Annotated in this window: 54 protein-coding genes, 1 rRNA gene, 2 pseudogenes and 1 riboswitch (1 of these 58 cut by a window edge); of the genes and pseudogenes, 36 read left to right on the plus strand and 21 right to left on the minus strand. The window is 71.1% G+C overall.

Annotation, left to right across the window (positions count from 1 at the left end):
* The 11 genes from rrf to ACFYWS_RS09340 all read left to right on the plus strand — a co-directional run.
* Window positions 1-76 (plus strand): 5S ribosomal RNA (gene rrf / locus ACFYWS_RS09290); the annotation flags it as partial.
* A gap of 161 nt (window positions 77-237) precedes the next feature.
* Window positions 238-846, plus strand: coding sequence for a CDP-alcohol phosphatidyltransferase family protein (locus ACFYWS_RS09295; protein WP_389271862.1), 609 nt, complete (start codon window positions 238-240; stop codon window positions 844-846).
* A 112-nt stretch (window positions 847-958) separates the two neighbouring features.
* Complete coding sequence (locus ACFYWS_RS09300; RefSeq protein ID WP_389271865.1) at window positions 959-3,454, plus strand: sugar phosphate nucleotidyltransferase; 2,496 nt, start codon at window positions 959-961, stop codon at window positions 3,452-3,454.
* Between the two features lie 88 nt (window positions 3,455-3,542).
* Window positions 3,543-4,448, plus strand: a complete 906-nt coding sequence (locus ACFYWS_RS09305; RefSeq protein ID WP_389271868.1) for a DUF881 domain-containing protein — start codon at window positions 3,543-3,545, stop codon at window positions 4,446-4,448.
* Window positions 4,445-4,777 (plus strand): small basic family protein, encoded by a 333-nt coding sequence (locus ACFYWS_RS09310; protein WP_266722032.1) that lies wholly within the window; start codon window positions 4,445-4,447, stop codon window positions 4,775-4,777. The genes ACFYWS_RS09305 and ACFYWS_RS09310 overlap by 4 nt, the downstream gene beginning before the upstream one ends.
* 5 nt (window positions 4,778-4,782) lie before the next feature.
* Window positions 4,783-5,727, plus strand: coding sequence for a DUF881 domain-containing protein (locus ACFYWS_RS09315; protein ID WP_389271871.1), 945 nt, complete (start codon window positions 4,783-4,785; stop codon window positions 5,725-5,727).
* 122 nt (window positions 5,728-5,849) lie between these two features.
* Window positions 5,850-6,761 (plus strand): FHA domain-containing protein, encoded by a 912-nt coding sequence (locus ACFYWS_RS09320; RefSeq protein WP_389274036.1) that lies wholly within the window; start codon window positions 5,850-5,852, stop codon window positions 6,759-6,761.
* A 27-nt stretch (window positions 6,762-6,788) separates the two neighbouring features.
* The gene (locus ACFYWS_RS09325) at window positions 6,789-7,517 is read left to right on the plus strand and encodes a MerR family transcriptional regulator (protein ID WP_389271874.1); all 729 of its coding nucleotides are present in this window, start codon (window positions 6,789-6,791) and stop codon (window positions 7,515-7,517) included.
* A gap of 86 nt (window positions 7,518-7,603) precedes the next feature.
* Window positions 7,604-8,077, plus strand: a complete 474-nt coding sequence (locus ACFYWS_RS09330; protein WP_005475662.1) for a bifunctional nuclease family protein — start codon at window positions 7,604-7,606, stop codon at window positions 8,075-8,077.
* Between the two features lie 193 nt (window positions 8,078-8,270).
* Window positions 8,271-8,891, plus strand: a complete 621-nt coding sequence (locus ACFYWS_RS09335) for a MerR family transcriptional regulator (RefSeq protein ID WP_389271878.1) — start codon at window positions 8,271-8,273, stop codon at window positions 8,889-8,891.
* 46 nt (window positions 8,892-8,937) lie between these two features.
* Window positions 8,938-10,374 carry a DNA polymerase IV gene (locus ACFYWS_RS09340; RefSeq protein WP_389271881.1) on the plus strand — a complete coding sequence of 479 codons (1,437 nt, stop codon included), beginning with the start codon at window positions 8,938-8,940 and terminating at the stop codon, window positions 10,372-10,374.
* Here ACFYWS_RS09340 and ACFYWS_RS09345 read toward each other — a convergent pair.
* The gene (locus ACFYWS_RS09345) at window positions 10,317-10,691 is read right to left on the minus strand and encodes a PRC-barrel domain-containing protein (protein ID WP_389271884.1); all 375 of its coding nucleotides are present in this window, start codon (window positions 10,689-10,691) and stop codon (window positions 10,317-10,319) included. The two genes, ACFYWS_RS09340 and ACFYWS_RS09345, sit on opposite strands and share 58 nt — an antisense overlap.
* Window positions 10,692-10,814: 123 nt before the next feature.
* Window positions 10,815-10,911, plus strand: a riboswitch (glycine riboswitch).
* 185 nt (window positions 10,912-11,096) lie between these two features.
* Here ACFYWS_RS09345 and gcvP point away from each other — a divergent pair.
* Window positions 11,097-13,982 carry an aminomethyl-transferring glycine dehydrogenase gene (gcvP, locus tag ACFYWS_RS09350; RefSeq protein WP_389271887.1) on the plus strand — a complete coding sequence of 962 codons (2,886 nt, stop codon included), beginning with the start codon at window positions 11,097-11,099 and terminating at the stop codon, window positions 13,980-13,982.
* A gap of 51 nt (window positions 13,983-14,033) precedes the next feature.
* Here the strand turns inward: gcvP and ACFYWS_RS09355 are convergent, their stop codons facing one another.
* Both ACFYWS_RS09355 and ACFYWS_RS09360 read right to left on the minus strand, forming a co-directional pair.
* On the minus strand, window positions 14,034-14,234 hold the full coding sequence (locus tag ACFYWS_RS09355) for a DUF5999 family protein (protein WP_389271890.1): 201 nt from the start codon (window positions 14,232-14,234) through the stop codon (window positions 14,034-14,036).
* A 378-nt stretch (window positions 14,235-14,612) separates the two neighbouring features.
* Window positions 14,613-15,203, minus strand: a complete 591-nt coding sequence (locus ACFYWS_RS09360) for a hypothetical protein (protein WP_389271893.1) — start codon at window positions 15,201-15,203, stop codon at window positions 14,613-14,615.
* 535 nt (window positions 15,204-15,738) lie between these two features.
* Here ACFYWS_RS09360 and ACFYWS_RS09365 point away from each other — a divergent pair.
* Window positions 15,739-17,259 carry a glutamate-cysteine ligase family protein gene (locus tag ACFYWS_RS09365; protein WP_389271896.1) on the plus strand — a complete coding sequence of 507 codons (1,521 nt, stop codon included), beginning with the start codon at window positions 15,739-15,741 and terminating at the stop codon, window positions 17,257-17,259.
* 19 nt (window positions 17,260-17,278) lie between these two features.
* On the opposite strand, the gene ACFYWS_RS09370 is transcribed toward ACFYWS_RS09365, so the two are convergent.
* Entirely contained in the window at window positions 17,279-19,042 is a 1,764-nt protein-coding gene (locus ACFYWS_RS09370; RefSeq protein WP_389271899.1) for a substrate-binding and VWA domain-containing protein, read from the minus strand.
* A 210-nt stretch (window positions 19,043-19,252) separates the two neighbouring features.
* Here ACFYWS_RS09370 and ACFYWS_RS09375 point away from each other — a divergent pair, with 210 nt between their 5' ends.
* Window positions 19,253-20,032 (plus strand): CPBP family intramembrane glutamic endopeptidase, encoded by a 780-nt coding sequence (locus tag ACFYWS_RS09375; RefSeq protein ID WP_389271902.1) that lies wholly within the window; start codon window positions 19,253-19,255, stop codon window positions 20,030-20,032.
* A gap of 6 nt (window positions 20,033-20,038) precedes the next feature.
* Here the strand turns inward: ACFYWS_RS09375 and ACFYWS_RS09380 are convergent, their stop codons facing one another.
* The gene (locus ACFYWS_RS09380) at window positions 20,039-20,848 is read right to left on the minus strand and encodes a PhzF family phenazine biosynthesis protein (RefSeq protein WP_389271905.1); all 810 of its coding nucleotides are present in this window, start codon (window positions 20,846-20,848) and stop codon (window positions 20,039-20,041) included.
* A gap of 183 nt (window positions 20,849-21,031) precedes the next feature.
* Between ACFYWS_RS09380 and ACFYWS_RS09385 the strand changes: the two genes are divergently transcribed.
* Window positions 21,032-21,658 (plus strand): PadR family transcriptional regulator, encoded by a 627-nt coding sequence (locus tag ACFYWS_RS09385; protein WP_389271908.1) that lies wholly within the window; start codon window positions 21,032-21,034, stop codon window positions 21,656-21,658.
* Window positions 21,659-21,783: 125 nt separating this feature from the next.
* Here ACFYWS_RS09385 and ACFYWS_RS09390 read toward each other — a convergent pair whose 3' ends face one another.
* Window positions 21,784-22,212: an SRPBCC family protein gene (locus tag ACFYWS_RS09390; protein ID WP_389271911.1), complete on the minus strand. Its 429-nt coding sequence runs from the start codon at window positions 22,210-22,212 to the stop codon at window positions 21,784-21,786.
* Window positions 22,213-22,433: 221 nt separating this feature from the next.
* Between ACFYWS_RS09390 and ACFYWS_RS09395 the strand changes: the two genes are divergently transcribed.
* The 3 genes from ACFYWS_RS09395 to ACFYWS_RS09405 all read left to right on the plus strand — a co-directional run bounded on the left by ACFYWS_RS09395 (window position 22,434) and on the right by ACFYWS_RS09405 (window position 25,418).
* Window positions 22,434-22,979, plus strand: coding sequence for a Clp protease N-terminal domain-containing protein (locus ACFYWS_RS09395; protein WP_389271914.1), 546 nt, complete (start codon window positions 22,434-22,436; stop codon window positions 22,977-22,979).
* Window positions 22,980-23,155: 176 nt separating this feature from the next.
* Window positions 23,156-24,157, plus strand: coding sequence for a DMT family transporter (locus tag ACFYWS_RS09400; RefSeq protein WP_389274039.1), 1,002 nt, complete (start codon window positions 23,156-23,158; stop codon window positions 24,155-24,157).
* A gap of 346 nt (window positions 24,158-24,503) precedes the next feature.
* Complete coding sequence (locus ACFYWS_RS09405; protein ID WP_389271918.1) at window positions 24,504-25,418, plus strand: DMT family transporter; 915 nt, start codon at window positions 24,504-24,506, stop codon at window positions 25,416-25,418.
* Between the two features lie 36 nt (window positions 25,419-25,454).
* Here the strand turns inward: ACFYWS_RS09405 and ACFYWS_RS09410 are convergent, their stop codons facing one another.
* Window positions 25,455-26,105 (minus strand): FMN-binding negative transcriptional regulator, encoded by a 651-nt coding sequence (locus ACFYWS_RS09410; RefSeq protein WP_389271921.1) that lies wholly within the window; start codon window positions 26,103-26,105, stop codon window positions 25,455-25,457.
* Window positions 26,105-26,782: a pyridoxamine 5'-phosphate oxidase family protein gene (locus ACFYWS_RS09415; protein WP_389271924.1), complete on the minus strand. Its 678-nt coding sequence runs from the start codon at window positions 26,780-26,782 to the stop codon at window positions 26,105-26,107. Before ACFYWS_RS09415 ends, ACFYWS_RS09410 begins: the two co-directional genes overlap by 1 nt.
* A 37-nt stretch (window positions 26,783-26,819) precedes the next feature.
* Here ACFYWS_RS09415 and ACFYWS_RS09420 point away from each other — a divergent pair, with 37 nt between their 5' ends.
* Window positions 26,820-28,151 (plus strand): aminotransferase class I/II-fold pyridoxal phosphate-dependent enzyme, encoded by a 1,332-nt coding sequence (locus tag ACFYWS_RS09420; RefSeq protein WP_389271927.1) that lies wholly within the window; start codon window positions 26,820-26,822, stop codon window positions 28,149-28,151.
* On the opposite strand, the gene ACFYWS_RS09425 is transcribed toward ACFYWS_RS09420, so the two are convergent.
* A complete protein-coding gene (locus ACFYWS_RS09425) occupies window positions 28,142-28,564 on the minus strand; it encodes a hypothetical protein (RefSeq protein ID WP_389271930.1) in 423 nt (140 codons plus the stop codon). The two genes, ACFYWS_RS09420 and ACFYWS_RS09425, sit on opposite strands and share 10 nt — an antisense overlap.
* A gap of 28 nt (window positions 28,565-28,592) precedes the next feature.
* Window positions 28,593-29,534, minus strand: coding sequence for a DMT family transporter (locus ACFYWS_RS09430; RefSeq protein ID WP_389271933.1), 942 nt, complete (start codon window positions 29,532-29,534; stop codon window positions 28,593-28,595).
* 75 nt (window positions 29,535-29,609) lie between these two features.
* On the opposite strand from ACFYWS_RS09430, the gene ACFYWS_RS09435 reads away from it, so the two are divergent.
* Complete coding sequence (locus ACFYWS_RS09435; protein WP_389271936.1) at window positions 29,610-30,527, plus strand: LysR substrate-binding domain-containing protein; 918 nt, start codon at window positions 29,610-29,612, stop codon at window positions 30,525-30,527.
* Window positions 30,528-30,529: 2 nt separating this feature from the next.
* On the opposite strand, the gene ACFYWS_RS09440 is transcribed toward ACFYWS_RS09435, so the two are convergent.
* Window positions 30,530-31,009: a pyridoxamine 5'-phosphate oxidase family protein gene (locus tag ACFYWS_RS09440; RefSeq protein WP_389271939.1), complete on the minus strand. Its 480-nt coding sequence runs from the start codon at window positions 31,007-31,009 to the stop codon at window positions 30,530-30,532.
* A 162-nt stretch (window positions 31,010-31,171) separates the two neighbouring features.
* On the opposite strand from ACFYWS_RS09440, the gene ACFYWS_RS09445 reads away from it, so the two are divergent.
* A complete protein-coding gene (locus tag ACFYWS_RS09445; protein ID WP_389271942.1) occupies window positions 31,172-31,840 on the plus strand; it encodes a cysteine hydrolase family protein in 669 nt (222 codons plus the stop codon).
* A gap of 28 nt (window positions 31,841-31,868) precedes the next feature.
* Here ACFYWS_RS09445 and ACFYWS_RS09450 read toward each other — a convergent pair whose 3' ends face one another.
* Window positions 31,869-32,330 carry a Rieske (2Fe-2S) protein gene (locus ACFYWS_RS09450; protein ID WP_389271946.1) on the minus strand — a complete coding sequence of 154 codons (462 nt, stop codon included), beginning with the start codon at window positions 32,328-32,330 and terminating at the stop codon, window positions 31,869-31,871.
* A gap of 353 nt (window positions 32,331-32,683) precedes the next feature.
* Between ACFYWS_RS09450 and ACFYWS_RS09455 the strand changes: the two genes are divergently transcribed.
* Window positions 32,684-33,484 (plus strand): hypothetical protein, encoded by an 801-nt coding sequence (locus tag ACFYWS_RS09455; RefSeq protein ID WP_389271949.1) that lies wholly within the window; start codon window positions 32,684-32,686, stop codon window positions 33,482-33,484.
* Between the two features lie 65 nt (window positions 33,485-33,549).
* On the opposite strand, the gene ACFYWS_RS09460 is transcribed toward ACFYWS_RS09455, so the two are convergent.
* Genes ACFYWS_RS09460 through ACFYWS_RS09470 form a run of 3 tightly spaced genes read right to left on the minus strand, consistent with a single transcriptional unit; the run spans window position 33,550 to window position 37,926 of the window.
* Window positions 33,550-35,067, minus strand: coding sequence for a nickel transporter (locus ACFYWS_RS09460; RefSeq protein ID WP_389271952.1), 1,518 nt, complete (start codon window positions 35,065-35,067; stop codon window positions 33,550-33,552).
* Window positions 35,068-35,113: 46 nt separating this feature from the next.
* Entirely contained in the window at window positions 35,114-36,430 is a 1,317-nt protein-coding gene (locus ACFYWS_RS09465; RefSeq protein WP_389271955.1) for a tetratricopeptide repeat protein, read from the minus strand.
* Window positions 36,427-37,926 carry a DUF4331 domain-containing protein gene (locus ACFYWS_RS09470; protein ID WP_389271958.1) on the minus strand — a complete coding sequence of 500 codons (1,500 nt, stop codon included), beginning with the start codon at window positions 37,924-37,926 and terminating at the stop codon, window positions 36,427-36,429. The genes ACFYWS_RS09465 and ACFYWS_RS09470 overlap by 4 nt, the downstream gene beginning before the upstream one ends.
* Before the next feature lie 350 nt (window positions 37,927-38,276).
* Here ACFYWS_RS09470 and ACFYWS_RS09475 point away from each other — a divergent pair, with 350 nt between their 5' ends.
* The 8 genes from ACFYWS_RS09475 to ACFYWS_RS09510 all read left to right on the plus strand — a co-directional run bounded on the left by ACFYWS_RS09475 (window position 38,277) and on the right by ACFYWS_RS09510 (window position 45,218).
* A complete protein-coding gene (locus ACFYWS_RS09475; protein ID WP_389271961.1) occupies window positions 38,277-38,972 on the plus strand; it encodes a hypothetical protein in 696 nt (231 codons plus the stop codon).
* Window positions 38,973-39,101: 129 nt separating this feature from the next.
* Window positions 39,102-39,908 carry a HipA family kinase gene (locus ACFYWS_RS09480; RefSeq protein WP_389274042.1) on the plus strand — a complete coding sequence of 269 codons (807 nt, stop codon included), beginning with the start codon at window positions 39,102-39,104 and terminating at the stop codon, window positions 39,906-39,908.
* Window positions 39,905-40,294 carry a DUF3037 domain-containing protein gene (locus ACFYWS_RS09485; protein ID WP_389271964.1) on the plus strand — a complete coding sequence of 130 codons (390 nt, stop codon included), beginning with the start codon at window positions 39,905-39,907 and terminating at the stop codon, window positions 40,292-40,294. Before ACFYWS_RS09480 ends, ACFYWS_RS09485 begins: the two co-directional genes overlap by 4 nt.
* A 157-nt stretch (window positions 40,295-40,451) precedes the next feature.
* On the plus strand, window positions 40,452-41,213 hold the full coding sequence (fabG, locus tag ACFYWS_RS09490) for a 3-oxoacyl-ACP reductase FabG (RefSeq protein ID WP_389271967.1): 762 nt from the start codon (window positions 40,452-40,454) through the stop codon (window positions 41,211-41,213).
* Between the two features lie 17 nt (window positions 41,214-41,230).
* On the plus strand, window positions 41,231-41,998 hold the full coding sequence (locus tag ACFYWS_RS09495; protein WP_389271970.1) for an SDR family oxidoreductase: 768 nt from the start codon (window positions 41,231-41,233) through the stop codon (window positions 41,996-41,998).
* Window positions 41,999-42,161: 163 nt separating this feature from the next.
* Window positions 42,162-43,739, plus strand: a complete 1,578-nt coding sequence (locus ACFYWS_RS09500; RefSeq protein ID WP_389271973.1) for an ABC transporter substrate-binding protein — start codon at window positions 42,162-42,164, stop codon at window positions 43,737-43,739.
* A 119-nt stretch (window positions 43,740-43,858) separates the two neighbouring features.
* Window positions 43,859-44,542: a uracil-DNA glycosylase gene (locus ACFYWS_RS09505; RefSeq protein WP_389271976.1), complete on the plus strand. Its 684-nt coding sequence runs from the start codon at window positions 43,859-43,861 to the stop codon at window positions 44,540-44,542.
* Between the two features lie 121 nt (window positions 44,543-44,663).
* On the plus strand, window positions 44,664-45,218 hold the full coding sequence (locus tag ACFYWS_RS09510) for a hypothetical protein (protein ID WP_389271979.1): 555 nt from the start codon (window positions 44,664-44,666) through the stop codon (window positions 45,216-45,218).
* Window positions 45,219-45,334: 116 nt separating this feature from the next.
* Here ACFYWS_RS09510 and ACFYWS_RS09515 read toward each other — a convergent pair whose 3' ends face one another.
* Window positions 45,335-45,958 carry a TetR/AcrR family transcriptional regulator gene (locus ACFYWS_RS09515; protein WP_389271982.1) on the minus strand — a complete coding sequence of 208 codons (624 nt, stop codon included), beginning with the start codon at window positions 45,956-45,958 and terminating at the stop codon, window positions 45,335-45,337.
* A 99-nt stretch (window positions 45,959-46,057) separates the two neighbouring features.
* On the opposite strand from ACFYWS_RS09515, the gene ACFYWS_RS09520 reads away from it, so the two are divergent.
* Together ACFYWS_RS09520 and ACFYWS_RS09525 are read left to right on the plus strand one after the other, a co-directional pair.
* Window positions 46,058-47,317, plus strand: a complete 1,260-nt coding sequence (locus tag ACFYWS_RS09520; protein ID WP_389271984.1) for an FAD-dependent monooxygenase — start codon at window positions 46,058-46,060, stop codon at window positions 47,315-47,317.
* On the plus strand, window positions 47,314-48,216 hold the full coding sequence (locus ACFYWS_RS09525; RefSeq protein WP_389271987.1) for a Gfo/Idh/MocA family protein: 903 nt from the start codon (window positions 47,314-47,316) through the stop codon (window positions 48,214-48,216). Before ACFYWS_RS09520 ends, ACFYWS_RS09525 begins: the two co-directional genes overlap by 4 nt.
* Window position 48,217: 1 nt before the next feature.
* On the opposite strand, the gene lnt is transcribed toward ACFYWS_RS09525, so the two are convergent.
* Window positions 48,218-49,810 carry an apolipoprotein N-acyltransferase gene (gene lnt, locus ACFYWS_RS09530; RefSeq protein WP_389271990.1) on the minus strand — a complete coding sequence of 531 codons (1,593 nt, stop codon included), beginning with the start codon at window positions 49,808-49,810 and terminating at the stop codon, window positions 48,218-48,220.
* 107 nt (window positions 49,811-49,917) lie between these two features.
* On the minus strand, window positions 49,918-50,394 hold the full coding sequence (locus ACFYWS_RS09535) for a nuclear transport factor 2 family protein (RefSeq protein WP_389271993.1): 477 nt from the start codon (window positions 50,392-50,394) through the stop codon (window positions 49,918-49,920).
* 101 nt (window positions 50,395-50,495) lie between these two features.
* On the opposite strand from ACFYWS_RS09535, the gene ACFYWS_RS09540 reads away from it, so the two are divergent.
* Window positions 50,496-51,164, plus strand: coding sequence for a DinB family protein (locus ACFYWS_RS09540; RefSeq protein WP_389271996.1), 669 nt, complete (start codon window positions 50,496-50,498; stop codon window positions 51,162-51,164).
* Between the two features lie 60 nt (window positions 51,165-51,224).
* Window positions 51,225-51,965 carry an SDR family NAD(P)-dependent oxidoreductase gene (locus ACFYWS_RS09545; RefSeq protein WP_389271999.1) on the plus strand — a complete coding sequence of 247 codons (741 nt, stop codon included), beginning with the start codon at window positions 51,225-51,227 and terminating at the stop codon, window positions 51,963-51,965.
* Window positions 51,966-51,990: 25 nt separating this feature from the next.
* On the opposite strand, the gene ACFYWS_RS09550 is transcribed toward ACFYWS_RS09545, so the two are convergent.
* Together ACFYWS_RS09550 and ACFYWS_RS09555 are read right to left on the minus strand one after the other, a co-directional pair.
* Entirely contained in the window at window positions 51,991-52,164 is a 174-nt protein-coding gene (locus tag ACFYWS_RS09550) for a hypothetical protein (RefSeq protein WP_389272002.1), read from the minus strand.
* A 99-nt stretch (window positions 52,165-52,263) separates the two neighbouring features.
* Window positions 52,264-53,115 (minus strand): helix-turn-helix transcriptional regulator, encoded by an 852-nt coding sequence (locus ACFYWS_RS09555; RefSeq protein WP_389272005.1) that lies wholly within the window; start codon window positions 53,113-53,115, stop codon window positions 52,264-52,266.
* 101 nt (window positions 53,116-53,216) lie between these two features.
* Here ACFYWS_RS09555 and ACFYWS_RS09560 point away from each other — a divergent pair.
* Together ACFYWS_RS09560 and ACFYWS_RS09565 are read left to right on the plus strand one after the other, a co-directional pair.
* A pseudogene (locus ACFYWS_RS09560) lies at window positions 53,217-53,430 on the plus strand (SDR family NAD(P)-dependent oxidoreductase); the annotation flags it as partial.
* 175 nt (window positions 53,431-53,605) lie between these two features.
* Window positions 53,606-54,097 (plus strand): annotated as a pseudogene (locus tag ACFYWS_RS09565) (SDR family NAD(P)-dependent oxidoreductase); the annotation flags it as partial.
* Window positions 54,098-54,106: 9 nt separating this feature from the next.
* Here the strand turns inward: ACFYWS_RS09565 and ACFYWS_RS09570 are convergent.
* Window positions 54,107-54,706 carry the 3' portion of an NADP-dependent oxidoreductase gene (locus tag ACFYWS_RS09570; RefSeq protein WP_389272008.1) on the minus strand. 321 nt of this gene lie beyond the right edge of the window, so the window shows 600 of its 921 coding nt (coding positions 322-921); the start codon falls outside the window, past its right edge — the gene reads right to left on this strand; its stop codon occupies window positions 54,107-54,109.

Below are 54,706 nucleotides of genomic sequence, written 5' to 3' on the forward strand. Positions count from 1 at the left end.
GAACCCGGAAGCTAAGCCTCATAGCGCCGATGGTACTGCAGGGGGGACCCTGTGGGAGAGTAGGACGCCGCCGAACTAATTTTATAGAAAAGCCCGGGCCGGGTTACGGTCCGGGCTTTTCTGTGTTTGGGGGCGTTGCCGTCTACCGCGGTACGACGCCCCCGTAGCTCAGGCCTCCCGACACTGAGGGTAAAGTCAGGGGGCATCGTTGGTTCGTTCCCCACAGGAGGCCCCCGGGTGGAGGTCCAGGAGACCCGTGTTCAGACGGACAGGGTCCTCACCATCCCGAACATCCTCAGCATGGCGCGTCTCGTCGGCGTGCCCCTCTTCCTGTGGCTCATCCTGCGCCCTGAGTTCGGGGGCCCCAAGAGTGACGGCTGGGCGCTGCTCGTGCTGGCTCTCAGCGGCGTCAGCGACTATCTCGACGGGAAGCTGGCGCGGCGCTGGAATCAGATCAGCAGCCTTGGTCGGCTGCTCGACCCGGCCGCTGACCGACTCTACATTTTGTCCACGTTGGTGGGTTTGACCTGGCGTGACATTCTGCCCATTTGGTTGACCTCCGTACTATTGGCGCGTGAACTGCTTCTTCTGGTGATGGTGGGGATCCTCAGGCGTCACGGCTATCCGCCGCCCCAGGTGAACTTCCTGGGGAAGGCAGCGACCTTCAACCTGATGTACGCGTTCCCCTTGCTGCTTCTCAGTGACGGAACGGGCTGGATCCACGAACTCGCTGCTATTTTCGGATGGGCGTTCGCCGGATGGGGTACGACGCTGTACTGGTGGGCAGGGATCCTCTACGTGGTTCAAGTCCGCCGGCTTGTCCGGGCGGACGCCAAGGCCGATTGAACTCGCCATTGCATGTTGGCAGAGGCCAGATGGCCCGCCGTGACAAGTGCGGGCCATTCCGGGCGGGTGAAGTCGGCTAGACCGTCGTCTCTTCAAGGAGGACGCTTCCGACATGAAGGCCGTCGTGATGGCCGGAGGCGAAGGCACACGCCTTCGCCCCATGACCTCGAGTATGCCCAAGCCGCTCCTGCCGGTGGCCAACCGGCCGATCATGGAGCATGTGCTCAGGCTGCTCAAGCGGCATGGGCTCAGCGAGACCGTGGTCACCGTGCAGTTCTTGGCTTCACTCGTCAGGAACTACTTCGGTGACGGTGAAGAGCTGGGAATGGAGCTCACCTATGCCAACGAGGAGAAGCCACTCGGCACTGCCGGCAGCGTGAAGAACGCTGAGGAAGCGCTGAAGGACGACGCTTTCCTTGTCATCTCCGGTGATGCCCTCACCGATTTCGACCTCACCGAACTCATCGAATTCCACAAGGCGAAGGGTGCGCTCGTCACCGTCTGTCTGACGCGTGTGCCCAATCCCCTGGAATTCGGAATCACCATCGTCGACGAGGAAGGGAAGGTCGAGCGCTTCCTCGAGAAGCCGACCTGGGGGCAGGTCTTCTCGGACACGGTGAATACGGGCATCTACGTGATGGAGCCCGAAGTCTTCGACTACGTCGAGGCCGATGTCCCGGTGGACTGGTCCGGAGATGTCTTCCCGCAGCTGATGAAGGAAGGCAAGCCCATCTACGGCTACGTGGCCGAGGGCTACTGGGAGGACGTCGGTACACACGAGAGCTATGTGAAGGCCCAGGCCGATGTCCTCGAAAGAAAGGTCGACGTCGAGCTCGACGGGTTCGAGATCTCTCCCGGTGTGTGGGTGGCCGAAGGCGCGGAGGTGCACCCTGACGCTGTGCTGCGTGGGCCGCTCTACATCGGCGACTACGCCAAGATCGAAGCGGATGTGGAGATCCGGGAGCACACGGTCATCGGTTCGAACGTCGTCGTGAAGAGCGGCGCCTTCCTGCACAAGGCCGTCGTGCACGACAACGTCTACATCGGGCGGCACTGCAATCTGCGGGGCTGCGTGGTCGGCAAGAACACCGACATCATGCGGGCCGCGCGGATCGAGGACGGCGCCGTCATCGGTGATGAGTGCCTCGTCGGTGAGGAATCGATCGTCCAGGGCAATGTGCGGGTCTATCCGTTCAAGACCGTCGAGGCCGGTGCCTTCGTCAATACGTCGGTCATCTGGGAGTCGCGCGGGCAGGCCCATCTGTTCGGGGCGCGGGGCGTCTCAGGGATCCTGAACGTCGAGATCACGCCCGAGCTGGCCGTGCGGCTCGCGGGGGCGTACGCGACGACGCTCAAGAAGGGATCGACCGTCACGACCGCGCGTGACCACTCCCGCGGTGCGCGTGCGCTCAAGCGGGCCGTCATCTCAGCGTTGCAGACCAGCGCCATGGATGTACGGGACCTGGAGAACGTGCCGCTGCCGGTGGCGCGGCAGCAGACGGCGCGGGGCAGCGCCGGCGGGATCATGATCCGTACGACGCCAGGGGTTCCGGACTCCGTCGACATCATGTTCTTCGACGAGCGCGGAGCGGATCTTTCGCAGGGCAGCCAGCGCAAGCTGGACCGGGTGTACGCGCGGCAGGAGTACCGCAGGGCGTTCCCCGGGGAGATCGGCGATCTGCACTTCCCGTCGAGTGTCTTCGACTCGTACACCGGGTCCCTGCTGCGGAATGTCGACACGACGGGGGTCGCGGAGGCCGGGCTGAAGGTGGTCGTCGACGCGTCGAACGGGAGCGCCGGGCTCGTGCTGCCCAGCCTTCTCGGACGGCTCGGTGTCGACTCCCTGACGATCAATCCCGGGCTCGACGAGTCGCGGCCCACGGAGACGGCGGACGCTCGCCGGTCCGGGCTCGTACGGCTGGGGGAGATCGTGGCGTCGGCGCGGGCCGCGTTCGGGGTGCGGTTCGATCCGGTCGGCGAGCGGCTTTCGCTGGTCGATGAGAAGGGGCGGATCGTCGAGGACGACCGGGCGTTGCTCGTGATGCTCGATCTTGTCGCCGCGGAGCGCAGGAGCGGGCGGGTGGCGCTGCCCGTGACCACGACTCGTATCGCCGAGCAGGTCGCCGCGTATCACGGGACGCAGGTCGAGTGGACGACCACGTCGCCCGACGACCTGACGCGCGTGGGGCGTGAGGACGGGACGATCTTCGGTGGGGACGGGCGGGCCGGATTCATCGTGCCCGAGTTCAGCAGCGTCTTCGACGGGGCCGCGGCTTTCGTGCGGCTCATCGGGCTCGTCGCCCGTACGCAGTTGACCCTCAGCCAGATCGGCGCGCGGATTCCGCGGGCGCATGTGCTGAAGCGGGATCTGGCGACGCCTTGGGCCGTCAAGGGCCTCGTCATGCGTCGCGTCGTGGAGGAGGCGGGCGAGCGGTCCGTGGACACGACCGACGGAGTGCGGGTCGTGGAGGCCGACGGGCGTTGGGTGATGGTGCTGCCCGACCCGGCCGAAGCGGTCACCCATCTGTGGGCCGAAGGACCGGACGACGCTTCGGCCCAGCAACTGCTCGACGAATGGTCGGCGGTCGTGGACAGCGCCGGGCGCTGACCCGGATCCCTGCTGCTCGACGCCTCTTTCGGGCGTCGGGCAGCAGGGCAGTGGGGTCGTTGGGTGGCAGTGGCCACGACGTGGGACGATGTGCGGCATGCCGCAGCAGCCCCCCAAACGGAGCACCCCAGAGCGCCCCTCGCGCCCCGATGCCTCCATGTCGCTGCTGAACAACGTCATGGATCACAGCCTGGACGACGGGTACGCGGAGGCCACCGCGCGCAAAGAGGCGCTGGGGCAGAGCGGTTTGCCGAAGACGTTGCGGGCGAAGCTGGGTCTTGCGGCGGGACTTGTGCTCGCCGCGCTCGTGGTGACGGTGGGTGCGGCGCAGGCCCGGGTCGCCGCGCCGGTGGTGGCCAAGGAGCGCGAGGAGCTCATCGACCGCATCGACCAGGAGACCGAGTCCGCCGACAAGCTGGAGGGGCAGGTCGACTCGCTGCGCGGGCGCGTGGGGGAGATGCAGCGCGAGGCGTTGAAGAAGCACGGTGGCGAGCAGGGGGAGTTGGCCGGAGTGCTCTCCGGCGCCGTCCCCGTGCACGGACCCGGTGTGAAGCTCGTGGTCGACGACGCCAAGTCGGCCACCACGGGCGACGGGAGCGGTCCGCGCGAGAGCAACGGCTTCTCCGACACCGGCCGCGTACGCGACCGGGACATGCAGCGCGTCATGAACGGCCTCTGGCAGTCCGGCGCCGAGGCCATCAGCATCAATGGTCAGCGCCTCACCTCGCTGTCCGCGATCAGGGCCGCGGGTGACGCGATACTGGTCGACAACAAGCCGCTGGTGCCGCCGTACACGGTGCTCGCGGTGGGGGACGGGCAACGGCTGAGCACCCGGTTCCAGAACAGCCCCGACGGTCTCTACCTGCATGCGCTGCAGGAGAACTTCGGGGTCAGGACCAGCATTTCGGTTCAGGACGACATCGAGCTTCCTGCCGCCCCCAGCGTGATCGTACGTACAGCACAGCCGAGAGCAGAGCAGAAGGGCACATCGTGATCGCCGTACTGGGCCTCGTCGTGGGAGTCGTGGTCGGTCTTTTCGTCCGGCCCGAGGTTCCGGCGGTCGTCGAGCCTTACCTTCCCATCGCCGTCGTCGCGGCGCTGGACGCGGTGTTCGGGGCGCTGCGCGCCATGTTGGACGGGATCTTCGACGACAAGGTGTTCGTCGTCTCGTTCCTGTCAAACGTCGTCGTGGCCGCGCTGATCGTCTTCCTGGGCGACAAGTTGGGCGTCGGCGCGCAGCTGTCGACCGGTGTCGTCGTGGTGCTCGGCATCCGCATCTTCTCCAACGCGGCCGCGATCCGGCGGCATGTGTTCCGGGCGTGAGGCCGATGAGTCAGAACGAGAACGAAGAGAACGCAGAGAACCGCGAGAACGCGCGGAACGGGCAACCGGACGGCGAGGCCGACCAGTTGCGCAAAGAACTGCCCAAGGAGCTGCCCCCGGAGGCCCCTACGGAGAGCCGAGCGGCTGAACCCGAGGTGCCCGAACCGGAGCCGGCCGACACGGATGTCCGCCCGGAGGCCGGTCCGGACTCGGTCGAGCCCGAACTGACCGGGCGGCAGCGGCTCGTGAAGGGTCTGTGGCCGCCGCGCGCGTCGCGTGCCCAGCTCATCATGGCTGTGCTGCTGTTCGTCCTAGGGCTCGGGCTCGCCATTCAGGTGCGGTCCACCAGCGACAACAGCGCCCTGCGCGGTGCGCGTCAGGAAGATCTCGTTCGCATTCTCGATGAACTGGATGATCGAACTCAGCGTCTTGAGGATGAGAAGCAAGGTCTCGTGGACCAGCGCACCGAGCTGGAGAACAGTTCGGACCAGGCCAACGAGGCCCGCAAGCAGACGGCCGAGAAGCAGAAGCAGCTCGGCATTCTGGCGGGCACGACGGCCGCGCAGGGTCCCGGGATCACCATGACCGTCACCGACACGAAGGGGGCCGTGGAGGCGGACATGCTGCTCGACGCGGTCCAGGAGCTGCGAGCCGCCGGCGCGGAGGCGATCCAGGTGAACGATGTCCGCGTCGTGGCCAACACGTATCTGACGGACGGCAGTGGCGGGAAGGGGATCAGCGTGGACGGGCACGAGATCAGCCGCCCCTACCGGTTCAAGGTCATCGGCAAGCCGCAGGACCTGGAGCCGGCCCTGAACATCCCCGGGGGTGTGGTGCAGACGCTGGAGAAGGAGCAGGCCACGGTGGCCGTGAGCCGCTCGAACAAGATCGTTGTGGATGCCTTGCGATCGGCGCAACGGCCTGATTACGCTCGGTCGTCCTCGGAGTGAAGCCGGGGGTGCATGGTGGATACCGTGCGAGGGCATGAGGTTGCGGGGGGTCGCCGCAGCAAGGGTGGTGCGCGTGGTGGAAACTGTTTGGCGGATACGGACGTTGTGAGGGTGTCCGTGTCATTGATGTACGCGATGTACGCCGATGTGTGCAGTCAGGGTTCGTCCTGCCCCACGGGCGGGTCTGTTTCGGTCAAGGGGAATCGCCCGTGAAGTTGTTTGCGAAGTTGTTCGGCAAGAGTGCGCGTGAGGACGCCCGTCATCGCGCGCCGCGGCAAGGAGACACGCCGGAGACGCAGGTGGGTGAGCGCCCGCTGTTCCGGGACCAGGTCGCCGGAGACAATTCGGGCGGACAGGGCGCGTCGTCTGTTGACCCTGCCGGTTCCGGCCGCATAGGTTTCGGAGAACCGTCAACCTCAAGTACGGGTGGAGGGTTTTCCCCCGACCCGTACGCGTCCCACGCCCCCGCGGGGCAGCCGCGGCAGGAGGATCCGTCCATGTCGGCCCTGGTGTGTACGAGGTGCGGAAACCAGAACGGGGAGAACAGCCGGTTCTGCTCCAACTGCGGTGCGCCGCTGCGCAGCGGCGCGACGCCGGAGGGGCCGTCCGAGACGACGTCCACGATCTCCATCTCCGGCCTCGAGTCCTACGACCCGGAGGCCACGGGGCAGACGCAGCTTCCGGCCCTCTCGCCCGAGGCGCAGGCGGCGGTCGACGCGCTGCCGCTGGGCTCGGCGCTCCTGGTGGTGCGGCGCGGTCCGAACTCGGGAAGCCGCTTCCTCCTGGACGGCGAGCTGACCACCGCGGGGCGGCATCCGCAGAGTGACATCTTCCTGGACGACGTGACCGTGTCGCGCCGTCACGTGGAATTCCGTCGCCTGCAGGACGGCTCGTTCACCGTCGCCGACGTCGGCAGCCTCAACGGCACGTATGTGAACCGTGAGCGCATCGACTCGGTGACGATGAACAACGGGGACGAGGTGCAGATCGGCAAGTACCGGCTGGTGTTCTACGCGAGCCAGCGCGGTATCTGAACCGTCCGCGACCCTTCAGGAAGGTCCATGCTGCACACGACGAGTGGCGGTGCCCCAGGGGGTACCGCCACCACGGACAGTCGGCTGACGAGCATCGGCACCGTACTGAACGTGCTCCGAGAAGAGTTTCCCGAAGTCACCATCTCCAAAATCAGGTTTCTGGAGTCCGAAGGTCTCGTCGAGCCCCGGCGCACGCCGTCGGGCTACCGGAAGTTCAGCCCGGACGACGTGGAGCGGCTCGCCCATGTCCTGCGCATGCAGCGGGACCACTACCTGCCGCTGAAGGTCATCAAGGAGCAGCTCGACGCCCTGGAGCCCGGTGAGACGCTCACCGTGCCCTCGCCGGGACGCCCCGGCGACGCGGAGGACGGCATCGACGTGCCGACGGCCGCGCGGATCGGCCGGGACGAATTGCTGGCCGCCGTCGGCGTCGAGGAGCACGAGCTCGACGAATGGGAGTCGTACGGGCTCCTCACGCCCCTGCCTGACGGTGGCTACGACGCCTCCGCCGTGTCGGTCGCCGAGCTCATCGGCGAGCTGGCCCGGTTCGGGATCGGGCCGCGGCACCTGCGGGTGATGCGGGCGGCCGCGGACCGTGAGGCCGGCCTGGTGGACCAGGTGGTGGCCCCGTTGAAGGTGCACCGCAACCCGCAGACCCGGGCGCATGCCGAGGCCCGTGCCAAGGAGCTGGCCGGACTCACGGTGAAGCTGCACTCGGCACTTGTGCAGACCGCTCTTGGGGTGCGTCTGCCCTGATCGTGGGCGCGGGTGAGCACCGATGGCCCGGTCCTCGGTGGATCCCCGACTACCCAAACCGACCGGGCACGTCCTAGGGTTGCTGTGTGAACGAGCTCGACGTCGTAGGTGTCCGGGTCGAAATGCCCTCCAACCAGCCGATCGTGCTCCTGCGTGAAGTGGGAGGCGACCGGTACCTCCCCATCTGGATCGGACCGGGGGAGGCGACCGCGATCGCCTTCGCCCAGCAGGGCATGGCGCCCGCGCGTCCGCTGACGCACGACCTTTTCAAGGATGTCCTTGAGGCGGTCGGCCAGGAGCTCACGGAAGTGCGCATCACGGACCTGCGCGAAGGCGTCTTCTACGCGGAGCTGGTGTTCGCGAGCGGGGTCGAGGTCAGTGCCCGCCCGTCGGACGCCATAGCCCTGGCGCTGCGCACCGGTACGCCGATCTTCGGCAGTGACGGGGTCCTGGATGACGCGGGGATCGCGATCCCCGACGAGCAGGAGGACGAGGTGGAGAAGTTCCGCGAGTTCCTCGACCAGATCTCTCCCGAGGACTTCGGCACCAACAGTCAGTGACCGCCCGGCCGACGGCCGGGCCCCGGCCGTCGAGCGGCGGCGCCCTCGGGACATTCGGCTAGCCTTTCCCGGCGGTGGGTCACGGGAAACCACTCTTAGGGTGATTATCACTCGGCGTGCCTAGTGTGGCGTTCGTTGACGCACCCCCTGTGACTGCCTACCGTCGACAAGGCAGGTCAATGAGGAGGTCGGCGTGAGAAGCAGCGGCGACGGTACGGCGACGGGCGGTCCGTACCTGTTTCACGGCAGCGCGGCCGATCACACTCCGCAGCGCCCGCAGGCCGTGCCTGCGGTGGCGGGGGAGAGCGGCTCGGCCGCTTCCGAGCAGCTGGGATACCGGGGGCCGACGGCATGTGCGGCGGCCGGCATCACCTACCGGCAGCTCGACTACTGGGCCAGGACCGGCCTTGTCGAACCCAGTGTGCGCTCCGCGTACGGATCGGGGACGCAGCGGCTCTACAGCTTCCGGGACGTCGTCGTCCTCAAGGTCGTCAAGCGGTTCCTGGACACGGGCGTCTCGTTGCAGAACATCCGGACGGCCGTGCAGCATCTGCGCGAGAGCGGCTTCCGGGACCTGGAGCGGATGACGCTCATGAGCGACGGCGCGACCGTGTACGAGTGCACGTCGCCGGACGAGGTGCACGATCTGCTCCAGGGCGGCCAGGGGGTCTTCGGGATCGCCGTGGGCGTGGTCTGGCGGGACGTGGAGGCCGCGCTCTCGCAGTTGCACGGTGAGCGCGTGGACACCGGCGAGACGATCGTGCCGCCGAACCCCACGGACGAGCTCGCGAGGCGGCGCGGCAAGGCCGTGTGAGGTCCGTACGGCCGCGTTGTCAGTGGCGTAGGGCAGCATCGGTGATGTGAGAACCGCGCCCACGATCCTGCATCTCGACATGGATGCCTTCTACGCCTCTGCGGAGCAGGCGGCGAAGCCGAGCCTGCGCGGGAAAGCGGTCGTCGTGGGCGGGCTCGGTCCGCGCGGTGTCGTGGCCACGGCGTCGTACGAGGCGCGGAAGTTCGGGGTGCACTCGGCGATGCCGATGGGGCAGGCGCGCAGGCTCGCCCCGCATGCCGCCTATCTGGTGCCGCGCTTCCGGCTCTACCGGGAGATCAGCGAGCAGGTGATGGGGCTCCTCGGCGCCCTGTCGCCGCTCGTGGAGCCGTTGAGCCTGGACGAGGCGTTCGTCGATCTGGAGGCCGGTGAGGCGGCCTGGGACGCCGCTTCGGCGGAGGCCGTGGGGTGGCGGCTGCGGGCCGACATCCGGCGCGTGACCGGTCTGACCGGGTCCGTGGGGCTCGCCGCGTCCAAGATGCTCGCGAAGATCGGCTCGGAGGAGGCGAAGCCGGACGGGCTCGTGCTCATACGCCCCGGTACCGAGCGCGCGCTGCTCGGGCCGCGGTCCGTGCGGATCCTGCCCGGCGTAGGGCCCGCGACGGCGGATCATCTGCGGCGGGCCGGGATTCAGACCGTGGAGGAGATCGCGGGGGCCGGCGAGGACGAGCTGGTGCGCCTCCTCGGGAAGGCGCACGGGAGCCATCTGTACGAGATGGCGCTGGCTCGTGACGAGCGGCCCGTCGTCGCCGAGCGGGATTCCAAGTCCGTATCGGTGGAGGACACGTACGACGTGGACATCCATGACCGGGTGCGGGTCCGGATGGAGGTGCGCAGGCTCGCCGGCCGGTGCGTGGAGCGGCTGAGAGCGGCCGAGCGCTCGGGGCGGACCGTGGTGCTCAAGGTGCGGCGGTACGACTTCTCGACGCTGACGCGCTCCGAGACGCTGCGGGGGCCGACGGACGATCCTGGGGTGGTGCGGGAGGCCGCGGCGCGGTTGCTGGAGAGCGTGGACACGACCGGTGGCGTGCGGTTGCTGGGGGTCGGTGTCAGCGGGCTCGCCGACTTCACGCAGGAGGACCTGTTCGCGCAGTTCGCGGCAGCCGAGGAAGCTGCCGCGGAGGAGGCCGCCGCCGAGGAGCTGGAGGGGGGCCCGGGGTCGGTCGAGTCCGTGGAGGCGGCCGAGCCCGAGCCGATACCCGTGGAGCGGAAGTGGCTGGCCGGACACGATGTGCGGCATGCCGAGTTCGGGCACGGGTGGGTGCAGGGGAGCGGGCTCGGGCGGGTGACCGTGCGGTTCGAGACGCCGTACGCGGACGTGCCGGGGCGGGTGCGGACGTTCCGGGTCGATGACCCGGAGCTGGAGCCGGCGGACCCGCTGCCGCTTGTCGAAGGAGCCGAAGAGGCTCAGGTCGGGTCGTCCTCCGAACCGGCGACCTTGCCGAACGTGACGTCGGTCGACTGAGGAGCCGTGATGTCCAGACCGTAGTGGTGGTAGAGCTGGAGTTCCTGCTCCGGGGAGAGATGGCGGCCCACGCCGAAGTCGGGGGCGTCCTTGATCAGGGAGCGTTCGAAGGGCACGTGCAGCGTGCCGTCCGTGAAGTCGCTGGGCTCGAGCGGGACGAAGGCATCGCGGCTGAACAGGCCGGTTCGTATCGCGGCCCACTGCGGCACGCCCGTGGCGTCGTCCAGGTAGACCTCGTCGATGGTGCCGACCTTGGCCCCGTTGCGGTCGAACGCCTTGCGGCCGATCAGATTGCGCGGATCGACGTCGGTCTGCACGGGCCCTCCAACTGATCGCGATGATCGCAACTGGTCTGTCATCACTACGAAAGAGCACATTACGGAAGGCGGCCACTCGGGGGCTCTGGGCAAGTAGCCGCTGGTAGGCTGGCAGACGGCTGCTGACCCCGTGCGGGAGAGTCCTCCGACAGTCGTCGGAAGGCGCCGAAGGAGCAAATCCTCCCCGGAATCTCTCAGGCCCACGTACCGCACGGACGAGGTCACTCTGGAAAGCAGAGCGGGGTGCACGGTGTCCGCTCTCACCGACGGTGCAAGCCGGTGCGTTCCGTGTTTTCGCGGGGTGGGCCGGTGAAGCTCTCAGGTTGTGATGACAGAGGGGGAGGCCGTCCGGGTACCCGCGCCGTGGTGCCCCTCGTAGGTCGCAATGACCAGGAGGCCTCCGCAATGACAGCCAACCGTATTCCGCTCTCCCAGCTGGAGCGAGGAATCCCCTTCGAGCAGCGCCACATCGGCCCCGATGACGCCGCTCAGGCCAAGATGCTCGCGCAGGTCGGCTACGGCTCGCTGGACGAGCTGACCGCGGCCGCGGTGCCCGATGTGATCAAGAGTGCCGAGGCGCTCGACCTTCCGGCCGCCCGCAGCGAGGCCGAGGTGCTCGCCGAGCTGAAGTCGCTCGCCGAGCGCAACCAGGTGCTCGGCTCGATGATCGGCCTCGGCTACTACGGGACGTTCACGCCGCCCGTCATCCTGCGCAACGTGATGGAGAACCCGTCCTGGTACACGGCGTACACGCCCTACCAGCCGGAGATCTCGCAGGGCCGCCTCGAGGCGCTGCTCAACTTCCAGACCATGGTCGCCGAGCTGACCGGCCTGCCCACCTCGGGCTCCTCGCTGCTCGACGAGGGCACGGCCGCCGCCGAGGCGATGGCCCTGTCGCGCCGCGTCGGCAAGGTCAAGAACGGCGTGTACGTCGTCGACGCCGACGCCCTGCCGCAGACCATCGCCGTCATCGAGACGCGTGCCGAGCCGACCGGCGTCGAGATCGTCGTCGCGGACCTGAGCGAGGGCATCCCCGCCGAGGTCGCCGAGCGCGGCGTCGTGGGTGTCCTCGTGCAGTACCCCGGCGCCTCGGGCGTCGTGCGGGACATCAAGCCCGTGATCGACCAGGCGCACGAGCTGGGCGCCGTGGTGACCGTTGCCGCTGATCTTCTTGCTCTTACGTTGCTGACCTCGCCCGGTGACCTCGGCGCGGACATCGCCATCGGGACGACGCAGCGCTTCGGCGTGCCGATGGGATTCGGTGGTCCGCACGCCGGATACATGGCCGTGCGCGAGAGGTTCGCGCGCTCGCTGCCGGGCCGCCTGGTCGGTGTCTCCGTCGACGCCGACGGGAACAAGGCGTACCGGCTCGCCCTGCAGACCCGTGAGCAGCACATCCGTCGCGAGAAGGCGACCAGCAACATCTGTACCGCGCAGGTGCTGCTCGCCGTCATGGCCGGCATGTACGCCGTGTACCACGGGCCCGAGGGCCTCAAGTCGATCGCGCGGCGCACCCACCGCTATGCCACCCTGCTCGCCGCGGGGCTCACCGCGGGCGGCGTCGAGGTCGTGCACGGCGCGTACTTCGACACCCTCACCGTGCGCGTGCCGGGCAAGGCCGCCGAGATCGTCTCCGCGGCGCGCGAGGGCGGCGTCAACCTGCGCCTCGTGGATGCCGATCACGTCTCGCTCGCCTGTGACGAGACCACCACGCGGGCCCAACTGGGCGCCGTGTGGAGCGCGTTCGGGGTAGACGCGGACGTCGAGGCCCTGGACGCCGAGGCGGCGGACACGCTGCCGGGCGGGCTGCTGCGCGAGGACGACTACCTGACGCACCCCGTCTTCCACCAGTACCGCTCCGAGACGGCGATGCTGCGCTACCTGCGGTCGCTCGCCGACCGCGACTACGCGCTGGACCGCGGCATGATCCCGCTGGGCTCCTGCACGATGAAGCTCAACGCGACGACGGAGATGGAGCCGGTCACCTGGCCCGAGTTCGGCCAGTTGCACCCCTTCGCGCCCGCCGAGCAGGCGCAGGGCTACCTGACGCTCATCCGTGAGCTGGAGGAGCGGCTCGCCGAGGTCACCGGCTACGACAAGGTGTCGCTGCAGCCGAACGCCGGCTCGCAGGGCGAGCTCGCCGGCCTGCTCGCCGTCCGCGGCTACCACCGCGCGAACGGCGACGAGCAGCGCACCGTCTGCCTCATCCCGTCCTCCGCGCACGGCACGAACGCCGCGAGCGCCGTGATGGCCGGTATGAAGGTCGTCGTCGTCAAGACCGCCGACGACGGCGAGGTCGACATCGCGGACCTGCGCGCCAAGATCGAGCAGTACGCCGAGCAGCTCTCCGTCCTCATGATCACGTATCCGTCGACGCACGGTGTGTTCGAGGAGCACGTCGCCGACATCTGCGCCGCCGTGCACGACGCGGGCGGTCAGGTCTACGTCGACGGCGCCAACCTCAACGCCCTGGTGGGCCTCGCCAAGCCGGGCCGCTTCGGTGGCGACGTCTCGCACCTGAACCTGCACAAGACGTTCTGCATCCCGCACGGCGGCGGCGGTCCGGGCGTCGGCCCGGTGGGTGTGCGCGAGCACCTCGCGCCGTACCTGCCGAACCACCCGCTGCAGCCGGCCGCGGGCCCCGAGACGGGCGTCGGCCCGATCTCCGCGGCGCCGTGGGGCTCCGCCGGGATCCTGCCGATCTCCTGGGCGTACGTGCGGCTCATGGGCGGCGAGGGGCTGAAGCGGGCGACACAGGTGGCCGTGCTCTCCGCGAACTACATCGCCAAGCGCCTCGAGCCGCACTTCCCGGTGCTCTACAACGGTCCGGGCGGGCTCGTCGCGCACGAGTGCATCATCGACCTGCGGCCACTCAGCAAGGCGACGGGCGTGAGCATCGACGACGTCGCCAAGCGGCTCATCGACTACGGGTTCCACGCGCCGACCATGTCGTTCCCGGTCGCCGGGACGTTCATGATCGAGCCCACCGAGAGCGAGGACATCGGGGAACTCGACCGGTTCTGCGACGCGATGATCGCGATTCGCGGCGAGATCGAGCGGGTCGCCACCGGCGAGTGGGCGGCCGACGACAACCCGCTGCGGAACGCTCCGCACACGGCCGGGATGCTCGGCGGCGAGTGGGAGCACGCGTACAGCCGGGAAGAAGGTGTCTTCCCGGCCGGGGTGGTCGCTTCGGAGAAGTACTGGCCGCCGGTGCGGCGTATCGACCAGGCGTTCGGCGACCGGAACCTGGTGTGTTCCTGCCCGCCGCTCGACGCCTACGAGGGCTGATCCACTCGGGACTGCGCGGCCGTCGGTCGCGCAGTCCTGCTCAGCGGATCCCTACGCCGCCGTCACCACCGTGCTCAGCGGGCGGTGCGGGGCGATGATCCTGCCACTGGGCAGCAGCTCGCCGGTGTCCTCGAAGAGCAGGACCCCGTTGCAGAGGAGGCTCCACCCCTGCTCGGGGTGGTGAGCCACAGGGAGCGCGGCTTCCCTGTCCTCGGATTCCGCTGTCGGGCAGGCTGGCTGGTGCTGGCACATGGATGGGATCTTTCGCTGCGAAGTGATCTCGATGACGTGGGCTGTGCTTGCTGGACGGGCGGTGCCGGTGGTGCCGGCGGTGCCCGTCGTGCTGCGGCTTGAAGGCTTGTTCATGGCCGCCCCCCGATTTCGTGAGTTCTGGAACCCAGTGTTGCCCTGTGGGCGTCAATCCGCAGGGATTTCCTTGCAGCGGTCCTTATGGGTGTCAGACGCATCACCCGTGCGGACGGTTCAGTCCAACTCGACTCTCCCTTCGGGTGGTTAGGAGTGGTCGGTACGGGCTAGTCCGCTCGGGCAGGGCGGTGCCCCGCGACCGGACGGCGGACGGTCTCGGGGCACAGGCACGTGCGACAGGGGCCGTCGGCGGGCCCCGGCCGGTCAGGCGAGCAGGCCGGCGGTGGCCGGGGTCGGTGTCAGGCGGTGCGTGAGGACCGGCAGGAGCTCGGCCACCCGGTGCGGGCGGTGCGGGGCGATGCCGGGCGGGGCCGGGGCCAGTGGGACGAGGATGTCGTCGGCCGCCGGTTGGCCGCTCGCCGGGTCGGCGGCGCGCTCACCGTGCAGCCACAGCGTGAGCATGTAGAGCTCGGGCACCGACAGCAGCCGAGGCTGATAGGAGCCGGGCAGTGATTCTGCCTGGCGCAGGGCCCGTTCGGTGGACCTGATGTAGGGGCCCTCGAAGAAGTGCGAGAAGGCCCAGCCGTCCGGAGTCAGCATGGTGTCGGCCGCGGCCACCGCGCGCTCCCCGCAGCGGATCAGGAAGCGCCAGCCGGTCAGGCGGGCCCTGGATGGCCCGGTGATCTCGGTGATGTGGTCCAACACATGGAGAGGCAGCGGGAGTTCGGGAGTCGCGGGCCCCTGTGCGGCGCGCAGGGACGGGGTGCGTGCCTCGCGGACGGCGGTGGGGGAACCGAGGGCCGTGAGGACGCTGCGCAGGGCGGGCGGGGGAGCCGGTGGGACGTGCAGCGGCATGGTGGGTCGCCTCTCATTCGACAGGCATGTGATGCGAGGGCGGTGCGGACGAGCGGACGGCGCTGTCTGCTGCGGGTGCACTGGGGTACACGGGCCAGAGGGGGCGGGGGTCCGGTCCGAATCCGGGCCGCGGGCGCCAACTCTCTGTCTCGCCAGCGGAGTTTATACGATGCGTGTTCACGGAGTGTTTCCGCTAGCATGCCGCCCGGATTTCGCAAGATGCTATTCGGGCGCGGTTCCCATGGGGTTTTGTGGCTATCCTCCCCATTTTCGGCGGGGTCGTCGTGCGTGGCCTCGGTGTCTTTCGGCCGAGCGGTCGGCGTGTTCTTGTCGGCGTTTTTCACCAGGGTCGCACGCGACGGAATCTGCGCGCGGCCGCATGCCTGAGGAATGTGCCCGCGGGTAACCGCCTTGAGCGTACTGCTCCGTGGAAGCGCGCGGGGCGTTATGGATCACATAGCCGGGGCATCATCCACCGTGACACGCGGCCGGAGCGGAGCATCAACGGGTCGCCCGTGCGAGGAGGGACGCTTCCATGGGGGAGAAGGTCGTTGCGGGGACGGTCGGTCTGGCCGATCCGCGGCGCTATCGGGAGAAGCTCAAGGAGTGCCTGGAGGGGTTCGGGCGACTGCTGGACGAGAAGCGCTTCGACCGTCCGCAGAATCTCATGGGGCTGGAGATCGAGCTGAATCTCGCCGGGCCCGACGGGCTGCCGAGAATGATGAATGCGGAAGTTCTGGAGCGCATCGCGAGCCGCGATTTCCAGACCGAACTCGCGATGTTCAATCTCGAAGTGAACATTGCCCCGCACCGGCTCGGCGGCCGCGTTCTCGACCAGCTCGCAGAGGAACTGCGTACGGGGCTCGGATATGCGCACCGCAAGGCGAACGAGGTCGACGCGGGCATCGTGATGATCGGCATTCTGCCGACGCTGAGCGCGGACGACCTGGTCTCGGCGAACCTGTCGGACGTCGACCGCTACACCCTGCTCAACGACCGGATCGTGGCCGCGCGCGGCGAGGACTTCGCGCTAGACATCGCCGGCGTGGAGCGGCTGACCTGCACGTCCTCCTCGATAGCGCCCGAAGCCGCGTGCACGTCCGTGCAGTTGCACCTCCAGGTGACGCCGGGGCGGTTCGCCGATGTGTGGAACGCGGCGCAGGCGGTGGCCGCCGTGCAGATCGCGCTCGGCGCCAACTCGCCCTTTCTGTTCGGCCGCGAGCTGTGGCAGGAGTCGCGGCCACCGCTGTTCCAGCAGTCCACCGACACCCGGCCGCCGGAGCTCGCGGCGCAGGGCGTGCGGCCGCGCACCTGGTTCGGGGAGCGCTGGATCGGTTCCGCGTACGACCTCTTCGAGGAGAACCTGAAGTATTTCCCGCCGCTGCTGCCGATCCTCGACGACGAGCAGCCGCTCGACGTCATCGCCAAGGGCGACACCCCGAGCCTCGCCGAACTCGTCCTCCACAACGGCACGGTGTACCGCTGGAACCGCCCCGTGTACGGCATCGCGGACGGCGTGCCGCACCTGCGTGTCGAGAACCGGGTGCTGCCCGCGGGGCCCACCGTCACGGACGTCATCGCCAACACCGCGTTCTACTACGGCGTCGTACGCGCCCTCGCCGAGGAGTCCCGGCCGGTGTGGTCGCGGCTCCCGTTCGCCGCGGCCGCCCGCAACTTCGACACCGCCTGCCGGTACGGCATCGACGCGCGCCTGGAGTGGCCGCGCAAGGGCCGGTTCGGCGGTACGGAGCGGGTGCCGGCCGTGCACCTCGTACGGGACGAGCTGTTGCCGCTCGCGGCGGCCGGGCTCGACGCGTGGGGCGTGGAACCGGCCGACCGGGACCTGTACCTGGGAGTGATCGAGGAGCGGTGCCGGCGGCGGATGAACGGTGCGGCGTGGCAGTCGGCGACGTACCACCGGGCGCTGGAGAGCGGGTTGGCCAGGGAGGCGGCGCTCGCGGCGACCACGCGGCGGTACTGCGAGCTGATGCACCGGGGCGAGCCGGTGCACAGCTGGCCGGTCGGGCTGCCGGAGCCGACCGTTCCGCTGGGCTGAATGTGCCTGGCGGACCGGGTCAGTTGCCCTTGGCGCCCGCCTCGATGATGGCCTTCAGGATGACCTGCTGGATGTCCGCCGGGTCGCTGACCTGGTGGCCCGAGCCGCCCGTCGCCTCGGCGACCTGCTCGACCTCCCGCTTGTCGGTGTCGGGCCCCACGGCGATGACGATCAGCGGGACGGGGTGGTCGGGGTCGGTGAGGTCGCCGAGCTTCTTGATGAGGCTCTCGCGGGAGATGGACCCCTCATCCTCGTTGACGCCGTCCGTGACCACCACGACGGCGTTGAACCTGCCGCTCTTGTACGAGGACGTGGCCTCCTTGTAGGCCGCGAGCGTGGTGTCGTACAGGCCCGTCGCCCCGCCGGGCACCGGCTGGAGCGCGGTGAACGCGGCCGCCAGGCGGTCGCGCCGGGTGCCGGAACCGACGTGGTCGCCGAGGCGTTCGGTGGGCACGAGCTTCTTGTAGTCGCGGTCGCCGTCGAGGAACGTGGCGAACTCCCACAGGCCGATCTCGTCCTCCGGCGTGAACGTGGAGAGGGCCGCCAGCATCGACGCCTTCGTCACCTCCATGCGGGACTCGCCGCGGCTGGGCACGATGTTCCCCATGGAGGCCGACGCGTCCACGACCGTCGTGATGCGGGCGCTCTGCACCGTGATCGTCCACATGCCGAGGGTCTCCTCGACCTGCTCCTCGGTGGGCGCCTTGGCCGCCGCGCGCGCGTACGGCTGCGGGGAGCGGCCGCCGGCCCGTGAGGCCACCGTCGCGGGGGACCGGCCGCCGTCCGTGCGGAAGCCGTGCCTCTCCAGGATCGAGCGGCCCTCGGGCGCGCCGAGCAGCGTGATGAAGCGGCCGGCCGCCCGGCTCTCGTCGGTGCTCAGCCTGTCCTCACCGACCAGCGAGTACGGGTAGTCGAGGGCGGGCGAGCCGTCCTTCGGGTAGAAGAGGTCGACCGAACCCGCCTCGCCCGCCTCTCTGTTGTGCGCGTACGCGGCCTGCTCGGACAGGATCAGCGCCTCGTTGCGCCGCGGGTTGCCCTGCTCGGTCCCGGAGTTGTCGCGCGGCACCGTGTCCATGAGCTGCGCGTCGCTGTCGGACGTGCGCTGCGAGAGGCTCTTGGCCATGGAGGCGGCCTGTGTGCCGTCCCCCTTCTTGGAGGTGGCCGCCAGCTTGGTGAGCGCGAGCAGTCCGCTGGCGCTGCGGGCGGGGTCGGCGGCGCCCAGGCGCAGCTTGTCGTCCTGCATGGCGGCGCCCGTCAACTGGGCCCACGTGTACGTCTTTCGCGGCCAGCCGAAGGACTTCGCGGCTGCGGGCACCATGCCCACGCCGATCGGTGAAGAGGCGACGTTGCCGGCCGGCGTGACCTCGGCGTCGCCGGTGCCCGTGATGACGCGCTGCACCCACACGTCCGAGTCCGGCACCCAGACCTGGAAGTCCGCCGCGCCCTTGCCCGCGCGCAGGGTGTCGGCGACCTTGTACGCGTCGCGCGCGGTCACGGCGACGTCGAGGCAGTTGCCGTCGGAGGTGAGCTTCTCGCGGCGGGCGTGCTCCGCGGCCTCGCGCAGCGCCGTGGCCACGTCGGGCGAGGCGACCACGTCGAGATGGACCTCGTCCTCGCAGCCGCCGCCGAGGCCGATCAGCTCGGGGCGGACCACCGCGGCCGTGCCCGCCGCGACGACCAGGACGAGCGCCGTCGCGATGGCCACGGTGCGCCCGCGCGAGCGGGGACGGGGTGCGGCGGCGGCCGTCCCGTACTCGTCGGGCATGCTGCTGTGACGTCCCATGGCGGTGGAACCCCTCCCTGAGCCACAAAGGCAGTTGCGGTATAAGCGGTGGAGCAGTGGAGGGGGCGGTGCGCCGAATTGCGTCGCCTCGGCCCCCTCGGCCTGTCGCACGCGATCTTCGTACTCGCATTCGAGACCCTAGCGGGGCGCTGTGACGGATGCGGCGGGATTACTCAACTGGAGGCAGGTGTGCAGGTGGAGGCGGAGCCGATGCCCGGTTCTTCTCCCGAAGGGCGGCTCTCACGGCGCTTTTTGCGGGACGAGACGCTGCTCGTTCTGGGGCTTTCGTTGGGTGCGAGCGGTGTGTCCGCGCTCATCAGTTTCGTCGGCTCTGTCACGAAACCCGGCGGCCTCAAGGACCAGGCGGCGACCCTGAACGCCTCGGCGGCGCCCGGCCGTCCATGGCTCGACCTCGCCTGGCAGCTGTTCGGCATCGCGAGCGCCCTCGTGCCGGTCGTCCTCGTCGCGCACCTCCTGCTCAGGGAGGGCGAGGGGATGCGCACGATCGGCTTCGACCGGAAGCGTCCGTGGTTCGACACGGGCCGGGGCGCCGCGCTCGCGGCCGTCATCGGCAGCACGGGCATCGCCTTCTACCTCGCCGCACGCGGCCTCGGCTTCAACCTCACCGTGGTGCCGGAGGCGCTGCCCGACGTGTGGTGGAAGTACCCGGTGCTGATCCTCTCGGCGGTGCAGAACGCCGTACTGGAAGAGGTCATCGTCGTCGGGTATCTGCTGCGCAGGCTCGGGCAGTTGGGGTGGACGCCGGGGGCGGCACTGGTCGCGTCGTCCGTGCTGCGCGGCTCGTACCACCTGTACCAGGGCATCGGCGGGTTCTTCGGGAACCTCGCGATGGGTGTCGTCTTCGCCTTCCTGTACCGGCGGTGGGGGCGGGTCGGGCCACTGGTGGTGGCCCATTCCCTGTTGGACATCGGGGCGTTCGTCGGATACGCGGTGCTGGCGGGCAAGGTGGGCTGGCTGCCGACCGCGTAACCCGGGTCACGCGTGCAGCTCGCCCTCGATGGTCGTGACCGCGCGGCCGGTCAGGAGCGTGCGCTCACCGCGCAGGGCGACGCGTACGAGACCGCTGCGGGCGGAGGCCTGCAGTCCGGTCAGCTCCTCGCGGCCCAGACGCGCCGCCCAGAACGGCGCGAGCGCTGTGTGCGCGCTCCCGGTCACGGGATCCTCGTCGACACCGACGCCCGGGAAGAAGCAGCGAGACACGAAGTCGTAGCCCCGGGAGGGGTCCTCGGCCCGGGCGGTGGCGATGATGCCGCGCCGGGAGAGGCCCACGAGGCCCTTGAGGTCGGGATCGAGCGCCCGCACGGTCTTCTCGTCGGCCAGCTCCACCACCAGGTCGCCGACGGACGCGCCCGTGTCGTGGACGGAGAGCGGCCCGGCGCCCAGGGCCTCGACGAGCCCCGCAGGAACGGGCTCCTCGGTGAGCGGCGCCGTCGGAAAGTCGAGGGTCAGCGAACCGTCCTCGCCGGGTGTCGCCACGAGCACGCCGCTGCGCGTCGCGAACCGCACGGGACCGCGCGTCACCCCGGTGGAGTGCAGTACGTGGGCGGTGGCCAGGGTCGCGTGCCCGCACATGTCGACCTCGGTGGCGGGTGTGAACCAGCGCAGTGCCCAGTCGGCGTCCCCGCCCTCGGGTAGCGGGTGCGCGAAGGCGGTCTCGGCGTGATTGACCTCAAGGGCGACGTTCTGCAGCCAGGCGTCGTCCGGGAAGGCGTCCAGGAGCAGGACGCCGGCGGGGTTGCCGGCGAAGGGCCGGTCGGTGAAGGCGTCGACGATACGAATACGCATGCCACAGACGGTAATTGCCCCCACTGACAACCGGCCAAGGCCAATCCGACGCGGGCGGCCTGTTTTCTGGAAGCACTCGGGGGCTTGCCATCCGAACAGTCCCGACATATCGTTGAGACATCGCGATCGGTTGATGATCGCGGTCAACGAAACCCGCGATCAGTTGTGAAAGGACTGATTCCCATGCGACACCACGGACACGAACACGGACATGGAAACTTCGGCCCCGGCCAGCACGGCAGGGGCGGATTCGAGCCCGGCGGCTTCGAGGGCCGGCGTGCGGCGTTCGGGCCCTTCGGGCCCGGCTTCGGCGGCCCCGGCGGTCCCGGCCCCTGGGGGCGCGGCGGCCGCGGAGGCGGGCCGCGCGGACGGGCGCGGCGCGGTGACGTGCGCGCCTCGATCCTGGCCCTGCTGCAGGACCGCCCGATGCACGGCTACGAGATGATCCAGGAGATCGCCGAGCGCAGCGGCGGCGCGTGGAAGCCGAGCCCCGGCTCGGTCTACCCGACGCTGCAGCTGCTCGAGGACGAGGGCCTGATCGTCAGCGCGAGCGAGGGCGGCAAGAAGCTCTTCTCGCTCACCGACGACGGGCGTACCGCCGCCGAAGAGGGGCCCGACGCCCCTTGGGAGGAGGCCGGTCGCGGCGTCGACTGGGAGGCCATGAACGAGATCCGGGCGGCCGGCTTCGGCATGATGGAGGCGTTCGGCCAGGTCTGGAAGACCGGCGACAAGGAGCAGCGCGAGAAGGCGATCGCCGTCATCAATGAAGCGCGCAAGAAGCTGTACCTGATCCTCGCCGACGAGGACTGAGTCCCGTGCGGGCCCAGGCAGGCCACAGAGCACGGAAGAGGCGTCCCGTACGACAGGTGCGGGGCGCCTCTTCGCGTACGTACGTACGTAGTACGTACGTAGACGTAGGTGGTGTGTACGAAGGGTCAGGTCACGAGCCCGTTCAGCTTGCGCAGTGACTCGTCGAGCGCGGCTGTCGCGGAGTCCTTGAGCTTGCCCGCCATCAGCGAGACCGCCGCCCCGGTGAACTCGCCCCTGATGCGGGCCGTGGTCGCGTCGCCGTCCGGCGCGAGCGAGTAGTGCATGAACAGGTTCACGCCCATGGGGCCCTTGCCCCTGATGGCGAAGGTGCGGGTGGTCTCGAGCTCCTCGATGGTCCAGGTGACCTCGGCGGGGAAGCCCATCAGCTTCATGTTCTCCTCGAACTGTCCGCCCACTTCCAGCGAGGCGGGCCCGCCCTTCGGGAAGTCGGTGTGGGTGGCGTTCCACTTCGCGTACGAAGAGAAGTCGGTGAGCTGTGCCCAGACCTTCTCCGCGGGTGCTTCCATGCGTGCTTCCGCGCTGACTTCGGCCATGTGGCCACCCCTTTGAGTCGAGAGCCGTGACGGGCTTCGATATCGCGTCGTCGCGGAAAGTAGCCGCCTGGCCTCGAACATTCAATACTGATGAACCGTCAGTTCTGTGGTGGGGCGTTCCGGACCCCTCGGGGACGAGTGGCTCGATCTCATCCGTAAGGAGGAGATGTTCTTGATCAGTGCCCAACTTGTGTCGGACATGAGAATGCTCCTCGCCGTGGATGTTCCGAAGCGTTCACGCTGATGGGGTGGGGAGTGTGCATAGCTCAACCCCGTCCGATGCCGGAGCGATCGGCCCCACCAGCGACGAACCCGTAGACGCCCAGCTCAGCGACGAGCTCGCGGCGGTCGTCGCGGGCGCCCGGCGGCGCGCGGTCCGGGACGGGGACCGGCAGATCGACACCGCGCACCTGCTGCACTCCCTCCTCGAGTCGGATCCCGACGTGCGTGCCGCGTTCCCGGAGGGCCCGCAGGTGGCGCGGCTGCTCGGCTACCTCGTGCAGCGCAGCATCGGGTACGGGCTGCGCTGGCAGGGCTCGGTGGAGGACTCCGGCGCCGTTCCCCTCGTACGCTCCGCCCCCGGCTGGTCGCCCGTCGCGGCCGCCGCGATGGAGGCGGGCGTGCAGCGGGCCGCGTCGCGCGGTGACGAGCGGGCGCGCGGCGTCGACGTGCTGGCCGCGCTCGCGGCGGATGTGGAATGCCGCGCGGTCGAGGTGCTCGGCCGGGCGGGTGTCGATGTGGAGCGGCTGCGGCAGCGGCTCAACTGAAACCGCGCGCGAGACCCTGCGGTTCGACCGGGTCGCGTGCGCGCCGCCGATGGCTCTGCGGCCCGACCGGCCCCCGCGCAAGGCGCCCATGAGGTCGGCGTCCATCCCGTGAGACAGGGGTCAACGGGGATGACGGTCCTGACGCGCCCTGTCATGATGTGCCGGTGCGCGAGTCAATGGGTTCTTCGGGGAAGCAGGCAACCCGCGGGCGCGGCATGGGACTGGGCCTCGCCCTCCTCTCCGCGCTCGCGTTCGGCGGTTCCGGGGTGGCGGCCAAACCGCTGATCGAGGTGGGGCTCGACCCGCTCCACGTGGTGTGGCTGCGCGTCGCGGGCGGCGCCCTGGTCATGCTGCCGGTCGCCTGGCGGCATCGCGCGCTCGTGCTGCGCAGGCCTGCGCTGCTCGCCGGGTTCGGGCTGCTCGCGGTCGCGGGCGTGCAGGCCTGCTACTTCGCCGCGATCTCCCGCATCCCCGTCGGTGTCGCCCTGCTCATCGAGTACTTGGCGCCCGCGCTCGTACTCGGCTGGGTCCGCTTCGTGCAGCGCAAGCCCGTGACGCGCGCCGCCGCGCTCGGCGTCGTGATCGCCGTGGCCGGGCTCGCCTGTGTCGTCGAGGTGTGGTCGGGGCTCGGCTTCGACGCGCTCGGCCTGCTGCTCGCCCTCGGCGCGGCCTGCTGCCAGGTCGGCTACTTCGTGCTGTCCGACCACGGCGGCGACGCGGCCGAGTCCGGGGCCGAAGTACCTGACCCGTTCGGTGTGATCGCGTACGGGCTGCTCATCGGGGCCGTGCTGCTCACGGTCGTCGCCCGCCCCTGGGGCATGGACTGGTCGGTGCTCGCGGGCAGCGCGTCCATGGACGATGCGGCCGTGCCCGCGTGGCTGCTCCTGTGCTGGATCGTGCTGCTCGCCACGGTCGTCGCGTACCTCACCGGCGTGGTGTCGGTGCGCCTCCTGTCGCCGCAGGTGGCCGGGGTCGTGGCCTGCCTGGAGGCGGTCGTCGCGACCGTCCTCGCCTGGGTGATGCTCGGGGAGCACCTGTCGGGGCCGCAGTTGTTCGGCGGGGCGATGGTCCTGGTCGGGGCGCTCATCGCACAGTCGTCGAAGACGGTGGCCGCGCCGCAGGAACCGTCCGACGCCGCGCAGGAAAACGTGTTGTCGCGTGCCGGCGGGGCTCCTTAGGGTGCGGAGCATGCATGCACGCGCACTCGTCCTGCCGCCCCCGGCCGTCTGAGGGCTGCCCGGCTGTCGTGGCCGGGCCCGGTCGACCGGGGATCTCGCCACTGTGGGTCGCCACCTGAGGGGTGCCGGCCGGAGCTGTGCTGCCTGTAGTGATCCCTGGCGCCGTGCTTGGCCCTGCCGCGGGCGGCGCTTCCCGGAGGGGTACGGCCGTCCGCTCACGACGGTCCGTGTTCCTGCCCCCGGTGTGTCCGGAGGGCCGCTCTCCGTGGAGTGTCACGTGTCGTATGTCGCCAAGGCGGGCGCGGTCGCGCCTGCTGGTTCTGCTTCGGGCTCAGCTTCGGGGGCCTTGCGCCAACTGCCGGTCGCACGCGGCCTGGTGTATCTCGTCGTCGCCGGTGTCGCCTGGGGCACCGCGGGCGCCGCCGCCTCGTTGGTGTTCCGGGCCAGTGACCTGGGGCCCGGTGCCCTGTCGTTCTGGCGCTGTGCCGGCGGGCTCCTGCTGCTCGTCGCCGTGCGGGCGCTGCGGCGTACGCCCGCCCCGGTGTCGTACGAGACGAGGGGCCGCAAGGCCGTCCGGCTCGGCGTGCTGGGTCTCGCGCTCGCCGTGTTCCAGACCGCCTACTTCGCCGCGGTGCAGGCGACCGGGCTCGCCGTGGGCACGGTGGTCGCGCTCGGTGCGGGGCCCGTGCTCATCGCGGTCGGCGCGCGCGTGCTGCTCGGGGAGCGGCTCGGCGTGGGCGGGCTGCTGTCCGTGGCCGGGGCGCTCGGCGGGCTCGCTGTCCTCGTCCTCGGCGGGGGCGACGCGACGGTGCGCCCGCTCGGGGTGGTGTGGGCGCTGCTGTCCGCGGCCGGGTACGCCGTGATGACCCTGCTCACCCGGTGGTTCGGCCGGCACGGCGGGGCAGAGGGCGGGCTGGGCACGACCGTGGGCACGTTCGCGGTCGCCTCGCTCGCGCTGCTGCCGCTCGGCGCGGTCGAGGGGCTTGTGCCGCACACCGGCCACCACCTCGCCATGCTCGGCCTGTTGGTGTACATCGCCTCGGTGCCGACCGCGCTCGCGTACGCCCTGTACTTCGCGGGCGCGGCGGTGGTGCGCTCCGCCACGGTCTCCGTGATCACGCTGCTCGAACCGGTCGGCGCCGCCGTCATCGCGGTCACGCTGCTCGGCGAGGACCTGACCACGGCGACCGTCGCGGGCACCGCCCTGATGCTGGCGGCGGTGACGGGCCTCGCCGCGGCGGAGGCCCGGTCGACGCGCTGAACTCCCAGGGCCTGCCTCTTACGCGGGCTGGTGACGTTACGCGGGCTGGTGACGCCGTCGTCGCTGCGTGGCGAGGGCGGCGGCGTCACGCGGGTCGCCCCGTCCGGCGAGGCCCGCCGCGATCTTGTCCTGGACCTCGGCGGGCTTGTGCTCCGCGTACTTGAACTTGGCCCGTACGTCGGTCACTTCGAGCAGCAGGCCCCGGATGCCCGGCAGCATCCGGCCGTACGGGGCCTCGCCCGCGGCCACCGGCACCGAGAGGCCGGGCGGCTGGAAGTGGCCCACCTGCCGGTTCAGGAGCTCCGCCTTCTCCTCCGGGTCGTCCACCACGCGCGCGGTGCAGCGCAGTTGGACGGCGGCGTAGAAGCTGGTCGGCGTGCCGTGCTCCGGGGGCACGTCGGGCGGCGCCTGCCAGGGGCCCGGCACGAACGCGTAGTCGTCGACGACGCTCAGCAGTACCTGCGGGTTGGCGTCGAGCGCGGACCACAGGGGGTTGGGGCGGGCGAGGTGGGCGACCACCTCGCCGAACTCGCCCGGACCCTGAGGGTCGTACGCGAAGTGCATGGGTTGCACGAAAGGGGGTTCGCCGTCGAGGCCGTTGACGGCGAGCTGGCCGAAGTCGTGGGCGGCGAGCCACTGCTGCCACTCGGCTGTGTCGCGCGCCGCGTCCCAGGGGTGGATCAGCATCACAGCCCCTTGAGGTACGAGGGAACGTCGATGCCGTCGGCGAGGTCGTCCGAAGGAAGCAGCTCACCGTAGCCGCGCTGTACGGGGACCACGCCCGCCCAGTGCGGCAGGTCCATGTCCTCGGGCTCGTCGTTCGGACCGCCCGCGCGGACCTTCGCCGAGACCTCGGAGAGGTCGATGCGGAGCACGGCCGTCGCGGCGAGCTCCTTGGCGTTCGCGGCCCGCGAGTCGGCGGCGCGGCCCGCCACCACGTGGTCGACGATCGCGTCCAGGGCGAGCCGCTTCTCCTCGGCGTCCGTGACCTGGTGCGCCGTGCCGTGCACCACCACGGAGCGGTAGTTGATGGAGTGGTGGAAGGCGGAGCGGGCGAGTACCAGGCCGTCGACGTGCGTCACCGTCAGGCAGACCGGCAGGCCGGGGTCCTGCTGCCCCGCCATGCGCAGCGGGCGCGAGCCGGTGGAGCCGTGTACGTAGAGCCGCTCGCCCACGCGCGCGTACAGCGTGGGCAGTACGACGGGGGCGTCGTCGCGGACGAAGCCGAGATGGCAGAGGTAGGTCTCGTCGAGTATCGAGTGCACCAGGGCGTGGTCGTACGCCGCGCGCTCCTTGGCGCGGGTCGGGGTCGTGCGTTCCGTGGGCGCGTAGGAGGCGGCTGACTGTTCCTGGGCGACGCTCATGTTGCGAACTCCATTGCACTAGTACATAATGCTGTTTGTGCTAGGAGAGTATCGGATCAGTGGGCGTCGCGCAGCAGAGATCTGCGCAAGCGTCGAGCGTGCGGTGATCGCCGGGGATCTTGAGCCGGGTCAACTGCTTCCGCCCATGCGGGAGTTGGCTGAACAGCTCGGGGTGAATCCGAATACGGTCGCGGCCGCGTACCGGTCGCTGCGTGAGCGCGGGGTCATCGAGACGGCCGGGAGGCGCGGCAGCCGGGTGCGTCCAAAACCGGTCATCACCGCGCGCGAGGCCATCCGCGTGGACGTGCCGGAGGGAGTGCGGAACGTGTCGGACGGCAATCCCGACACGGCGCTGCTGCCCTCGCTGGTAGAGGCGTTCACGGCGGCCGCGGGCGTCGCCGACAAGGAGCCGGTGCTGTACGGGGACGACTCCCTGGAGCCGGGGTTGGTGCGCCGCGCGCGGGCCGACCTCGATGCGGACGGGGTGCCGGGCGGGCCCGTCACTGTGACATCCGGTTCGCTCGACGCCATCGAGCGGGTGCTCGCCGGGCACCTCAAGCAGGGGGACGCGGTCGCCGTGGAGGACCCCGGCTGGGGCAGCATGCTCGACCTCGTGCCCGCGCTGGGGCTGCGGACGGTGCCGGTCGGGGTGGACGACGAGGGGCCGCTGCCGGATGACGTGGAGCGGGCGCTGAGTGCGGGGGCGCGGGCGATCGTGGTGACGGACCGGGCGCAGAATCCGACCGGCGCGGCAGTGGGTTCGGGGCGGGCGAAGGCGCTGCGCGCGATCCTGGGCGGGCACCCGGAGGTCCTGCTCATCGAGGACGACCACGGCCACGGCATCGTCGATCTGCCGCTGCATCCGCTCGCCGGGGCCACGCGGCAGTGGGCGTTCGTACGTTCCGTGGCCAAGGCCTACGGGCCGGACCTGCGGCTCGCCGTGCTCACCGGGGACGGCGGCACGGTCGACCGGGTGCTGGGGCGGCAGCGGCTCGGGCCGGGCTGGGTCAGCCGCATCACGCAGCGGGCCGTGACCGGGTTGTGGGAGGCCGGGGCGGTGGACGCGGTGGCCGTCGCGGCCTCGTACGGGGAGCGGCGTGACGCGCTGGTCGCTGCGCTGGCTGAGCGGGGGGTTGTCGCGCACGGGCGCAGCGGGATGAACGTGTGGGTGCCGGTGGCGGACGAGACCGGGGCGGTGGCGCGGTTGCTGCATGCCGGGTGGGCGGTGGCGCCGGGGGCGAGGTTCCGGATGGAGGCGGGGCCGGGGGTGCGGATCACGGTGTCCCGGTTGGAGGTGGGGGAGATCGGGGTGGTGGCGGACGCGGTGGTGGCGGCGGTGGGGTCGGGGCCGCGGAGGCATTACGCGTGAGGTGCGTTGCGGCGGGCCGCGGGTTCGGCGTCACCTTCGGCCCAGGGGGTGCGGCGTCGGGGCTTGGCCCCGAGTTCCTGTTGCGCGGCACCGGGGCGCCGCCTTGCCCACCCTGCCGCCCAAGGCGGCAGATTGCCCAAGGCGGGTGGGGTGTCGTCCGAGGCGGGTGGGGTGTCGCCCAAGGCGAGTGGAGTGCCGCCCGAGTCGGGCGGGGTGTCGCCCAAGGCGGGTCGGGCGTCGCCCGAGTCGGGCAGGGTGTCGCCCAAGGCGGGTCGGGTGTCGCCCAAGGCGAGTGGAGTGCCGCCCGAGTCGGGCGGGATGTCGCCCAAGGCGAGTGGAATGCCGCCCGAGTCGGGCGGGGTGTCGCCCAAGGCGGGGTGGGCGTCGCCCGAGGCGGGTGGGGCGTCGTCCAAGGTGGCAGATTGGTCAACGCGGCGAGGGCTAGGACCCGCCCCGGCGTCGCGACTGCGTGAGGGCCGCGCCCGCCAGGACGATGGCCGCGCCGATCGGGGTCGACCAGCTCAGGGATTCGCCGAGGACCGCGACGCCTGCCGCCGTTGCGATGACCGGGACGAAGTACGTGACCATCTGCGCGGTCGTCGGGCCGACCTCGGCCACCAGGCCGTACTGGATGAGGAACGCCACCCCCGTGCCGAGCGCGCCCAGCGCGGCGATCGCGAGCAGCGGGACCGTTGAGAAGTGGGCCGGCCAGGACGTGAACAGCGGGGTGACGAGGGCGAGTTGGACGGTGGCGAGGAAGAGCTGCGCCCCGATCATCGACACGTTCGACTCGCCCGTGTTCGCGAGCGTGCGGCGGACGTAGATCCAGCCGATCGGGTAGGAGAGCGAGGCGAGCAGCGCCATCGTCGTGCCCGCCACGTCCAGGCCGTGGAAGCCCTGCCACACGCCGAGGACGGTCAGGACGCCGAGGAAACCGATGCCGAGGCCCGCGACCCGGCGCCGCGTCGGCCGGTCCTCGGAGAGCGCGACCAGCGAGAGCGCCATGCCCCACAGTGGCGACGTCGCGTTGCAGATCCCGGCGAGCGTCGAAGGGATCGTCTCCTCGGCGAACGCGAAGAGCGAGAACGGCAGCGCGTTGAGGAAGAACGCCGCGACGGTCAGGTGCCCCCAGGTGCGGGCCCCGCGGGGCAGCCGCTGACGCTTCACGATCATGGCGACGACCAGGACCGCCGCACCGAACAGCAGACGCCCGAGCGTGACCTGGAGCGGGGCGAAGCCCTCCGTTCCCACCTTGATGAGCAGAAAGCTGAAGCCCCAGATGAGGGCGAGCACGCCGAAGCGGACGCGCCAGTCGAGGGCGGGCCGCGGGGCGGCGACGGCGGGCGTGGCCGCGGTGGTTCGGGGAGGGGTCGTCGTGCTCATAGGGTCCAGATTGGCTCCCTACATCTTCGTAGCACAAGCGAGATTATTTTCCGGGTACCAATTAGCATCGCTTACATGTTGAATCTGGAGCGCCTGCGGGTCCTGGATGCCCTGGCCCGGCACGGGTCGGTGAGCGGCGCGGCCGAGGGGCTGCACGTCACCACGTCCGCCGTCTCGCAGCAGATGACCAAGCTGGAGCGCGAGGCGGGGCAGCAGCTGCTCGCCAAGCGCGGGCGCGGCGTGCGCCTCACCGACGCGGGCCGGCTGCTCGCGGAGCACGCGGCACGCATCCTCTCGCAGGTCGAGCTGGCCCAGTCCGACCTGGAGGCGCAGCGCGGGCAGGTCGTGGGGGAGCTGCGGCTGTCCGCGTTCCCGACGGCCGCCCGCGGACTGTTCCCCGGCGCGCTCGCCGCGCTGCGTGCCGAGCATCCGCAACTGCGCGTACGGTCCCAGGAGTTGGAGCCCGAGGCCGCGGTGGCCGAGGTGATCCGCGGGGATCTCGATCTCGCCGTCGTGCTGGACTGGTACAACAAGCCGATGCCCATGCCGGAAGGCCTGGTCAAGGCGAGCATCCTCGACGATCCGGCGGATGTCGCGATGCCGGTCGGCCATCCGCTGGCCGGGCGCGAAGTGGTCGGCCTGGAGGACTTCGCGGACGACGAGTGGATCACCTGGGGGCAGGGTGAGTTCTGCCACGAGTGGCTGATGTTCACGCTGCGCGCCAAGGGCGTCGAGCCGCAGGTCGCCCATCGCGCCGCCGAGACACACACCCAACTCGGGCTGGTGGCGGCCGGGTTGGGCGTGTGCGTCGCGCCGCTGCTCGGCCGCGACCCGATGCCCGAGGGTGTGGTGACAGTGCCGGTGCGGCAGAAGGTGCGGCGCCATGTCTACGTCGTGTGGCGCGCGGACGCGGATCGGCGGCCCTCGATCCGCGCCGCGGTGCGGGCACTCCAGAAGGTGGGGGCGGATCTCGGGCAGCTGGCCGATGGGTGACGTCAGCGTCGGCCGGGATCGGCCAGCTTCCGGAAGTCCCACGAGGCGAACTTGTCCGGAGTGAGTCGCGCCCACGCGTGCCGGCCGTCGTAGACCATCTCGGTCATCCCGAAGTTCTTGTGCGCGAACAGCCGCTCGATGGCGTCGAGTTCGGGGAACGGCTCGCCGGTGCGCGGGGTCTCCCCGACGAACTCCATGCGACCGGACAGCTCGACGCCGCGCAGCTCCCCGTACTCCTCGCCGGCGTCGACCACCACCGACACCCGGCCGTCGGCCCGCAGATCGGCCCAGCGGCGGCTGCGGGACAGCGAGTAGATCCACAGTGATGTGCCGTCCCAGGCGAACCAGAGCGGGCTGACGTGCGGCGTGCCGTCCGCGTCCACCGTGGCGACGCGGCAGGTGCGCTGTTCGGCGAGGAACGCGTCGCGCTCCTCGGGCGACATCATGATCTTCCGGCCGCGGCGCTGGGTGGCGGTGGTCATAGGGGCTCCCTTGTCCGGCATCCGACGTATATCGGGCGTGCTTCCGACCTGTCTGACGTGGTATCAGGAACGCAGCATGCGACCTCTTCCCTGTGCACGCAATGGTGGCTACCCTCCAGCAGCCCGGAAAGCAGCCGGAGTTCCGACAGGCAGGGGGCGGTCGTGCCGTCGCACGAGAAGCACCAGAAACGCGAGCAGCGCGAGAAGCGCGAGAAGCTGGCCGAGCTGCTCGCCCCGGCGAGCACGGTGCTGCTGACCGTCGAGTGCCAGCAGGGCGTCGTCGGCGCCGACAGCGCGCTCCCCGAACTCGCCGAGGAGGCGCGGACGTCGGGCGCCCTCGACAACGTGGCGCGGCTGGTGGCGGCAGCCCACGAGAGTGGGGTCCAGGTCCTGCACGCCGTCGCGGAGCGGCGCCCGGACGGCCGCGGGGCCAGCCGCAACGCCCGCCTCTTCCGTGCCACCGAGCGCCTCCCCGTGAAGCAGCTCTCGGGCACCGACGCCGTCCGCGTCGCCCCGCCCGTCGAGGTCGCGGACGAGGACATCGTCGTACGCCGCCTGCACGGGCTCTCCCCGATCGCCGGCACCGACGTGGATCCGCTGCTGCGCAACCTCGGCTGCCGCACGCTCGTCGTCACCGGTGTCTCCGCCAACGTAGCCATCCCGAACGCTGTGTTCGACGCCGTGAACCTCGGCTACACGGTGGTCGTGCCCCGGGACGCCATCGCGGGGGTGCCCGCCGGCTACACCCCCGCGATGATCGACAACACGCTCGCCCTGATAGCCACCGTGACGGCGACGCCGGACGTGCTCGACGCGTGGAAGCGTACGTAGGGCGTACGCAGAGCCTACGTAGGCGGCGCTACGCGAGCTCGATCGAGTCGCCGCTGACCTTCAGCGGCTTCTCCTCCAGGGGCTGCGTGGCCGGCGGATGCGTCACGCTGCCGTCCTTGATGGAGAACTTGCTGCCGTGGCACGGGCAGTCGATGGTGCCGCCGGCCACCTTGCTCACCTTGCATCCCTGGTGCGTACAGATGTTGGTGAACGCCTTGAACTCGCCCGACGCGGGCTGAGTCACCACCACCCCGGCGTCCGCGAGGATCTTTCCACCGCCCTCCGGGATGTCCGAGGTCTTGGCGATCTCCTTGCCTTTCTTCTTCTCGCCGCCGCCCGATGACGCGTTGCCCGCGGGCTGCGACGTGTCCTCGTCCGAGCTGCCGCACGCGCTCAGCGCCGCGGCGATCCCCGCGGCGCCGACCGCCGTGACGACGACGCGGCGCGACGGGACATGGCTCGTGGGGGCGGGCTCCTGCGAAGCGGTCATGAGGTGAAGGTCCCTTCATCGGTGGGTCGGGTCGAGGGGACGTGCTGGATCCCGTGGGGGTTTCCCTGAGGTACGTACGGTGATCCCTGGACGTTCAACGTCATCCTGATGCCATAACCGGGGCGCGTGCTCCCCGAAGTCACCGCGACCCGCCATGTCACCCCATTGAGGGTCACCAGAGGCAGCGGGATGCACCTCTCAGCCCTCAGCCGCAGGGCAGTCGGGTGAGCTGAGGCGCGGGACGAACGGATGACCGGTAGGCATGGATATGCACGTTCCGTCACATCGATGCACCCCCACTCAACGCATCACCTCACCGCGTCACCTCACCGCCTCACCGAAGGAGCTCACCCATGTCCCGGAACCGGATCGCCCTCGCCGCGACCGCCGCCTCGGCCTGCGCGGCCCTGCTGTTCGTCGCCCAGCCGGCCACGGCCTCTGCCGCGCCACAGGCCGCCGCACCGCAGGCCGCAGGGCCGTACGGATGTGTGCCGCAGGGGCAGACGGGCCTGTACCTGTCGAAGGAGGGCGAGGCGACGCTCACGTACTCCACGGAGTTCGTCTCCGCCCTGCGGAAGCAGAACGTCCGGACCGAGGCCGTCGCGCCCAACTCCCTCAAGAGCGACGGCAGGTCGATGCTGATCCCGATCGGGGAGAAGTACGACAACATCGAACTTCCCAGCGGCCGGGTCTGCTACCCCGGCGGCATGAAGTGGACGAACCCCGCCACCGACGCCACGTACGAGGTCGACGACTTCTGGATCAAGTTCGAGGCCGTCGGCAACAGCAAGGTCTTCACGACACCGAACATCAATGGCACCCCGCGCGCGGGTGGAGAACTGAACCTCGCGAACTTCACCGTGGCACAGGCCCTCACGACCGGTCAGTTCGTGCCGCACAACGGCGGCATCGGCCCGAAGCGCGTCACCTTCACGATCGACGCCGAGTTCGCGCGGGACCTCAACCGCACCCTGGGCACCGACCTGAAGGCCGGTGACCCCTGGGCGACCCTGGACATCGCGTGGAAGGGCGTTCCGAGCCGCGCGCTGCCGTCGTTCAACACCCCGGAACTGGCCGGCCTGGGACGCATCTCGGAGGCGCTCGGCGCGGCGCAGAGCCTGCCGAACCCGTTCGGCGCGTTCGGCCAGCAGTAAGCCACTGCCGTGCCGTGCCGTGACATGCGATGAACTGAAATGTCACGGCACGGAGCAGGCTGCGGTCAGTACGGGAAGAGGCTCCGGACCAGCAGGCCGAGTCCGACGGCCAGGACCACCAGCGCCGTCAGGACCGTTCCGTACGGGGCGAAGCGACGCAGCGCGGGCAGCCGGCGTTCGCCGATGACGGCGAGCCGGTTGCCGCCTCCCGCGAGCAGCAGGCCCGCCGCCGTGAGGGTCAGGGCCATGCCGACCCCGTAGCCGAAGACCAGCAGCACGCCGAACGACGTTCTGCTCAGGGCGACCGCTCCCAGCAGCACGACGAGCGCCGAGGGGCTGGGCACGAGGCCTCCCGCCAGGCCCACGCCGAGCAGCGCGGCGAAGCCCGTGCGGCCTCGTTCTTCAGCGTGCTCGTGCCCATGCCCATGCCCATCGTGGCTGTGGCTGTGGCTGTGGCTGTGCCCGTGACTGTGGTGGTGCAGGCCGGTGGGGCGGTGGCCGGTGTGGAGGGCCCGTACGGCGGTCACCGCCAGCCAGGTGCCGATGAGCGCGATCACGGCGCCGCTGATCGCGCCGAGGCCGCCCAGGAGTTGTTCGCCGAGGAAGCCACCGGAGACGGTCAGGACGAGGCCCACCGCGAGGACGCCCGCCGTGTGGGTCGCGGTCACCGTCGCGCCGACGGCGAGGGCCGCCCGGACTCCGCCCTCGCGTCGGGCGAGACAGGCGGCGACCGCCAGCTTGGCGTGGCCGGGGAGGGCCGCGTGGCCCGCGCCGAGCAGGAGGGTGAGGAGGACGGCGAGGAGGCCGACGGGGAGGGTGAGATCGCGGCCCGTGGTGAGGGCGGTGAGCCGGTTCTCCAGGGCGGGGAAGAGGACGGCCTCACGGACGAGCGCGGGGGCGGCCGCAGAGTGTTGCGCGCCCTGGTCCGCGCCGGGTGCCGCGACTCCCGCGGTGGCGGGTTCGCTGTGCAGCCGGGCTTCCACGGTGTCGAGCGGGTCCGTGGCCGCGGTCGCCGGGTAGTCGCGCAGGCCGCCGCTGGTGCTGGTGGCGGGTACGGAGGAGTCGGTGAGCCGCACCCCGGAGCCGGCGGCGGTGATCTCCTTCCAGCCGGTGCGGGCCGCGTCGGCCGCCGAGGTGAAGGTCAGGTCCGCGGGGCCGCTCAGGTCGGCGTCGGCGCTCAGCGTGCAGGTCAGCCGGGCGATGGGCAGTCCGGCCGCGCCTTTGCCGAAGGTGAGGGCGGACTCGGTCGCCTTCCAGGTGAGCGCCTGCCCGTCGAGTGCGGCCCGGGTGGCGCGGGCCAGTCCGGCGCAGCGGTCCGCGGCGCGGGCGGCCGCCTCCGCCTTCGAGATCCGGCCGTCGCGGTCGGTGTCGGCCGTGTCGTGGTCCTGTGCGGTGGGAATCTCCGCGGTGTCGACGACGGCCGTGTCGATGAGTCGACCGGTGGTCAGGTGCAGCCCGTCGTAGTGGTTGACGCTGAAATTGCCCAGTGGGTGGGCGTGTGCGGCCGGGGCCGCGCAGAGGGCCAGCAGCAGAGCTGCGGGCAGGGCCTTCGCGGCGGCGACGGCCGGGCGTGAACGGTTCATCGACTGCTCTCAACTGCCGGGCGGTACCGCTCTCGTCGCGGGGTGCTCACCGCGCGAGCAGAGCGGCCGCCCGGGGTGCGTGGTGGGCGGAGAAGTGGGGGTTGCGGTCGAGTGCCGCGCGCAGGTGGGTGGCGGCGTCGGGGTTGTCCAGGGCCGCTTCGATCGCCCCTCTGTGGTACTGGAACAGCGGGTTGTCCCAGCCGGTCCTGGCGGCTTCGCGCGCGTGGGTGAGGGCTTTCCGGTCCTGTCCCGCACGGTGCAGGGCCCAGCCGAGCGCGTCGTCGACGATGACGCTGCGGGACTGTTCCGCCTCGTGGCTCAGCAGTTTCACGGCGACGGCGGGGTCCGCGTGGTCGGCCGCGTACAGGGCGAGGTGCGGGTCGACGGGGCCGCCTGCCGCCTGTGCCATGCGCAGCTGCGCGTCGAGCGCGGCCCGCGCGGCGGCGATCCCCGGATCGCGCTTCCCCTCGCCCTTCGACTCGGCGGCGGCGAGCCGCAGTTCGAGGGATTCGACGAGGAACTGCGGTACGGGTGTGCGCTCCACGAGCCGGTCGTAGAGCTTGAGGGCTTCCTCGGTGCGGCCCTGTGCGGCCCGGACGCGGGCGAGTCCGGACGTGGCGTACGGATGGTCGGGGACGAGGCCGAGCGCGCGCCGGAAGTGGCCCTCCGCCCGCGGGATGTCACCGGAGGACCAGGCGAGTTCGCCGCTGCGGGATTCCGCGAAGGCGCTCTCGTCGGGGGTGGACGCGCTCTCCAGAGCGCGGTCCAGGGCGATGGCCGCGTCGCGTTCCCTGCCGTGCGTCTCCAGGTCGTAGGCGGCTCTGCTGTACGCGGCGGAGCCGGGTGCCAGATCGAGGAGGCGCTGGACGGCGGTGCGGGCGGCCGGGTAGTGGCCGAGCTGGATCTCGGCGTCGGCGAGGACCGCGTATCCGTCGGGACGGTCGGGGGCCATGCGGGTGCTGCGCAGGCCCTGGGTGCGGCCTTCTGTGAAGTCGTGCTTGGCGTTGGCGAGTTGACCGAGTCCGATCACGGCCGCGTAGTTCTCTTCGGGGCGGAGATCGAGGGAGCGGTGCAGGGCCTTGCCCGCGGCTTCGAGGCGGCCGGCGTCCAGGGTGGTGCGGGCCGCTTCGATCTGGGCGGTACCGAGCCGGGACCAGCTCGTCGGGTCGTCGGGGTGGCGTTCCGTGGCGTCGCGGGCGGCGCGCACCGCGCCGGCGGCGGGGAGGTCCCCGCCGCCGGACGCGGCTGCTCCGGCGCGCGGTGCGCCGCCGGGCGTGCTGTCGTCGGGCCCCAGTGCGAGGAGCCCGGCGACGCACGCGGCGACGGCGACCGCGGCGCCGGCCGCGCTGAGGAGTCGTCTCACAGGAGCGCGTGGGGGACGTTGAGGTACGGGAACGTGCCCTGGGCGTCGGCCGGCTGGAGCTTGACGACGGGCTTGGGCAGCAGCCCTTCCGCGGAGCGGCCGCCGGGCTCGCCTTCGAGCATCCGGATGAGCGGCGGGTCGATGACGTCGTTCAGGCGACGGCCGTTGGGGAAGCCCTGCTTGTCGCCTTCGATGACGCCGTACTTGTTCGGGGCGGCCGTGACCGGGGTGGTGAGGTTGAGCCGCAGCTCCTCCGCGAGGGCGATGCGCGAGGGGTCGGCGTCGGCGTTCATGGTGTGGGTGTTGAGGTCGAAGCCGAACTTGGAGCCGTTGTCCTTGCCGATGCCCTTGAGGAAGAGGGCCTGGATGTCCTTGCGCGGGGTGGCGGGCGCCTTGAATCCCTGCGCGGCCTCGATGCGGCGGGGCGGTGCGGGGTCGAGCGTGGCGGCCAGGTAGTCCTTCTCGTACTGGTCGTCCTTGGGCTCGCGCCGCTGGAAGCGGTCCTCCGGGCCACCGGGCTTGGAGAGCCCGATGGTGGTGCCGTAGATGCTGAAGGCGGTGTGCGGGTTTCCGTTGCGGGAGACCTGCCGGTAGGTGGGGGCCTGCTTCTCCAGGCTCCGGCCGAGGTCGGCGCCGGCGCGGGAGACGGACGACCAGACGCCGACGACCGGGTTGCGCTGCGGGTCACCCTTGAGGGCGACCTCGTCCTTGGGCACCTGGATGACGAGGCTGTTGACGTTCATCGCCGACAGCGGCTGGGCGTCGGGCAGCCAGCCGGGCACGGGCCCCGCCGTGCCGGCGGTGAAGAGGCCGAAGACCTGGGTGTCGGCCTTGAAGGCCTCCGCCGACTGGGCGGCCACGGTGCGGCCGCCACCGGGCAGTTCGCGGGTGGCCTCCGCGCGCAGACCGGCGTAGTCGGGCATCAGGGACCGACCGACGTGGGTGGGGGCCGCGATGCCGTCGACGAGCTTCTCCGTCCCGGCCCTGTCGCCCGTACGGACGCGCTCCAGGGTGTACTTCTGGCGGACGCCGAGCGACCGGTCCTCCAGCGAACGCACGGGCAGCGGGCCGACCTTGGGGCCCATGCCGAAGGGGCGCCGGTCGTCGTTGCTGAAGGTCCACCGGTACGTGGTGTCGGGCGCGCCGTCGCCGTCGGCGTCGGTGTGGATCTCGTAGCGGGCGCCGGTCGCGAAGGGGTAGTCGGCCAGCGCGTTGCCCGGGTTGCCGGGGAGCTGGAAGGGGCGCACGTTCGCGATGAGCGTGACCATGTCGGTGTTTTCGGGGCTGGTGAAGGCGTAGACGTCGGTGATGTCGGCGGGCGAGTCCGTGATGGACGAGGGCGCGTCGATGTGGCCGCCGGCCTGGCTGCTGCCGGTGAAGGGGCCGGACAGGGAGGCGAGGCTCAGCCCGGTGAGCGTGGCGGCGAGCAGGGCGAGCCGTCGTCGGGAGGGTCTGCTGACGGTTCGGCCGACGGGTCGGCTGATGGGTCGTTGCACGGGGCGCTCCAGAGCGTGCGGAGAGTGGGACCCCCAGACTTGTGGCCTGGATGATCTTGAATCCACCTCAGAGCGCGAAGTCCCCCCAGTCGCGTGATCGTTTTCAGGTGGGTGGCGTAAGCAGCCCGCCGCCGCCTTCCATTCCGCCGCAAATCTATGCATGACTTGCCATACCCAAACGAACCGTTCCGGGTGGCCTCCTGCGCGCCTTCCGCGCACCCCTCCGCATGCCGTACTTCCAGGGAGATCGGGAAACCCCTGGTGAGCGCGCATGCGGTGGTACGCGGCGGTACGTGACGGGGCTGCGGGCGCTCGGCCCGCAACCATCATCCAGAGACAAGGGACCCTCCATGCGTATGCACCGAATCCGCCGCTCCGCCGCCGTCGCCATCGCCGCGGCCCTGGCCCTCCCGCTCGGCCTCGCCTCCGCCTCTGCCGCCCCGGCGGACGCCCCTCGGGCCACGGCTGTGCAGGCCGACCCGTTCCCCGGCGCGTACATCTCCCCGTGGGGTGACGCGGACGTCGCCATCAGCGACGAGACGCTGGACTGGCTGGACCGCGAGGGCTTCACGCTCGACGCCATCAGCCCGTTCACGATGGACGCGGACAAGCGCGGCTTCAGCATGCCGATCGGCTCGACCGCCGGTGACGGCCTCGACTCGAAGGGCCGCATCTTCTACCCGGGCGGCCTGAAGCTCCACCACGCCTCGTCGGGCAAGACGTTCACCCTCAAGCCGACCTACATCCGTGTGATGCCGACGCCCGGCTACTCCGCCGGCGTCGAGGTCGACGGGAAGGTCATCAAGGACGAGGTCATGCTCGGCGAGACCACGGCCACGGAGGCCCTCGCGGGCGCCCGCCCGAGCCCGACCGGCTTCCGCCTGGAGAAGGTGCCGTTCCGCGTCACGCAGGAGCTCTCCGACCTCTTCACCGAGCAGACCGGGCGCCCCGGCCCCCGCGTCGGCAGCCTCTTCGGCACGCTGACGCCGCACTTCGACTACATCCCCACCAACTCCCAGTCCCCGATCGGGTTCCCCAGCTTCTGAACCGACCGACTCTCCCCGGGGAGTTGACACGGATGACGGGCCCGGCGGCAGCGGTCGCCGGGCCCGTCATCCGTGGCGCATCGCGGCGATACGGGAGGTCCCGGCGCGGCATGGGAACCTTGGAAGATGATGAAGACGGCCGCAGTCACCCGCTACGCAGCTCCGTTGAGGGAGGGAGGATCGCTCCCGGGGCTCGTCGAGGCGGACGATCTCGCCACGTACGTCATGAAGTTCACCGGCGCGGGGCAGGGCCGCAAGACGCTCGTCGCGGAGGTCATCTGCGGCCGGTTGGCGCGCGCGCTCGGGTTTCGCGTGCCGGGGCTCGTCACGCTCGACCTGGACCCGGTGATCGGACTCGGCGAGCCCGACCAGGAGGTGCAGGAGCTGCTCAAGAGGAGCGGCGGCACCAACCTCGGCATGCGGTTCCTGCCGCGGGCGCTCGGCTTCGACCCCCTCGCGTACGTCGTCGATCCCGTGGAGGCGGGCCGGATCGTCTGGTTCGACGCGCTGATCAACAACGTCGACCGGTCCTGGCGCAACCCCAACATGCTGGTCCAGGGCGGCGAGCTGTGGCTCATCGATCACGGCGCCAGCATGATCTGGCACCACAACTGGCGCGGCGCGCACTCCTGGGCCGACAAGCCGTACGACGCGAGCGACCACGCCCTCGCCCGCTTCGGGCCCGAGGTCTCCGCGGCCGCGGCCGCGCTCGCGCCGCTCGTCACCGAGGAGCTGATCGCCGAGGCCGCCGCCGACGTCCCCGACGTGTGGCTCGCGGACGAGCCAGGATTCGACACCCCGGACGCGGTACGGCGCGCCTACGTAGAGACGCTACGCGCGCGTGCCGCCACGATTCACGAACGCGTCACGCTGCCCGCCGGTGACGCCCGGCCCGCCGGAACTCCCGGCTGGGTGACCGAAGGAGCGACCCGATGAACACGCGCGAACGCCATGTCTTCGAGTACGCCCTGCTGCGCGTCGTGCCGAGCATCGAGCGCGGGGAGCAGATCAACGCCGGTGTCGTCGTGTACTGCCGCGCCAAGTCCTTCGTCACGGCCCACACCCACCTGGACGAGAAGCGGCTGCTCGCCCTCGACCCCGAGGCGGACGTGACGGGCGTGCGCGCCGTGCTGCACGCCGTCGAGCGGCACTGCCGCGGGGGAGGCGACGCGGGCCAGGCGGCCGAGGACGACGCCGGGCGGCGCTACCGCTGGCTCGTCGCACCGCGCTCGACCGTGGTACAGCCTGGCCCCGTGCACACCGGCCTGACCGCCGATCCGGCCGCCGAGGCGGAGCGCCTGCTCGACCTGCTGGTGCGCTGAACGTGCGGGTCGAGGTCGGCTAGTGATCAGCGGCACCAGGTAGGCACGTTGACACCGGGTGCCAGGGCTTCTAGCGTCGCACGCACAGGGTACTAAGCGGTTGCTCACCCGCACCGGGCGGAGCGGCCGCACCTCTAGGGCGAGGAGACCGAAGAGCATGTCCACCACTGAGCAGCGTGTAGCGATCGTCACGGGAGCCGCGCGCGGCATCGGCGCCGCCACCGCGATCCGTCTGGCCGAAGAGGGCCGCGCCGTCGCCGTGATCGACCTCGACGAGGCCGCCTGCAAGGACACCGTCGAGGCGATCACCGCCGCCGGTGGCAAGGCCCTTGCCGTCGGCTGCGACGTCTCCGACGAGGCGCAGGTCGAGGCCGCGATCGCGCGCATCGCCGAGGAGCTCGGCGCCCCCACGATCCTCGTGAACAACGCGGGCGTGCTGCGCGACAACCTGCTGTTCAAGATGAGCGCCAACGACTGGGACACGGTCATGAACGTGCACCTGCGCGGCGCGTTCCTGATGTCGAAGTACGTCCAGAAGCACATGGTGGACGCCAAGTTCGGCCGCATCGTGAACCTGTCGTCGTCCTCGGCGCTCGGCAACCGCGGCCAGGTCAACTACTCGGCCGCCAAGGCCGGTCTGCAGGGCTTCACGAAGACCCTCGCCAAGGAGCTCGGCAAGTTCGGCGTCACCGCCAACTCCGTCGCCCCGGGCTTCATCGTCACCGAGATGACCAAGGCCACCGCCGAGCGCGTCGGCATGGGCTTCGAGGACTTCCAGGCCGCCGCCGCGACCCAGATCCCGGTGCAGCGCGTGGGCCGCCCGGAGGACATCGCCAACGCCATCGCCTTCTTCACCGGTGAGGCGGCCGGCTTCGTCTCGGGCCAGGTCATGTACGTGGCCGGCGGCCCGCTCAACTGAGGCCGGGGGATACGGACATGACCACTTCTGAACTTCCGGAGCTCTCCGGCAAGGTCGCGCTCATCACGGGCGCGAGCCGCGGCATCGGCTACGGCATCGCCGAGGCCCTGATCGCGCGCGGTGACCGCGTCTGCATCACCGGACGCGGCGAGGACGCCCTCAAGGAGGCCGTCGAGCAGCTCGGCTCCGACCGCGCGATCTACGTAGCGGGCAAGGCGCACGACGAGGCGCACCAGGCCGCCGCCGTCGAGCGCACCATGGAGGCGTTCGGCCGCGTCGACTTCCTCGTCAACAACGCCGGTACGAACCCGGTGTTCGGCCCGATCGCCGACCTCGACCTGAACGTGGCGCGCAAGGTCTTCGAGACCAACGTCGTCTCCGCGCTCGGCTTCGCGCAGCAGACGTGGAAGGCGTGGCAGAAGGAGAACGGCGGCGCGATCGTCAACATCACGTCCGTGGCGGGCGTCTCCGCCTCGCCGTTCATCGGCGCGTACGGCATCAGCAAGGCCGCCATGGTCAACCTGACGCTTCAGCTGGCGCACGAGTTCGCGCCGCAGGTGCGGGTCAACTCGATCGCCCCGGCGGTCGTGAAGACGAAGTTCGCGACCGCCCTGTACGAGGGCCGGGAGGCCGAGGTCGCGGCCACGTACCCGATGGGCCGGCTCGGTGTGCCGGAGGACATCGGGGGCGCCGCCGCGTTCCTCACCTCCGAGCAGTCCGGCTGGATCACCGGGCAGAACCTCGTCGTGGACGGCGGCAAGTTCCTCAACGCCGGCGTCGAATAGACCCTCGGGGCCGACCGGCCCCGAGGTGAGATTCCGGGCGTTGCACGACAACGTTCCACAAAGGGTCCCGCTCGTGAAGTGCCCCGCCGTTTCCAGCAGTTGAACCGGCGGGGCGCTGCGATATTGTCTGCCGACCTGGCATGGCTGATCGAGGAGCGAGCGCGTGTTCAACCGGTTCCCTGCCCCTCGCGCGTGGGCGGCATTCGCGTCGATGACCCTGCTCACCGGGTGCGGGCTGATGAATTCGGGCGAGGATTCCGATGAGCGGCCCATCGCCGTGGGCACCACCAGTGTGCCGAGCACGCTGGACCCCGCGACGTCCTGGGACGGCTCGTGGGAGCTGTTCCGCAACGTCTACCAGACCCTGGTGTCGTTGCCGTCGGGCGCCGCCGAACCGCAGGCGGACGCGGCCGAGTGCCGGTTCGAGGACTCCGCCAACCGCGTCTACCACTGCGAGCTGCGGGAGGACATGAAGTTCTCTAACGGGAACACGCTCGACGCGAAGGCCGTGAAGTACTCCATCGACCGGGTCCGCGAGATCGGCGGGGGCGGCGGGCCCGCGGGACTGCTGGGCAGCCTCGACCGCGTGGAGACGCAGGGTGATCGAGGCGTAACGTTCCGCCTCACGAAGCCGGACGCCACCTTCCCGTTCGTGCTCTCCACTCCCGCCATGTCGATCGTCGACCCCTCCGCGTATCCGGCCAAGTCCGCGCGTACGGATGGCAAGGTGACCGGTTCGGGTCCTTACGCGCTCAGGTCGTACGCCGACGGCAGCAAGGCCGAACTCGTGCGCAACGACAACTACCAGGGCTTCGCGGACCGCAAGAACTCCGCGGTGACGATCCGCTACTTCAAGACGTCGTCCGCCATGGTCGGCGCCCTGAAGGCGAAGAAGATCGACGCGACCTTCCGTGGTCTCGCCGCCGACGACGTCGTGAGGCTCCAGGACAAGCAGGGCGTCAACGGCCTGGAACTCGTCGAGGGCGCGGGCATGGAGATCAGCTATCTGGTGTTCAACCCCAAGGACCCGTGGGCGGGCAAGCGCGCGGTGCGCCGGGCCGTGGCCCAGATCGTCGACCGCGGGGCGATCGCGGACAAGGTGTACGCGAACACCGTGGAACCGCTGTACTCGATGGTCCCCAGGGGCCTGGCGGGCCACACCACCGACTACTTCGACGAGTTCAACGACCCGAGCGCCGCGAAGGCGGCCGAGATCCTCTCCAAGGCGGGTGTCAACGGCCCCGTCCCGCTCACGCTCTGGTACACCTCCGACCGTTACGGCTCCGCCACCGCGCCCGAGTTCGCCGAGATCAAGCGGCAGCTGGAGGCGTCGAAACTCTTCGATGTCACGCTCAAGAGCCGTCCCTGGAAGTCGTTCGAGCAGGGTTACAAGAAGGGTGAGTATCCGGTGTTCGGGCGTGGCTGGTTCCCCGACTTCCCCGACGCGGACAACTTCGTCGCGCCCTTCGTGGGCGAGAAGAACGCCCTGAGCACGCCGTACGTCTCGCCCGAGATAACCGACAAGCTGCTTCCGCAGTCCCGCAAGCAGAGTGACCGGGGCGTCGTGGCGCGGCAGTTCGAGCGGGCCCAGCACATCATGGTGCGGGACGCGCGGCTGCTGCCGCTGTGGCAGGGCAAGCAGTACATCGCGGCGAGCGAGGAGATCTCGGGCGGCGAGCGGGCCCTCGACCCGTCGACGATCATGATGATGTGGGAGCTGCACCGCAAGACGAGCTGGTGAACCGGGCGCGGGCGTCGGTTGTCAGTGGGCGCCGGTAGGTTTCTGGGTGTAGATGCGGCCGCGTCCCCGGCACGGTGGGGCGCGGGCGTGCAGGTGCCCGTACCCCGGAGGTTGTTGACGTGACCGACACCGCGATGCTGCCCGAGTCCTGGCGCGGCGTCCTCGGCGAAGAACTGCAGAAGCCCTACTTCAAGGAGCTCACCGAGTTCGTCGAGGAGGAGCGCGCGAAGGGCCCCGTCTACCCGCCGCGCGAGCAGGTCTTCGCCGCGCTCGACGCGACGCCCTACGACAAGGTGAAGGTGCTCGTCCTCGGCCAGGACCCGTACCACGGCGAGGGGCAGGGGCACGGCCTGTGCTTCTCGGTGCGGCCCGGCGTGAAGACGCCGCCCTCGCTGCGCAACATCTACAAGGAGATGCAGGCCGAGCTCGGCACCCCGATCCCGGACAACGGGTATCTGATGCCGTGGGCCGAGCAGGGCGTACTGCTGCTCAACGCGGTGCTCACGGTCCGGGCGAGCGAGGCCAACTCGCACAAGGGCAAGGGCTGGGAGAAGTTCACGGACGCGGTGATCCGCGCCGTCGTCCAGCGGCCCGATCCGGCGGTCTTCGTGCTGTGGGGGAACTACGCGCAGAAGAAGCTGCCGCTCATCGACACCGAGCGGCACGCGGTGGTGAAGGGCGCGCACCCCTCGCCGCTGTCGGCGCGGAAGTTCTTCGGCTCGCAGCCGTTCACGCAGATCAACGAGGCGATCGCCGCGCAGGGCCACACACCGATCGACTGGACCGTCCCGGACCTGGGCTGAGCGCGGGTCCGGCTCGCGGGGAGTCGTGCCTGAGCTGGATTGTCAGTGCCGCCCGTTAGCGTCGTCGGACCGGACATCGTGGTCGGGCGCGCCGGGCGGCCGAGCTTGGAGGAGACAGACAGTGGCACAGCAGCGTGAACAGGCGTCGGACGACGCTATGATGAGCCGCATCGGGCAGGCGGTCATGCTGCACCACGGTGGCGACCGTGAGGAGGCGCAGGGGCGCTTCCTCGGCCTGTGGGCGGAGATCGGGGAGGACGGCGACCCGCTGCACCGCTGCACGCTCGCGCACTACATGGCCGACACCCAGGACGACCCCTCGGACGAGCTGGCCTGGGACCTGCGCGCGCTGTCCGCCGCCGACTCCCTCACTCAGGAGCGGCTCGCCGAGCACGAGTCGTCCCTGGCGCTGCGGGCGTTCTATCCGTCCCTGCATCTCAACCTGGCGGCGGACTACGTCAAGTTGGACCGCCCCGGGGCGGCCCGCAGCCATCTGACGCGGGCCCGCGCTGCGGCGGGCGCGCTGGGGGACGACGGTTACGGGGACGGGGTGCGCAACGCTCTCACCCGGCTGGAGGAGCGGGTGGCCACGATGGGGGCGGGGCCGATGGAGCCGAGAGCGGGGCAGGGGCGCGAGGGCGGGGAACCGCTGGGGCCGCCGCGGACGGGGTCGTAGGCGGGGGAGGTTCTGGGTTCCCGCGGCACGGGGTGCGGGGGTGCGTGGGCGAGGGCGTGCCGCTGACGTCGCGGGGCTCCGCCCCCAGTCCCGCCCCGACCCCGCCGGCTCTCGCCCTAGAGCGGGCTGGTCGTGTCGAGCATTCCGTGCAGCAGCTCGCCGTAGCCCTCGCGCAGTTCCGCGAGCGTGGGGACCGTCGTGTGGAACGAGCCGGCCACGCACGAGAACATGATCCCCTCCGTCCACGCGATCAGGGACAGCGTGTGCCGCTCGGGGGCCCCCGAACCCGCCGCCCGGAGCAGCGTGATGAGCGGTTCGCGGAACTGGCGGCCCGCCTCGTCGAAGAACGCGCGCAGCTCGGGCCTGCGGGTCGCCTCCAGGGCCAATTCGTAGCGGCAGACCAGTAGTTGGGGGTGGCGGTCGAGGTAGCGGTGCAGGGCGAGTGCCATGCCGTCGACCAGGGCGGCGGGGCCGCCCGCGGGGTCCGGCAGTTCGTCGACCGAGAGCACCCGCCCCTCGCGCACCGCGAGCCGCCGCACCGCCGCTTCCAGGAGGGCGAGCCGGGTGCGCGCGTGGTTCGACGTCGAGCCCTGGGGCAGCCCCGCGGCCTCGTCGACGGCACGGTGGGTCAGCCCGCGCATGCCGCGCTCCGCGAGCAGTGTCAGGGCGGCGTCGGCGATCCGGTCTGCCCGGGAGAGCGGGGCGGCGGCTTCGGGGCGCGGGGTGTCGGGCCGGTTCATGGGAGCAATCTACCGCGATCACTACAGCTGTAGTACCGTCGAAGCACGGGTCCACTACAGGTGTAGTGGCCGGATCGGAACTCCATTCTGGGAGGCGTCATGTCCCGACAGCCCCGTGCCGTCGTCGTCGGAGGCGGAATCGGCGGGCTCACCGCCGCTCTCGCGCTCCATCTGCGCGGCTGGCAGGTCACCGTCCTGGAGCGGGCGACCGAGCTGAAGCCCGTGGGCGCGGGGATCTCCCTGGCGCCCAACTCCCAGCGCGCCCTCGGCGTCGTAGGACTCGGCGACGAGATCCGCGCCCTGGAAGCGTGGGACGGCGACGGCGGGCTGCTCACGCCGAAGGGCCGCTGGCTCTCGCGGGCCGACCCGCAGCTCGCGGCCGAGCGCTTCGGCGGCTCCATCGTGCTGCTGCACCGCGCGACCCTGATCGACAAGCTGGCGGGCCGACTGCCCGCCGACGCCGTACGCACCGCGTCCGAGGCGCGGCTCGCCGACCCCGGCGACCCGGACGACCCGGCACGCCCCGCGCGCGTCACCACCCCCGAGGGCGACCTGGAGGCGGAACTCGTGGTCGGCGCCGACGGCATCAACTCCGCCGTGCGCGGCGCGCTCTTCCCCGGGCACCCCGGCACCGAGTACACCGGCTTCACCACCTGGCGCGTGCTCGTGCCGCCGCTCGGCCGCCCCTTCACACAGGCCGAGACCTGGGGCCCCGGCCGCATCTGGGGCACCCACCCCTTCGCCGACGGCACCGTCTACTCGTACGCGGCGGCCATGGCCCCGGCCGGACAGCGGGCGCCGGGCGGCGACGAGAAGGCGGAACTCCGGCGCCTGTACGGCAGTTGGCACGACCCGATCCCCGCGATCCTCGACGCCGTCGAGCCCGGCCAGGTGCTGCGCCACGACGTCCACCAGATCGCCGAGCCGCTGCCCGCCTACCACCTCGGCCGCGTCGCCCTGCTCGGCGACGCCGCGCACGCCATGGCACCGACCCTCGGCCAGGGCGGCAACCAGGCCATCGAGGACGCGATCGTCCTCGCCCACCACGCCGCGCCCGACGCCCCGCTCGACCTGGCCGGATACACCGCCGCACGGCTGCCCCGTACGACGGCGACCGCGCGCAAGGCGATGACCGTCAGCCGCGTCAACCTCACCGCGAACCGCCCCCTGATCGCCCTGCGCAACACGGCGATCCGCGCCGTCGGGATGCTCGGCCCGGCCTTCCTGCTGCGCGGCATGGACGGCATCGCGGACTGGCGCCCGCCCCAGCGCGAGCCGTACACCGCCCCGTATGCTGCCCCAACGCAGCAGCGGGCCGGCACGGCCCCGTCATCGCAGGACAGGAGCACACAGACGTGAAAGTCGGCGTCATCGGACTCGGCGACATCGCCAAGAAGGCGTACCTGCCGGTGCTCGGCGCGCAACCCGCGCTCGAACTGCACCTGCAGACGCGGACGCCCGCGACCCTGACCGAGGTCGCGGACCAGCTCCGCGTGCCCGCCTCGCAGCGCCACGCCGACCTCGACTCGCTCCTCGCGCAGGGCCTCGACGCGGCCTTCGTGCACGCGCCCACCACCGCGCACCCGGAGATCGTCACGCGGCTCCTGGAGGCGGGCGTCGCGACGTACGTCGACAAGCCGCTCGCCTACGAACTCGCCGAGTCCGAGCGGCTCGTACGGCTCGCAGAGGACCGCGGCGTGAGCCTGACCGTCGGCTTCAACCGCCGCTACGCGCCCGGGTACGCGCAGTGCGTCGAGCACCCGCGCGAGCTGATCCTGATGCAGAAGAACCGCGTCGGGCTCCCCGAGGAGCCGCGCGCGATGATCCTCGACGACTTCATCCACGTCGTCGACACACTGCGCTTCCTCGCGCCGGGCCCGGTCGAGGACGTGACCGTGCGCGCCCGCGTCGAGGGCGGCCTCCTTGAGCACGTGGTGCTCCAGCTCGCGGGCGACGGATTCACCGCGCTCGGCGTCATGAACCGGCTGAGCGGCTCCACCGAGGAGATCCTGGAGGTGTCGGGGCAGGACTCCAAGCGGCAGGTGCTGAACCTCTCCGATGTCGTCGACCACAAGGGGCAGCCCTCGGTTCGGCGGCGCGGGGACTGGGTGCCGGTCGCTCGCCAGCGGGGGATCGAGCAGGCGGTTCTCGCGTTCCTCGACGCGGGGCGGGCGGGCAAGGTGCTGAGTGCGTGGGACGCGCTGGCCACGCATGAGCTGTGCGAGCAGGTCGTACGTGAGGTGCTGCGGCGGGTGTGACTCAGCGCGCGTCGAACGTGCCGTTCAGGCCGCGACGGTGTTGCGGACTCGGGGCTCCGCCCCGGACCCCGCTGCTCAAACGCCGCAGGGGCTTGATAGCCGCCAGGGCCACCAGGACCGTGGCCGCCCCGTGCACCGGCCACGCGCCGAGGCGTACGTACAGTGTGGTGCCCCGTGCGGTCGGCATGTCGTAGACGCGGGCCGTGCTCGCCGACGTCCCCAGCCAGGCACCGGCGCGCGCCCCGTCCGGGCCGTACACCGCGGAGACCCCGGTCAGCGTCGCGTGCACCATCGGGCGGCCCGTCTCCGCGGCCCGCAGCGCGGCGAGCGAGGCGTGCTGCTCGGGCGCCCAACTGTGCTGGAACGTCGACGTCGAGGACTGCGCGAGCAGCACCTGTGCCCCGTCCCGCGTCAGCTGCCGCGTCATGTCGGGGAACGCCGACTCGAAGCAGACCAGCGGCCCGACACGCAGGACCCGCTCACCGTGGCGCACGTCCATCACGACCTGCCGCGTGCCGCGCATCCGGTCCTCGCCCGCCGCCTTGCCGACCGAGGTCGCCCAGCCGAGGAGCGAGCGCGCGGGCACGTACTCCCCGAAGGGGACGAGCCGCATCTTGTCGTAGTGGTCGCCGGTGAGGCCGGTCCTGCCGACCAGCACCGAACTCTTGTATATGCCCTGGCCCGAGCCGTCGGCGGCGCGACGCCGTGCGTCGACGTTGACGAGGATCTCCGCGTCCACCTCGCGAGAGAGCGCGGCGAGCCGACGGACCAGGTCGGGGCGGCGCGGCAGGTCGTAGCCGACGCTGCTCTCGCCCCAGACCACGAGGTCCACGTCCCGGTCCGCCAGCTGACGGGTCAGCCGCACCTCCCGGTCGAAGCGGGCCTTGATGCTGCCGAGGCCGTCGACCACGCCCGGCTGCACCACCGCGATCCGCGCCCGCCCGTCGGTCTCTGCCCGCGGCGCCCACGCCCACGCGACCCCGGTGACCGTGACCGTCGCGACCAGCCCCGCCACCGCGGGAGCGCGGGCGCCGTGCGCGACGACGAGGAGCGTCACAGCGGTGTTCACGGCCACCACGAGCAGGCTGAGCAGCCAGACACCGCCCACCGACGCGAGCCGCAGCGCGGGCGTCACCTGCCACTGGCTGGAGCCGAGCAGACCCCACGGGCCGCCAAGGCCCTCCCAGGAACGGACCAGTTCGACCATCAGCCATCCCGAAGGGATGGCGAGGAGCGCGGTCGCCGCCCGACCCCGCGTCGGACGGCCGTGCAGGAGGCGGCGCAGCAGCCGGCCCCACGGCGCCCACAGCGCGCCGAGCAGCGCCGCGAGGACGAGCGTGAACACATGCAGGCTCGGCAACAGCCAGTGGTGCACCGCGAGCATGAAACCGAGCCCGCCGAGCCAGCCATCGAGCGCCGCCCGGCGCGGTGTCGCGGCCGAGCGCGCGAGCAGCATCCACGGCACGAGGGCGACGTAGGCGAACCACCACAGGGAGGGCGCCGGGAACGCGAGCGCGGGCAGGGCGCCCGCGCCGACCGCCGCGGCGCCCCGCCACCACCGCGACGTGTCGATCCGCTGCCGCCACCCCTCCATGCGCCGCGCCTCCCGACCCGTACTCGTACGACCATCGCTTCGCGCCTACAGTCTGCGCTCCGGCGACGATCAACGACAGTGGGCGCCGGGCCGGACGGGGGAGTGGATCAGCTGCCCGAGGCGGCCCGCTGGGGGACGCGGCGCCACTTCTCGTAGACCGTCACCCGGTGCAGCCGCCAGCCGCTGAGCGTACGGACGAGGTCGAAGGAGTACCGGCCGCCGCAGATGAAGTCGGGAGCCGTCGAGTCGCCCTCGCCCGCGAAACGCATCGGATTGACGTAGTCGGCCCGGACGCGGCCCGTGTCGCCGATGTCGCGGTCGACGGTGTCGAAGCGCACCCGCCGGTTCACGATCAGGTGCTGCCGCATCGGGAACAGCTCCATCGTCGTCGACAGCCACTGCGCGATCTCCTCGGCGCTGCCCTCCACCCCTCCCGCCTCGCGGTAGTCGGCACGGCCCTCCGGTTCGAACAGGGCGCGGTACGCCACCCAGTCGCCGTCGTCCACCGCCGCGGCGTAGTCCGTCACCAACTCGTCGACGGCGAGGCGGTCGAGGACGGTCGAGAGTTCCACACGCTGCGTCATCGGCTCAGTCTCGGGCCCCCGGTGCACAGAACCAAGAGGCGCGCGCGGGCCGAGGTGAAAACTCCTGGGGACGGCGCCGCGTGCGCTGTTACCGTCGCGCCATGTCAGCTGATCCGAACACGCAACTCCAGGCCGGGACACCGGGACCCGTCACGGCGGACGATGTCGCGCGGGCCGTCGAGCTCGCGGTCGCCGCGCTGGGTGCCGCGCCCGACGCCGACTGGAACGCTCCGGCGGGCTCGCTCGAGTGGACGTGCTGGGAGACCGGCGAACACCTCGTCGACGACCTCTTCTTCTACGCCGCGCAGATCGGCTCGCTGCGCCCCCTGGCGGACGACTACGTGCGCTGGGGCTACAGCAGGCGCCGGCCCGAGGGGCCGGTCAACACGATCACCGTCGACCTCGACGCGGGCCCGGCCGCCATGCTCGGGGCCCTGGAGGCGGGCGGCGGCCTCCTCGCCGCTGTGGTGCGCGCGACCCCGCCGACCGCCCGCGGGTACCACGTCTTCGGCGCCTCCGACCCCGAGGGCTTCGCCGCGATGGGGGTCGTCGAGACGCTGGTGCACGCGCACGACCTGGCGCTCGGGCTCGGCATCGCGTTCGAGGCACCGGCCGACCTGTGCGCGCGCACGCTGCACCGCCTCTTCCCCGACGTCCCCGGGGACACCGAGCCGTGGGCGACGCTGCTGTGGGCCACGGGGCGGGGCGACCTCAAGGGCAGGGAGCAGCGCGGGAAGTGGCGCTGGTACGGTGCGCCCGGCGCGACATGATCTTCGTCCGCGTGGCCAGAACCCGGTCCACGGGGACGTACTTCTCACCAGGAGGCCCCCTTGAACCGCCCCATCACACTGGTCACCGGCGGCAGCCGGGGCATCGGCGCCGCCACGTCCGTGCGTCTCGCGCGTGAGGGCCACGATGTCGCGCTGTCCTTCGTGAGCGACAAGGACGCCGCCGAGCGCACCGCCGAGGCCGTGCGCGCGGAAGGCGCCCGCTGCGCCGTCGTGCGGGCCGACACCTCCCAAGAGGCCGATGTCGAGCGGATGTTTGATGAGGCGCGCGCCCAACTCGGCCCGCTCACGGGGCTGGTGAACAACGCGGGCGTCACCGCGCCGGTCGGCCCGTTCGCCGAGGCGCGCACCGAGGACTTCCGCCGTGTCCTCGACGTCAACGTCCTGGGCGTCCTGCTGTGCTGCCGCCGCGCCGCCCACGACATGACGCAGGCGGGCGCGGGCGCCATCGTGAACGTGTCCTCCGGGGCCGCCACCATCGGCAGCCCCGGCCAGTACGTGCACTACGCCGCGTCCAAGGCGGCCGTGGACACGATCACCCTCGGCCTCGCCAAGGAGCTCGGCCCGGTCGGCGTGCGGGTCAACGGCGTCGCGCCCGGCATCGTCGACACCGAGATCCACGCCACCAGCGGCACACCCGACATCGCGCGCGAAGCGGCTCCCGGCATCCCGCTACGGCGCCCCGGCACGGCCGAGGAGATCGCGGGGGCGATCGCCTGGCTGCTGTCACCGGATGCTTCGTACGCGACGGGGACGGTGCTGCGGGTGGCCGGCGGCCGCTGAGCGGAACGTGGCCGGGGGAGCGGGTTCAGGCCGCTTTCACGACCTCCGCGCGCACCGCGGCCGCCCACTCCGTGACCAGCAGCACGTATTCGGCGCGCTGCTCCCCGGTGAGCCGGCCTCCCGTGCGCAGCCACAATCCGCGGATCTGCTCGTTGACTTCCTCGGCAGACCGCACGGGACCAGAAGTGGTGGGCGGCATGGGCCAAGGCTACGTGCGGGCCGCCCGATTGGGAACCCTGAGCGAACGGTACTGAGCATCAAGTGACCGATGCTGTAAAGGAGTTGGCGCAGCGCCTGGTCACGCGCCGACCGGCGTCGGCAGCGCCGTCGTGCCGAGCAGCGTCAGACGGTCCGCGTCCGGGGTGCCGGGCTCGGCCGTGTAGAGCATGACGCGCAGATCGTCACCCGCGACCGTGAGGATGTCGCAGTCCAGCGTCAGCGGACCGACGTCCGGGTGGTCGACCGTCTTGCGCGCGGCGGCGTGCCGGCCGACCGCGCCCGAGTCCCACAACTCGGCGAAGCGCGGGCTGCGCGTGCGGAGTTCGTCGACGAGCGTGTGCAGTCGCGGGTCCAGCGGGTAGCGGCTCGCGGTCGTGCGCAGGTCCGAGACCAGGGCCGTCTCCATGGCCTGCCGCTCGTCGGGGGTCTGGCGGACCCGGCTCGTCGGCCCGAGGAACGTCCACCACACGCCGTTGCGCCCGTGGCCTCCCCACTCCGGGCGCTCGCCGAGCAGCGCCGTGTACAGCGGGTTCGCGAGCAGGAGCGTCCACCCCGCGTCGAACACGGCGGCCGGCGTCCCGGACAGCCGGTCGAGCAGTCGGCGCACGCCCGGGGTGAGCCGCGCCGGCACCGTCTCCCGCCCCGGCGGCGCGAGCCCCGCGAGCCGGAAGAGGTGCTCACGCTCGGTGTCCGTCAGCCGCAGCGCGCGGGCCAGCGCCTCCACGACCTGGTCGGAGGGGTGGGTGGCGCGGCCCTGTTCGAGCCGGGTGACGTAGTCCGCCGAGATCCCCGCGAGCAGCGCCAGCTCCTCGCGGCGCAGCCCCGCGGCCCGCCGGGGTCCCACGGCGGCGATCCCCGCCTCCTGCGGCGGGACCCGGTCCCGCCAGCGCCGCACCGTGTCCCCGAAGTCACCCAGCTCCACATGTGCCATGCCACCACTGTGCCCCGTCCGGCCCGGATCTTCCTGGTATCAGCGGTCCCAGGAAGACGGGACGGCTGGTCGCGGGGCCGCCCCCGGCGCAGCCTGGACGCATGACCACCACACTGATCACCGGGGCCAACAAGGGCCTCGGCCGTGAAACCGCCCGCCGTCTCGTCGAAGCGGGCCACACCGTCCACATCGGCGCCCGCGACCCCGAGCGCGGCCGTCGCACCGCCGAGGAGCTCGGCGCGGCACGTCGTCATCGACATCACCGACGACGCCTCCGTCGCGGCCGCCGCCAAGACGATCGAGGCCGAGGGCGGCCCTAGGGCCTGTCTTCAAACTCCCGCCTGCCCGGCGACGCCTGGCACGCACGCTCGCCGCGTTGCCGAAAAGCCCGAGTAGCTCCGCTACTAGGACTTCCCGGCGCCTTGCGATCGCACGCACCAGACGCCGCCGCGCCGCCCTCCGGGCGACGACGGGAGTTTGAAGACAGGCCCTAGACGTACTGATCAACAACGCCGGCATCGAAGGCCGCACCGACGGCAACGGCATCGTGCTCCCGGCCGACGAGACCGTCGACACCCTGCGTCCGCTGTTCGAGACGAACGTCTTCGGCACCGTCCGCGTCACCCACGCGTTCCTGCCCCTGTTGCGCCGCTCCGCCGCCCCCGTCATCGTCAACGTCAGCAGCGGCCTGGCCTCGCTGGCCGGCGCCACCGACGCGGGGAACCCGGCGGCCGGCTACCCCGGCGTCGCCTACCCGGCCTCCAAGACGGCCGTGAACATGCTGACCGTGCAGTACGCGAAGGCGTTCCCGCAGATCCGGATCAACGCCGTCGAACCCGGTTTCACCAGGACCGACCTGAACGGAAACACGGGCGTCCAGACCGTCGAGCAGGGCGCGGAGATCATCGTCCGGATGGCGCGGGTCGGCGCGGACGGGCCGACGGGAACGTACGTCTCCGCGGAGGGGCCGCTGCCCTGGTGAGGACAGCGCCTACGGCCGCAGCGCGATCTTCCCGTGCGTGTGCCGCCGCTCCAACTCGCGGAAGGCGTCCCGTACTTGCTCCAGCGGATAGGTACGGGCGATCGGCACCTCCAGCTCGCCGCGCGCGGCGAGCCGGGCCAGTTCGCCGAGGACGACCGCGCTGGCCGCGGCGCCCTCCCCGTAGGTGCGGGCGCCGACCCTGCCCGCGACCGCCCAGTCGCGGATGGTGTTGATCCGCTCGGGCCGCACCCCCAACTCCATGGCCAGCTCGACGTATCCGGTGCCGAACGTGTCGATGAACGCGTCGACGCCCCGGCCGCCCGCGGCCTCCAGGATCCGCTCCCGCACCCCGTCCCCGTACGCGACCGGGAGCACGCCCTTCTCCTGCAGCCAGCCGTGGTTCGGCTCGCTCGCGAGGCCGATGACGGTGACGCCGTGGCGCCGCGCGAGCTGGACGGCGAACGATCCGACGCCGCCCGCCGCGCCGGACACCACGACCGTGTCGCCGGGCCGGAGGTCCACGGCCCACACGCACGCGTAGGCGGTCGCCCCGGCGACGTACAGGGATCCGGCGACGTCCCAGGAGAGCCCGGCGGGACGGTGCACGAG

Origin of the sequence: Streptomyces sp. NPDC002795 (genome assembly GCF_042888725.1) — a bacterium.
Taxonomy (GTDB): domain Bacteria; phylum Actinomycetota; class Actinomycetes; order Streptomycetales; family Streptomycetaceae; genus Streptomyces.

What these genes read in the sequence shown, in the direction of transcription:
- ACFYWS_RS09300 (WP_389271865.1), top strand. Translation starts at nt 959, where the DNA reads ATGAAGGCCGTCGTGATGGCCGGAGGCGAAGGCACACGCCTTCGCCCC.
- ACFYWS_RS09305 (WP_389271868.1), top strand. Translation starts at nt 3,543, where the DNA reads ATGTGCGGCATGCCGCAGCAGCCCCCCAAACGGAGCACCCCAGAGCGC.
- ACFYWS_RS09315 (WP_389271871.1), top strand. Translation starts at nt 4,783, where the DNA reads ATGAGTCAGAACGAGAACGAAGAGAACGCAGAGAACCGCGAGAACGCG.
- ACFYWS_RS09325 (WP_389271874.1), top strand. Translation starts at nt 6,789, where the DNA reads ATGCTGCACACGACGAGTGGCGGTGCCCCAGGGGGTACCGCCACCACG.
- gcvP (WP_389271887.1), top strand. Translation starts at nt 11,097, where the DNA reads ATGACAGCCAACCGTATTCCGCTCTCCCAGCTGGAGCGAGGAATCCCC.
- ACFYWS_RS09355 (WP_389271890.1), bottom strand. Translation starts at nt 14,234, where the DNA reads ATGTGCCAGCACCAGCCAGCCTGCCCGACAGCGGAATCCGAGGACAGG.
- ACFYWS_RS09360 (WP_389271893.1), bottom strand. Translation starts at nt 15,203, where the DNA reads ATGCCGCTGCACGTCCCACCGGCTCCCCCGCCCGCCCTGCGCAGCGTC.
- ACFYWS_RS09365 (WP_389271896.1), top strand. Translation starts at nt 15,739, where the DNA reads ATGGGGGAGAAGGTCGTTGCGGGGACGGTCGGTCTGGCCGATCCGCGG.
- ACFYWS_RS09370 (WP_389271899.1), bottom strand. Translation starts at nt 19,042, where the DNA reads ATGGGACGTCACAGCAGCATGCCCGACGAGTACGGGACGGCCGCCGCC.
- ACFYWS_RS09375 (WP_389271902.1), top strand. Translation starts at nt 19,253, where the DNA reads ATGCCCGGTTCTTCTCCCGAAGGGCGGCTCTCACGGCGCTTTTTGCGG.
- ACFYWS_RS09380 (WP_389271905.1), bottom strand. Translation starts at nt 20,848, where the DNA reads ATGCGTATTCGTATCGTCGACGCCTTCACCGACCGGCCCTTCGCCGGC.
- ACFYWS_RS09385 (WP_389271908.1), top strand. Translation starts at nt 21,032, where the DNA reads ATGCGACACCACGGACACGAACACGGACATGGAAACTTCGGCCCCGGC.
- ACFYWS_RS09390 (WP_389271911.1), bottom strand. Translation starts at nt 22,212, where the DNA reads ATGGCCGAAGTCAGCGCGGAAGCACGCATGGAAGCACCCGCGGAGAAG.
- ACFYWS_RS09395 (WP_389271914.1), top strand. Translation starts at nt 22,434, where the DNA reads ATGTTCCGAAGCGTTCACGCTGATGGGGTGGGGAGTGTGCATAGCTCA.
- ACFYWS_RS09400 (WP_389274039.1), top strand. Translation starts at nt 23,156, where the DNA reads ATGGGTTCTTCGGGGAAGCAGGCAACCCGCGGGCGCGGCATGGGACTG.
- ACFYWS_RS09410 (WP_389271921.1), bottom strand. Translation starts at nt 26,105, where the DNA reads ATGCTGATCCACCCCTGGGACGCGGCGCGCGACACAGCCGAGTGGCAG.
- ACFYWS_RS09415 (WP_389271924.1), bottom strand. Translation starts at nt 26,782, where the DNA reads ATGAGCGTCGCCCAGGAACAGTCAGCCGCCTCCTACGCGCCCACGGAA.
- ACFYWS_RS09430 (WP_389271933.1), bottom strand. Translation starts at nt 29,534, where the DNA reads ATGAGCACGACGACCCCTCCCCGAACCACCGCGGCCACGCCCGCCGTC.
- ACFYWS_RS09435 (WP_389271936.1), top strand. Translation starts at nt 29,610, where the DNA reads ATGTTGAATCTGGAGCGCCTGCGGGTCCTGGATGCCCTGGCCCGGCAC.
- ACFYWS_RS09440 (WP_389271939.1), bottom strand. Translation starts at nt 31,009, where the DNA reads ATGACCACCGCCACCCAGCGCCGCGGCCGGAAGATCATGATGTCGCCC.
- ACFYWS_RS09450 (WP_389271946.1), bottom strand. Translation starts at nt 32,330, where the DNA reads ATGACCGCTTCGCAGGAGCCCGCCCCCACGAGCCATGTCCCGTCGCGC.
- ACFYWS_RS09455 (WP_389271949.1), top strand. Translation starts at nt 32,684, where the DNA reads ATGTCCCGGAACCGGATCGCCCTCGCCGCGACCGCCGCCTCGGCCTGC.
- ACFYWS_RS09460 (WP_389271952.1), bottom strand. Translation starts at nt 35,067, where the DNA reads ATGAACCGTTCACGCCCGGCCGTCGCCGCCGCGAAGGCCCTGCCCGCA.
- ACFYWS_RS09475 (WP_389271961.1), top strand. Translation starts at nt 38,277, where the DNA reads ATGCGTATGCACCGAATCCGCCGCTCCGCCGCCGTCGCCATCGCCGCG.
- ACFYWS_RS09480 (WP_389274042.1), top strand. Translation starts at nt 39,102, where the DNA reads ATGAAGACGGCCGCAGTCACCCGCTACGCAGCTCCGTTGAGGGAGGGA.
- ACFYWS_RS09485 (WP_389271964.1), top strand. Translation starts at nt 39,905, where the DNA reads ATGAACACGCGCGAACGCCATGTCTTCGAGTACGCCCTGCTGCGCGTC.
- fabG (WP_389271967.1), top strand. Translation starts at nt 40,452, where the DNA reads ATGTCCACCACTGAGCAGCGTGTAGCGATCGTCACGGGAGCCGCGCGC.
- ACFYWS_RS09495 (WP_389271970.1), top strand. Translation starts at nt 41,231, where the DNA reads ATGACCACTTCTGAACTTCCGGAGCTCTCCGGCAAGGTCGCGCTCATC.
- ACFYWS_RS09515 (WP_389271982.1), bottom strand. Translation starts at nt 45,958, where the DNA reads ATGAACCGGCCCGACACCCCGCGCCCCGAAGCCGCCGCCCCGCTCTCC.
- ACFYWS_RS09520 (WP_389271984.1), top strand. Translation starts at nt 46,058, where the DNA reads ATGTCCCGACAGCCCCGTGCCGTCGTCGTCGGAGGCGGAATCGGCGGG.
- lnt (WP_389271990.1), bottom strand. Translation starts at nt 49,810, where the DNA reads ATGGAGGGGTGGCGGCAGCGGATCGACACGTCGCGGTGGTGGCGGGGC.
- ACFYWS_RS09535 (WP_389271993.1), bottom strand. Translation starts at nt 50,394, where the DNA reads ATGACGCAGCGTGTGGAACTCTCGACCGTCCTCGACCGCCTCGCCGTC.
- ACFYWS_RS09540 (WP_389271996.1), top strand. Translation starts at nt 50,496, where the DNA reads ATGTCAGCTGATCCGAACACGCAACTCCAGGCCGGGACACCGGGACCC.
- ACFYWS_RS09550 (WP_389272002.1), bottom strand. Translation starts at nt 52,164, where the DNA reads ATGCCGCCCACCACTTCTGGTCCCGTGCGGTCTGCCGAGGAAGTCAAC.
- ACFYWS_RS09555 (WP_389272005.1), bottom strand. Translation starts at nt 53,115, where the DNA reads ATGGCACATGTGGAGCTGGGTGACTTCGGGGACACGGTGCGGCGCTGG.